We start from the raw sequence: 55774 nt of genomic DNA, 5'->3' as shown, positions 1-55774 counted from the left end.
CGATCGGACATGGTCCAAAGGTCGCACACCGCACGCGGCCCGTCCCGACCGCCACCAAGGAGTGTTCACGGAAGCCGGGTCAGCCCGTCGGCCTCCTGCCGGGCGCGGGCGGCGAGTTCCTCCCAGCGGCGGGCGGTCGCCTGGCCCGCGAACAGCCCGCAGAACCAGCAGCCGACGACGACGAGCGCCCCCAGCATCGCGATGAGGACGGCCCAGCCGGAGGGCGCGTAGCTGTTGCGGCCCACGTACTGCAGGAATGTGCTCAGGCCGACCTTGCGCAGTTGGCCGGAGTCGGCCCTGATGCTGCCTGACCGCAGGGTCGTGTCCTTGCCGATCAGGCCGTAGACCAGCAGCATCACCCCGGCCACCGGCGCGCCCAGGGACGAGGGCAGCCAGGACGAGGGCATGCGCAGCCGGGGGCGGAACGCGCCGCCGAGCCGTGCGGCCCGGGGCACCAGCACGAACATCGCCGTCGCACTCGTGATCACGACCTGGAGGGAGAGGAACTCGGCGGCGTCGAACTCGTAGCTGGAGAACCACCAGGTGAGCCAGATGAGGACGAGCGGCGGCAGGGCCCAGCCGAGGCCGAGTCCCAGCGCGCGGAGGGCGGCCAGCGCACGGGCCGCGGGCCGCGTCCGGGCGGCTGCGGCGGCCTGCCACTCCAGCTCCCGCTGCCGCCGGTGCCGTTGCTCCTCCTCGGCGCGCTGCTCCCGTTCCCGCCGGTCGCGCATTTCGGCCAGCCGCTGCTCCTGCCTCCGCCGCTCCTCGGCCTGCTCCCGTCCCGCCGCCTCCTGTTCCAGTCTCAGTTTCCGCTCGCGAGCCTCCTCCGCGGCCCGGCGCCGCAGCTTGCGCTCCCTGGCGTCGGCCAGCCCCTCCTCCCGGGCCCGCCCGGACCACTCGGCCTCGATCAGCCGGCCGAGCAGGGTGTCCCGGCCCTTGGCGGCCTTCAGCAGACGGTCGTACCACCAGGTGCTCGGGTCCGGCGGCCCGGTGTCGCCGGTCTGCCACCGGGGCCGTAGCTCCTCCAGATGCTCCTGCGGCAGCCGGGCGGCCAGCAGCGCCCCGGGGCCGACGTCGGCGGCCCAGTCCCGGACCTCGGGCGGCCACCCCCTGAAGTCGGTGGCCTGCCAGGTCTTCAGAGCGTTTCTCCACTGTCGCTGCACGCCCCGCAGCTCGTGGAGCGTGGCGAACTCGGCCAGGGTGTCGAGCAGGTTGTCCTGCCCGGACAACTCCCTGAGCAGCTCCTTGTCCCCTCGGTCGCCACCGGTGTACCGCCACAGGCAGGCGCGGGCCAGCCCCGCGTACGTGATCGGCCGGCCGCGGTACCCGACCGGGCCGTCCGGGTCGAGCCAGCGCAGCAGGTGCAGCACCTTGTGGTCCGGCGGGAGGGCGGGGTCGGTCAGATATCGGTCGATGAGGACGGACCGGCCCTCGACGTCGTCCGTCCGGGGGTCGTCGAACTGCCGTGTCCACGAGCGGAGTTCGCCCCAGCTCTCGGTGGGGTGCGCCTCGGTGCCCATGCGCTGGAAGTACCGGTCGGCGGCGGTGGACCAGTTCTTGCGGACCGTCTCCGCCAGATCCTTCTTGGCGGTGTGCAAGGTCCCCGCGAGGACGAGCGCGCGGGACACGTGGGCGTGCTGGGCCGAGGGCCGGGGCGGGGGAGGCGCCGACGGCGGGGCCGGGGGATCGGTGGCGGGCGCGGCGGGGTTGCGGGTGAGCGCGAGGTGGCGCGTGGTCCCGTGGAACAGGTGCTCGGGGATCGGCAGCCCCCGCAGCCGGGCGTTGCGGCGCAGCTGCTCGGCGACGGTGCCGAGGGACAGCAACTCCCCGGCTCCCGGTACGCCGTGGTGCAGCAGGTGCAGCAGTTCGCCGGTGAACGTCGTGTGCCTCGCACCCGCCGGGGCCAGGGCTTCCCTGTCCTTGGCCGTGGAGGTCAGGACGCAGGCGCCGTCGATGTCCAGCTGTTCGGCCAGCGCGGCGGCGCTCATGCCCTGGATGGCGCGGCCGCTGTAACAGCAGTCGAGGATCACGATCTTGTTCTGCGCGCCGGACTCGCTCACAAGCTCGCGCAGCACGTCGTAGTCGAGGGCGCTGACCCGCTTGCTGGCTTCCTGTGACGTCGAGACGGTGAGGTAGAGGCCGCCGCCCACCTTCCGTATGCCGTGGCCCGCGAAGTAGACGAGCAGGGTGTCCGTGGCCCGGTGGGACTGGTGCTGGAGTTGGTTGAAGACGGACACCGTCTCGGGTGGGTCGAGCAGGACGGCGCAGTGCTCCGCGGCGAACCCGCCGAGCGGCGGTGCCAGGGCGGCGTGCAGGTCCTTCAGGTTGTTGGCTATGGCGGGCAGGTCGGGAAGCTCGTCGTACCGGTAGGCGGCGGCGCCGAACAGGACGGCGCGGGAACCCTCGGGGTCAGGCAGCCGGGTCATCGTCTCGGTGCAGGTGGCCGGACAGGGCGGTGAGAAGCCTCTCCAGCTCCGCCGGCTCATCGGCGGTGATCTCGAACCGGTGGCCGTCGGGCGTGGTCACGGCGACGGTCGGCGTGGTGCGGCGCCCCTCGGTCCTGCGGTAGGCGAGCCAGGCGGCGACCCCCGAGAGCAGGGCGCTCCCGCTCGCGACGAGGTTCGAGAGGTCCATGACGATCTCCGTCCCGGACCCCATCGTGCCGGGCCGCACAGGAGCGCTCGCCAGCCGGCACCGGCCGCGCAGGTCCCGGTCGTCCCCCAGCCAGTCCCACAGATCCTCCAGCGCGGCGTCGTCCCCCACGACGTCGATCCGTATGGACATGCGGCCCCCAGCGCTTGTGTCAGTGGTGCGGGTTGTTCATTCCAGTGAACGCGGGAAGGAGTGTCAAGCCAAGCCGTTCCACCGGAAGTCGAGCGGGGCCGGGCGGTCGCGCGGGGCCGGGCGGCGGTGTCGTCGGCGCGGAGGAGAACGCCCGGTACCTGTGCTCTGCGCGGCGGGACTTGGTTCCAGGGTCTTCCGTGCCGTAGCGGTGCCGATGCCTTTCAATGTCTCTCACGGGGCCCGAACGGCCGGCGGAACCCCGGACGGTTTCCCGACGAGGGACGGTGGGCCCATGCGGGTCGTGACCTGGAACCTGTGGTGGCGCTTCGGGCCGTGGGCCGAGCGGCAGAAGGCGATCCTCGCGGTGCTGCGTGAGCTGCGGCCGGACGTGGTCGGCCTCCAGGAGGTGTGGGCCACGGACGGCGAGAACCTCGCCGAGTGGCTCGCCGGTGAACTCGGTCTGCACTGGGTCTGGGCCGCCTCCCCGGCCTCCGAGCGCTGGCAGCGGCGGATCGGGGAGCCGGGCACCGAGATCGGCAACGCGGTGCTCAGCCGCTGGCCGGTGGTGGAGAGCGAGGTGCTGCGCCTGCCGACGCCGGAGGAACTCGACGACGGCCGCCTCGCGCTCTACGCCCGTCTCGCCGCCCCCACCCACCACGTGCCCTTCTTCACCGTCCACCTGACCTCCCGACTTCACCTGTCGGCCGTACGCGGCCAACAGGTCACCGCGCTGGCCGAGTTCGTCGCCGCCCACCGCGCGGGCACCGGCTTCCCGCCCGTCGTCACCGGTGACTTCAACGCCTGGCCGGACTCCGACGAGATCCGCCGGTTCTGCGGGACCCGCACCGCACCCGTCGTACCCGGCCAGGTCTTCTTCGACGCCTGGGAGTACGCCGACCCGGCCGCCCCCTCCGCCACCTGGGACAACGCCAACCCGTACGTCCACCCGGGCCTCGGCCCCAGCGTCCGCGTCGACTACGTCCACGTCGGCGCACCGGCCGGCCCCGACGGCATCGGCACGGTGCTTGCCGTACGGCGGGCCGGGGCCGGGCCGGTCGACGGTGTGTGGCCGTCGGACCACGCGGCGGTCGTCGCGGACCTGGCGGACGGCGGATCCGCGGGCTCACCGTCCGGCGGGTGACTTCACCCAGTCGGGGTCGGTGAGATCCACCGGCCTCCTGGCGATGGGCTCGACGCACGCGTCGATCAGTGCGACCCATTCCGCAAGCTCCGCCAGTTCCCCCATGGCAGCCCTGGCCGCACCAGGATCCGGTGCCGGGCGAGGCGCTCGCTGTGGTCAATCGCGACCTGACGGCGACCTTGCCGGGGCAGGACGCGCTGATACTGATGGCCGTGCCGCCTCAGCGGTCTCCGTCCCCGAGCGGAGTCGACAGGGGACAGGTCTACGTGGCGATGCCCGACGGCCGTTGGCACGGCAACCAGGTGAACGCGTACGACCCGGAGGACGGCGACCCGCTGGAGCCCGACGACGCGGCGACGGTCCTGGAAGTGGTCGCGGACGCGGCGCAGTCGACCGTCATGGAGTTGCTCTGGCAGGTCTGGCCGGTCTGCCGGGAACACAGGACAGGAATGCACCCTCGTCCCCCGGGAACCGTCGACGACTGGTACCCGGATGCGACGGACGCGGCCGGCCCACCGGTGTGGTGGTGCCGGGGCGGCCGGGAGGGCAACAGCCACGACGTCGCCCTGGTGGGCGAGTTGGCCGCCACCCTGCCGGGAAAGGAGCGTCGCGCGCTGCGGCGCAGCGAGCGCGGACGAGACGGCCGCCGATAACCGCGGGGCCTGGCAACGGGGCACCGCCGCCGGAATCCACCCTTCGGAACCGGCGTGCCGCCTCACCGCCCCAGGAAGATCGGGTTCGTCAGTGCCGCCAGGGCGCCGGGGACGGGGCCGGCCGCTGTCTCGTGGCGGACCTCCGCGCGTACGTACGCCGCGTACGACGGGGTCGTCCGCCACTCCACCACGCCCGAGCCGGCCACCGGCAGTGGGTCGCTGGTGAGGAGGACGCCCTGGTCGGTGACGAAGCGGACCGTGCAGCGGGGGACGCCGGAGGCCTCCAGGCGGACGGTCACCGGGGTGTCGGGGGCGACGGCGAGGCGTTCGCCGATGCCCGCCTGTTCGCCGCGGCCGCCCGTCGCCGTGAAGCCCAGCGTCACGTTCTTCGACTCCGCGATGTAGGAACGGCCCGCGCGCAGGCCCTCCTGGACGGCCTCGCGGGACAGGTCGTCGGCGAGGACGACCGTCTGGGGCGATCCGACGGCGTCCGGGTCGCGGTGCGCGTCGCTGTTGCCCATGCCCGGGAGCCACTGCCGGTTGTCGCGCACCGAGGCGACCAGCGTGGCGTCCCACGCGGAGAGGGCCACCTCGTCGTCGGGGGTGTAGGGGCCGTTCCACACCTCGACCGCGTCCGCCTCCCCGAAGCCGAACTTCCAGGCGCAGCCCACGCACGTGGCGTGCGGGTGCGCCGGTACGACCAGACCGCCGGCCTTGTGGATCTGGTGGGCGAAGTGGCCGAAGCGGTTGTCGCGGGCCCGGTAGCGCCAGTCGACGAAGGTCCCGGGCTCCGTGCCGAGGGCGACGACATGACCGTTCCGGGTGGTGACCTCCTCGCCGAGCATGATCAGCAGGTCGTCGCCGGCCTGGTCCGCCCAGTGCGGGTGCGAGGAGTGCGTGTTGTGGTCCGAGGAGTTGATGAAGTCCAGTCCGGCGGCGCGGGCGAGGGCCGCGATCTCGGCGGGGGTGCGGCGGCCGTCGGAGTACCAGGAGTGCAGATGGCAGTCGCCCCGGTACCAGTCCCGGCCGCGGCCCTTGGCGCGCTGCGGTGGGTACACCGGGCGGACGGGGGTGCCGGGTTCGCCGTACGTGAGGGTGATCGTGAGCTCGTACGACAGCCCTTGCGGGGCCACCGTGTACGGGCCGAGGGCGATGTACCAGGTGCCCGCGCCGACCGGGCCGGGGATGTAGCCGGGGGTCGCGTCGTCGGCGCGGACGAAGAACTCCGTGCGGGCGCCGCCGGACCAGCCCCGGAAACCCCTGCCGCCGAGCTCGGTGCCGTGCTGGTCGAAGATGCCGATGTCGAGCGCGTTGCCCGTGGTGCCGGCCGGGACGCTCGGTCTGTCGTAGGTGTAGGAGACCTTGATCTCCCGTACGCCGGCGGGTACTTCGACCGGTACGTACACGAAGTCCGGGGAGCCGGGCGGCAGCGTGCCGCGCACTGTCGCCGTCTTCTGAGTCCCCTGGTCCTGACCGTCCGCCGCTGCGAAGCTCACGGGGCCCAACGTAAGGGCTGCCGCGGCGCCCGTCACGAACAGCGCGCGTCTGCCGATGCCGTGCGTGTCCTCACACATGCCGCTCACTCTCCCCTTCCGACGTGAACTCCCCCGGAAGGACAGGGAATCCACAGGCGTCCGTATGTCATGTGCATAGCCGCGTGAAAGACGGAACGTGTGATGCCGACCAGTCGGTATGGACAGATCGAGCCACCCCCGGTACAGATGGGGCATGCGCATAGCCGTCACGATCTTCCTCACCGACGAGACCATCGCCCCCGTCCGGCTCGCCCGTGAGCTGGAGGCACGCGGGTTCGCCGGGCTGTACCTGCCCGAGCACACGCACATCCCGGTCGAGCGGACCACCCCGTACCCGGCGGGCGGCGACCTGCCCCGCGAGTACGGCCGTACCCTCGACCCCTTCGTCGCCCTCGGCCAGGCCGCCGCCGTCACCGAGGGCCTCGGCCTCGGCACCGGCATCACCCTGGTCGCCCAGCACGACCCGATCGACCTGGCCAAGCAGATCGCCACCCTCGACCACCTGTCCGGCGGCCGCTTCACCCTCGGCGTCGGCTTCGGCTGGAACGTCGAGGAGGCCGCGGACCACGGGGTGCGCTGGCGCGACCGGCGGGAGCTCGGCCGGGACCGGATGGCCCTGATGCGGGCGCTGTGGGCGGAGGAACCGACCGCTTACGAGGGGGAGTTCGGGAGCGTACGGGCGTCGTCCGCGTATCCCAAGCCCGTCCAGAAGCCGCGCGGGCCGGTCGCCGGGCCGCGCACGCTGGTCGGCGGGGCCGCCGGGCCGAAGCTGTTCGCGCACATCGCGGAGTATGCCGACGGGTGGCTGCCGATCGGGGGACGCGGGCTGACCGAGTCGCTGCCGGTGCTGCGGGGCGTGTGGGCGGACGCTGGGCGCGACCCGGCGGCGCTCCAGGTGGTGCCGTACGCCGTCTTCCCGAGCGCCGGGAAGCTCGCGCACTATGCCGAGCTGGGCATCGAGGAGGTCGTGGTGCAGTTGCCTCCGGCGGGGGAGGCGGAGGTGCTGGGGATGCTCGACGCGTACGGGGAGTACCTGTGAGGGCGGTTGCGCCGCGTTGCCGGGTGCGGGCGCGTCGTGGCTGGTCGCGCCCCACGGCGGAGCCGTAAATCGATACGGCCCCGCGCCCCTGAAAGCAAAAGAAGGGGTACTGCAGCGCGCCCCTTCAGGGGCGCGGGGAACTGCGCGAGCAACCCCCACGCGCCCGCACTCGGCAACGCGCCAGTAGCCCCCAAGGCCACCCCCGCCCCGGCCGAACCGGCGGAGCCCCTCCGTATGCTCAAAGAATGACGACTTCCGCGACTCCCGGAACCGGCGGCCCCACCGAGAACTCCATGCGTCGCGCCCTCAAACGCGCCCGGGACGGCGTCGCCCTCGACGTCTCCGAGGCCGCCGTTCTGCTCCAGGCGCGCGGCGCGGCCCTGGACGACCTCGCCGCGTCCGCCGCCCGGGTCCGTGACGCCGGTCTGGAAGAGGCCGGCCGGCCCGGTGTCATCACGTACTCGAAGAGCGTCTTCATCCCCCTCACCCGCCTGTGCCGCGACAAGTGCCACTACTGCACGTTCGTCACCGTCCCCGGAAAGCTCCGCCGGGCCGGGCACGGGATGTTCATGTCCCCGGACGAGGTCCTCGACGTCGCCCGCAAGGGCGCGGCCCTCGGCTGCAAGGAAGCCCTGATCACCCTCGGCGACAAGCCCGAGGACCGCTGGCCCGAGGCGCGCGAGTGGCTCGACGCGCACGGTTACGACGACACGATCGCCTATGTCCGGGCCATCTCCATCCGCATCCTGGAGGAGACCGGTCTGCTGCCGCACCTCAACCCCGGTGTGATGTCCTGGACCGACTTCCAGCGGCTCAAGCCGGTCGCCCCGTCGATGGGCATGATGCTGGAGACGACCGCCACCCGGCTGTGGTCCGAGCCCGGCGGCCCCCACCACGGGTCCCCCGACAAGGAGCCTGCCGTACGGCTGCGGGTGCTTGAGGACGCCGGGCGCTCCTCCGTCCCGTTCACCTCCGGGATCCTGATCGGCATCGGCGAGACGTACGAGGAGCGTGCCGAGTCCCTCTTCGCGCTCCGGCGCGTGGCCCGGTCGTACCACGCCGTCCAGGAACTGATCATCCAGAACTTCCGCGCCAAGCCGGACACGGCGATGCGCGGCATGCCGGACGCCGAGCTGGACGAGCTGGTGGCGGCCGTCGCGGTGGCGCGGCTGGTGATGGGGCCGGCCGGCAACATCCAGGCGCCGCCCAACCTGGTCGCCGGCGAGTACGAGCGGCTGATCGCCGCCGGTATCGACGACTGGGGCGGGGTGTCGCCGCTCACCATCGACCATGTCAACCCCGAGCGGCCCTGGCCGCAGATCGAGGAGCTGGCGGAGAAGTCGGCAGCCGCCGGTTTCGAACTGCGGGAACGTCTCTGCGTGTACCCGGAGTTCGTCCGTCGCGGCGAACCCTGGCTGGACCCGCGGCTGCGCCCGCACGTGGCCGCGCTGGCGGATCCGGAGACGGGCCTCGCGGTGCCGGACGCGGTGGTCGAGGGGCATCCCTGGCAGGAGCCGGAGGAGGTCTTCGTCGCGACCGGTCGCACGGATCTGCATGCCTCCATCGACACCGAGGGCCGTACGAGCGACCGGCGTGACGACTTCGACGAGGTGTACGGCGACTGGGGCGCGCTGCGGGAGGCGGCCGCCCCCGGGATGGCGCCGGAGCGCATCGACACGGACGTGCGCGCGGCCCTGGCGACCGCGGCCGACGATCCGACGAAGCTGACGGACGCCGAGGCCCTCGCGCTGTTCCACGCCGACGGCCCGGCCCTTGACGCGCTGACGGGGATCGCCGACGACGTACGGAAGTCCGCGGTCGGCGACGACGTCACCTACATCGTCACCCGCAACATCAACTTCACCAACGTCTGCTACACCGGCTGCCGCTTCTGCGCCTTCGCGCAGCGACGCACGGACGCGGACGCCTACACCCTCTCCCTGGACCAGGTCGCCGACCGGGCCCAGCAGGCCTGGGACGTCGGCGCGGTCGAGGTCTGCATGCAGGGCGGCATCCACCCCGACCTGCCCGGCACCGCGTACTTCGACATCGCGAAGGCGGTGAAGGAACGCGTTCCCGGCATGCACGTGCACGCCTTCTCCCCGATGGAGGTGGTGAACGGCGCGACCCGCACCGGCATGTCGATCCGGGAGTGGCTCACGGCGGCGAAGGAGGCGGGTCTTGACACCGTCCCCGGCACGGCGGCGGAGATCCTGGACGACGAGGTGCGGTGGGTGCTGACGAAGGGCAAGCTGCCTGCCGCCACCTGGATCGAGGTGATCACCACGGCCCACGAGGTCGGCATCCGCTCCTCCTCCACCATGATGTACGGCCATGTCGACCAGCCCCGCCACTGGCTGGGCCACCTGCGCACGCTGGCCGGCATCCAGCAGCGGACGGGCGGCTTCACGGAGTTCGTGACGCTGCCCTTCATCCACACCAACGCGCCCGTCTACCTGGCGGGGATCTCCCGTCCGGGCCCGACGATGCGCGACAACCGGGCGGTGACGGCGATGGCCCGTCTCCTCCTGCACCCCTACATCCCGAACATCCAGACAAGCTGGGTGAAACTGGGCGCGGAGGGTGCGGCGGAGATGCTCCGCTCGGGCGCCAACGACCTGGGCGGCACCCTGATGGAGGAGACGATCTCGCGGATGGCGGGGTCGTCGTACGGCTCGTACAAGTCGGTCCGCGACCTCGTCGCCGTGGCCGAAGCCGCCGGGCGTCCGGCGAAGCCCCGTACGACGCTGTACGGGCCGGTCCCCGAGGAACGGCAGCGGGCGGCCGAGGCCTCCGACGGGCACCTCCCGGAGTTGCTGCCGGTGCTGGACTGAGCCGTCGGGCGGGCGGGCGGCGCACAGTACGATGATCCGACCCCTGTGCGAACAGTCGGGGGGCCTCATAACGGAGGAGATGCGTACCCGTGGCTGCCCGACTGCTGCCCTCCTGGGTCTGGGTCTCCGGCCTGACGGCCGGGGCGACGGTCGCCGTCGTCCTCCTCGCCCTCCAGGCCGACAAGGGGCCGCACCCCACGGCCGCGGCGGTCCGTCCGTCGGCGAGCGCGTCGGCGAGCGCCCACGCCTCCGCGTCACCGGCCCCGGCGAAGGACCCCGCCGTACCGGCGGCCTCCGGCACCGGCCGCCGGATCGTCTACTCGCTCGGCGCCAAGCGGGTGTGGACGGTCGACGCGAGCGGCAAGGCGACCCGCACGTTCACGGTGTGGCCGGGGACGGTCAGCCCGGACCCCGGCAGCTACACGATCTCCAAGACCCTGGCGTCCACGACCGGCTCGGACGGCGTCCAGATCGAGCACATCCTCTACTTCGCCGCGAAGTCGGGACTGTCGATCGCCTTCTCCAACGCCGTCGACGGCTCCTCCCCGGCGCCCGCCGCCGGCAAGCAGACCAGCGGCATCCGGATGCCCAAGGCGGACGGCACGGCCCTGTGGACGTTCGGCACGGAGCCGGACACCAAGGTGACGGTGGTCAAGTAGCCGTCAGGAGATGGCGCGGAGCCTCGGTGGCCTGCGGAGCCGCTCGACGGCCCCGGCCGTCTCCTCGTCGGCGGGCAGCAGGACGACCAGCTGCTGGGCGTCCTCGGTGATGTCGAGCGTCTCGCGCCGCAGGCGCAGTCCGGTGCCCGAAGGGTGCCGCAGCCGCAGGACGCCGCGGGCCGGGACCACGTGCCGGTTCATCCGGCGGGTGAAGTCGGCCCCGGCGACGGGCGCCAGCTCCGCCGTGAACCACTCGCTGTTCTCCACGGAGGGCCCGAGCCAGAGGTCGAAGGCCTGCTCGTCGGCGACGGTGTCCCAGTCGGCGAAGAGGTCCCGGGCGCGCGGATCGGTGAACACGTACCGGGTGAGATTGGGGATCTCGGCGTCCAGGAGCCCGGTCCCGCCCATCACCGCCTCGTACGACCGCGTACGGGCGAGGATGTCGCCGAGCCGGTTGGTGACGAGGGCCAGGCCCGGTTCGAGCAGGCGGAGGGTCTGCAGGACGGACGGCCGCACCTCGCGCCGCGGCGGCGCCGGCCGCGGGTGCGCGACGCACTCACCGCCGGTGATCTTCGAGAGGTAGCGGAGGTGGGCGCGTTCGGCCGGCCCGAGGCTGAGGGCGTCGGCGAGGGCGTTGACGACGGCCACCGACGGATTGCGGTCCCGGCCCTGCTCGATGCGCGTCAGGTACTCGACGCTGATACCGGCCCGGTCGGCGAGGTCGAGCCGCCGCAGTCCCGGCGAACGCCGGCGGCGGCGCTCGGGCAGCCCGAGCGCGGTCGGCTCGATGCTGTCGCGCTTCGCCCGGACGAAGTCCCCCAGCGGTGTCCCCATACGGTCGAGGATAGGCGGACCGGGGTTCCGCAGCGTGGCCTTGCGGGGGCCAGCCTGCGCACGGTCTGGCCGGGCCGCCGGCGCGGTCGCAGGGTGATGACCATGAACAACGACACGCACAAGCTGGTGATCCTGGTGGGAAGCGTCCGGGAGGGCCGTTTCGGCCCGGTGGTGGCGCGATGGGTGGCCGAACAGGCGGACGGGTACGGCGGCTTCGAGGTGGAGGTCGTGGATCTGGCGGCGTACGACATCCCGTTGACGTTGCCGGCGGAGTCACCGAAGCACGCGGGCGACGCCTATCCGCGCCCGGCCGGGATGAGTGGGCTGACGGCGGCCCTGGCGGCGGCGGACGCGTTCGTCATCGTCACCCCCGAGTACAACCACAGCTACCCGGCATCGCTGAAGGCGGCCATCGACTGGCACTTCACCCAGTGGGCGGCGAAGCCGGTGGCGTTCGTCAGCTACGGCGGCGCGGCCGGCGGCCGCCATGCGGTGCTCCATCTGGAGAACGTGCTCACGGAGTTGCACGCGGTGACCCTCCGGGACGGCCTGGCCTTCCCGAACTACTTCACCGCGTGGCAGGACGGCCGCCCCCTTGGCCCCCAGGTCGCCGGTTACGCCAAGGCCCTCCTCGACCAGCTGGCCTGGTGGACGACCGTCCTCCGCGCGGGCCGCGAGGCGGCTCCCTATCCCGCCTGATCAGACTTGCTGCTCAGACTTCCTGGTCCGCCGGGCTCAACTGGACGACGATCAGGGCGAGGCCGGTGAGGACCAGCACCCGGGTCGCGGCGTCCAGCCCGTTCCAGGTCTTGGACTGCCACATGGAGAACCACTCACCGCCGATCCCGATGAACCCGGCGCCGAAGAGCAGCACGAGCATCAGCAGACCGTAGGTGGAGACGCGCCGCGCGCGAACGTTGTCACGGCGCGCCCAGAGCCAGGTCCCGGCGATCAGCACGAGCGCGGCCACCGTCTCCCACACGATGATGGCGACGTAGGCGGCGTTCTCAAGACCCTTGTTCGTTATGGCCCGCCACATCAGGTCGTCGTCCTTGAACGTCGTGTCCATGGCCAGAACATGCTGGACGAAGGCCTGGTTGGTGCCGAAGTCGGTGATGTTCCCGAAGGCGACGAGGGCGATGTAGAGGGCGACACTGCCGGTGAGAACGGCAGCGGCGAGTGAGAGGGCACGGGGCCCGTGGGAGGTGGACATGCCACCGTCCTTCCCGCTCCCCGCCGTTCACACCCTTCTGTTCAACTCGTCGGCGGTCAGTTGGGGCAGCCGGGAATCGCCGGCGAGCTGGTCACGCAGTTGTTGGGAGTGTTGCTGACGACCTGGCTCAACGTGACGAGGTTCACCGTCCCGCCGGTGTTGTAGATGCCGCCGGCGTTGTCGGCTGCGGAGTTGGAGCTCACGCGGGTGTTCAGCAGCGTCGCCACCGCGCCCGGGAACGTGTTGAAGATGCCGCCGCCACGACTGCCCGCTCCGGTCGCGTGGTTGTTGCTGACCGGACTGAGGTTCAGGGCCAGAGGCGAGCCTTCGTTGTAGATGCCGCCGCCGCCGAGGACGCCGGAGCCGGTGGCGGTGTTGCCGGTGACCTGGCTGCTGTTGAGGGTCGTGTTCGCGTGAACGGCAATACCACCGCCGATGACGGCGGTGTTGTTCGTGATGCGCGTGGCGTTGAAGGCCGCCGTAGTGAAGAGGGAGGCGACGCCGCCGCCGTAGCTGTTCGAGGTGTTGCCGGTGATCGTCCCGCCGTTGAACACGAAGCTGCCGCCGTTGGCCTCCAGGCCGCCGCCCTGCGGCGCCGTGTTGCTGCTGAGGGTGCTGTTGTTGACCTTGACGGTGCCGTTGGTGGAGAAGATGCCGCCGCCCTGGAAGTCGGCGGTGTTGTTGGTGACCCTCGCGGCGTTGAGTGTGAGTGCGGCACTGTTGACCAGGACGGCGCCACCGACACCGGCACCGGCATTGGGTGCATGGCCGTTGCTCAGGGTGAGGGAGTTGAGGGTGAGATTCCCCGGGGCGTCGACCTCGAAGATACGGAAGAGCGCCATCGACGACCGGGTGATGGTGTCGTTGAAGCCGGTGACCGTCACCGTGCTGGTGATGACCGGTAGTCCGTTACTGTCGTTGTCCGCGCCGGTGAGGGTGTAGGTGCAGCCAGGAAAGAGGTTGACCGTACCGCCGGTTGCGTTGACTGTGTTGATCGCCGCGATCAGCGCACTCGTAGAGCAGTTCGGAACGTTGACCGTCACCCGTTTCGTGGCGGTGGACGGTACGTCGGGACGGGCGGCACGGTGCAGCGGCAGCGAGGGTGTGCGGGTGTCGGCCAGCCGTGGCACTGAGGGGGTGGGGGCGGGCTGGGCGTCGGCCTGAGGTCCGGCCAGGGCCACCAGGCCGGCAGCAAGAGTCGCTGTGCCTGCTATTCCGAGGATGCGGGAGCGCATGGGGATGTCCCTTCGGGGTCGCGAGTGGAATGGACTGGCCCGGTGCGTGCACCAGGCCGGGTTCGAGCGCCTTTGAGCGGTCAGCGGTCACAGATGCGCGCGAGGTATGAACAGCTCGCGCGGCAGCTGGTGAAGGCGCTCGCGTCGTGAGCGTGAAGGACGGCTTGTGCCGCCCCGGGGGAGGGGTGCTGCCAGGGACGGCAGCAAGCCCTCAACAAGAATGGCTCTGCGTAATGTGCCGTGCACATTGAGTGGCCAACCGGGTGAGGGAACGCGTGAGGGCCCCGCTGGGCGCGGGAACGGACATCGGCGGATCGGCCGCCGGTGCCGTTGCTTGCAGGCGGCCGTCATGCCGTGCTCCATCCGGGGAACGTGCTCACGCAGCCGCACGCGGTTACCGTCCCGGACGGCCACCCTCGGTGCGGGCCGCGAGGTGGCTCCCTGTCGCTCCTGATCGGCCCTCCTGATCCGAGGGGCTCAGCTGGACGACGCTCAGGGCGAGACCGGTGAGCACGGCGGCGGCGAGCGAAAGAGCACGAGGCGCGTGGGAGGTGGACAGGCCACCGTCCTTTCCCGCCCCGGCCAACTGCACTGCTCTGTTCGGCAGTTGCCGGGCGGCCCGACGTCGTGGCGCGGCGGTGAACCGCTCGCACGCGGTTACCTTTGTCGAAGTTTCATGCGAAGGAGTTCTCATGGACACGGCAGACGCCGCCCGATGTATGAGCGCCGGGGGAGCGGAAGGTCCCGACGGCTTCGCGGAGTTGCGGACGCGCGAGTTCGGCTACCTCGACGAGGGCGGACACACCTACCTCGACCACACCGGCGCCGGACTTCCCCCGCGCTCCCTCGTCATGGGCAGCGCCCGGCGGATCACCGGCGGGCTGTTCGGCAACCCGCACTCCGAGAGCCCGGCCTCCCGCGCCTCCGGACTCCTGCTGGCCGAGGCCCGGCAGGCGGTGCTCCGCCACTTCAACGCGGACCCCGACGAGTACGCCGTGATCTTCACCCCCAACGCGACCGGCGCCCTGCGCCTGGTCGGTGAGGCGTACCCCTTCACCCGCGACAGCAGGCTCGTCATGTCGCTCGACAACCACAACTCGGTCAACGGCCTGCGGGAGTACGCGCGGGCGCGGGGAGCCGCGACCGTGTACGTACCGGGCCTGCACATCGACGAGCGGCGCCTGCTCGCCGCCCTGTCACCGCCCGGCCCGCGCCGGGGCGCCGGCGGCCTGCTCGCCTACCCGGCGCAGAGCAACTTCACCGGCGTCCAGCACTCACTGGACTGGATCGCCGCCGCCCGGGAGCACGGCTACGACGTCCTGCTCGACGCGGCGGCCTTCGCGCCGACCAACGTCCTGGACCTGAGCCGCCACCGGCCGGACTTCACCGCCGTCAGCTGGTACAAGGTCTTCGGGCACCCCACCGGCATCGGCAGTCTGATCGCCCGCCGCGAGGCCCTCGCCAAGCTGCGCCGCCCCTGGTTCTCGGGCGGCACCATCTACGCCGTCAGCGCCCAGGCCCAGTGGCACGTCCTCGCCGCCGACGAGGCCGCCTTCGAGGACGGCACGGTCAACTTCCTGTCCCTGCCGGACGTGACCGCCGGACTCGCCTGGATCGACGGCGTCGGCATGCACCGCATACATGCCCACGTCACCGCCCTCACCGCCCGACTGCTCGGCGGGTTGAGGACATTGCGGCACAGCGACGGCTCCCCACTGGTCCGGGTGTACGGCACCGAGCGCGCCGACGCGGACCGTACCGACGGGGACCGCGGCGGCACGGTCGCGCTGAACGTGCTCGGGGCGGACGGCCGGATCGTCGACGAACGCGTCGTCACGCGCGACAGCGCCGCCCACGGCATATCCCTGCGCACGGGCTGCTTCTGCAACCCGGGTGCCGGAGAAGAGGCGTTCGACCTGCCACTGACCCGGCTGCGCTCGGCGGCCGACACGCAAGTGGCCTCACTGGACGAGTACCTGGAGCTGCTGCAGCTGCCGTCGGCGGGCGCCGTCCGGGTCTCCCTGGGCGTGTCGTCCCAGCCCAGGGACATCGAGACGTTCCTGACGTTCGTGACGGAGACCTACCGGGACCGGGTGCCGACGGTGACCGGGCTGGCCGCACGGGAGAGTTGCTGAGCCCGCGCCACCGCTCCGTCACGCGGAGGCCGGGCCCGCCGGGGATCACCGGCCCGCCCGGCTCCTCGCCACCCCGTCCCGGCACTTGCGCACCAGGATCACCCACGTCCAGGCCAGGAACACCAGCGCGAAACCCGCCAGGACCAGCCACCCGCGGCTCGCCGGATGCCCGAACGAATCCCCGTACGACGCCAGCAGCGGCGGACCGAGCGGCGAGCGGCCCGCCCGCCACAGCGACTCAAGACCCACCCCGCTGCCCAGCGCCTCGAACGCCCAGCGGTTGGTCATCGCCCAGCTGATCGCCTTCCCGGCCACCGTCATCCGGGGCACCGGCACGAAGGCGCCCGAGAACAGCACCTGGGGGAAGCAGAGCAAGGGCAGCATCAGCGTCGCCTGCCCCGGCTCCGACACCGCCGCCGACGCGAGCAGCCCCAGCGCGAGAGCGGCGGCCGAAGCCAGCACACTCGACACGAACAGCGACCCGTACGTGTCCCAGCCCGCCGCGGGCAGCCGGTCCAGAGCACGCAGCACGACCAGCAACAGCGCGTCCGCGACCGCGAGCACCGGCAGCATGGTCGTCAGCTTCGAGGCGACGTACGGGCCGATCCGCAGCCCCGCGAGCCACTCCCGGCGCAGCACCGGCAGCTCGGTGCAGATCTGGAGCAGGCCGTAGGTCAGCCCGAAGAAGAACGCGCCGAACGCGATCCAGAACATGATCATCGCCGAGGAGCCCGGATCCGGTGCCGCCGGATCGAACGCACCGGCCCGGAACAGAACCGCGAACATCGCCACGATCATCACCGGCGAGCCCGCCAGGACAGCCACCGAGAGCCGGTTGTGCAGCAGCAGCGCGGTACCGCGCCGGGTCAGCAGCGCCCACTGCCCGAGGGCACCGACCCGCGGCGGCCGCGGCGACGGTGACGCGGCAGCAGGGGAGTCCACGTCCTCGGGCACGGCCCGTTCGACGCGCGCACCGCCCGCCACCGCCTCGTACACCTCCTCCACGGTGCCGACCCCGAACGCCTCGAACAGGGCGGCCGGTTCACCCGCGTACGCGACCTCGCCACCGGCGGAGAGGAACACGACCCGGTCGGCGCGGAGCAGGTCGGCGAGGACGTGTGTGGTCAGTACGACGGTGGTGCCGTCCTCGGCCAGCGTCCGCAGGGTGCGCAGCAGGGCCGCGCCGGTGACCGGGTCGAGCCCGGACGTCGGCTCGTCGAGGAAGAGCACCCGGGGGCGGGTGAGCAACTCGACCGCGATACTGGCCCGTTTGCGTTCCCCGCCGCTCAGCGCGCGCACCGGAGTCTCCGCCCGCTCCGTCAGACCGAGCGTGTCCAGCACCCGGTCGACGGTCTCCAGTACGGTTCCGGCCGCCGTACCCGGAGCCATCCGCAGCCCCGCCGCGTACACCAGCGTGCGGCGCAGCGGCAGTTCGCGGTGGATGATGTCCTCCTGCGGAACGAACCCGAAGTCCGGCCCCGGCGGCCCCGGCCGCGCCCCGTCGTGCAGCACCTCGCCCTCGGTCGGCGCGCTCAGCCCCGCCAGCGTCTGCAACAGCACGGTCTTGCCCGCACCGCTGCTCCCGGCGATCACCGTGAGCCGCCCCGGGAGGACGTCGATCGATATGCCGTTCAGTATCCGCCCTCCCCCACGCACGTCCCGGCTCACGTGACGCGCCCGCAGGCGCAGGCCGTCTACGGAGGGGCCGGGAGCCTCCAGGGACGCGCGAGGGTGCGGGGGCCGTGTCGTCATGGGAGCAGCATGTCAGGCGGGTCCGCTCGCGGCGGGAACGGGCCGCCCAACTCCTCCCTCTCCGAGCCGACTTCACCCCACCTCCGGCTACGGCCGGTTCGCCGCCATGGTGGCTCTCGCCCGCGAGGTCGAGGAAGAGACCGGCTGGCACCTGCGCCGCGTGCGCCGACTGCTGGGCGTCACCTCCTGGACCGGCGACGACGGCGGCGGGCTGCGCCACGAGGCCGACTACCTGGTGGAGGTCGACGGCGATCTCGACCGTCCCGCACTGGAGTGGACGAAGCACTCCGCCTACGACTGGTTCGGCCCCGCCGACCTCCACCTGCTCAAGGAGAACTGCCCGCCGGGGCAGTTCATGGTCCATGACCTGATCACCAGGGTTCTGTCCGCATGGCACGGCGGGCAGCCGGCGACGTGATCCCCGTCCGCCCGCCGTGCTCTCTGCCAGACTTGGCGTGGGCCGACTGCGGGGGGAGGCACGGATGGGGTCGACACGGCCGTCGATGCAGGAGCTGATCGGGCGGCGCCGGAGGGCCGGGTTCGTCGGGCGGGTCGAGGAGCGGGCCGCGTTCCGGCGGAACCTGGAGCTGCCGCCCGAGGACGAGCGGCACCGCTTCCTCTTCCATGTGCACGGTGACGCGGGCGTCGGGAAGACCCGACTGGTAAGGGAGTTGGAGCAGATCGCCCGGGAGGCCGGGGCACTGACCGCATACGTCGACGAGGGCGTGGCCGGCGTGCCCGAGGCGATGACGGTGATGGCTCGTCAGTTCGCCGCCCAGGGACGGCGGTTCAGGGAACTGGAGCGGCTGCTGGCCGCGCACCGGGAGCGGCGGCACGAGGCGGAGTCCGCGCTGGTGCTGGGCGGCGGGCCGGAGGACCGGGAAGGGCCGTCGGCGGGAAGCCTGGCCGTGGCGCGGGCGGCCCAGGTGGGACTGGGGATGGTCCCGGTGGCCGGCGCCTTCGCCGCCGCCCTGGACACGGACCGGCTCGCCCAGGGCGCCGACCGGCTCCGGGCCCGCTTCCGCAGCCAGGAGGACGCCCAACTGGTGCTGACCCCCGAGCGCGTACTCACCCCCGTGCTGCTGACCGAGCTGGCGGGCGCGGCCGACGCCGTCCCCTGGATCGTCCTCCTCCTCGACACCTACGAGCGCACCGGACCGTTCCTCGACCCCTGGTTGCACGACGTGATGACCACCGACCGCCATGGCGCCCTCCCCGCCGACGTCGTCGTGGTCACCTCCGGCCAGCACCCGTTCGACACGGCCCGCTGGGGCAGCTTCGCCGACTTCAGGACGGACCTGCCGCTCGGCCCGTTCACGGAGGCGGAGGCCCGCGGCCTGCTCGCGGACAAGGGGGTGCGGGACGAACCGGTGGTCGCCGAGGTGCTCCGGCTCAGCGGCGGGCTGCCCGTACTCGTCACCGCTCTGGCCGAACAGCGTCCCACCGACCCGGACGATGTGGGTGACCCCAGCGCCACCGCCGTGGAACGCTTCCTGAAGTGGGAGCCCGATCCCGCTCGCCGGTCGGTGGCACTCGCCTGCGCGCTGCCCCGGCGCCTCGACCTGGACGTGTTCCGGACGGCCGTGGACTGCCCGGCCGAGGATGCCGACGCGCTCTTCGGCTGGCTGCGCGGCCTGCCGTTCGTGACCGAGCGTCCCGACCGGCTGACCTACCACGACCTGGTCCGTGACGCGATGCTCCGACTGCGCCGGCGGCACTCCCCACGCGACTGGACGCTCGAGCACGAGAGACTCGCGGAGGCTTACGGCGGCTGGCGCGAGGAAGCGGCGAACGGCCTGCTCCCCGGCGCGGAATGGGACCATGAGCCGTGGCGCGAATTCCTGCTGGAGGAGACGTATCACCGGTTGTGCGCCCGGCCGCGGACGGCGCTCGCCGGGGCACTGAACACCTTCCTGCTGGCCTGTGCCGCGGATCAGATGGTCGGCCGTCGCTGGGCGGCGGCGGTGGCGGAAGCGGGTGCCGCCGTCGATGTCCTGACTGTGCGCGACTGGGGCCGTCGGCTGAGCGCGGCACTCACCGACGGGGTCGCCGGGGCAATGGACCTGCTCCTCGCCTGGCCCGAACTGGACAGTGGCGGTCGGGCACTGGCACATGTCGTCCGGGGCCGAGAACTGTGGAACGCCGGAGACTTCCGCCACTCACTGGCCGAGTACGACCGGGCGATCGAACTGGATCCGGAGCGGCCCATGGCCCACTACGGCCGTGGTATCGCCTGCCGGGCGTTGGGGGACTTCACCGGGGCCCTCGCCGCTCTGACCCGTGCGGACGAACTCGCTCCCGACACCGCACTGTTCATTTCCGCTCGGGGCGAGGCCTACCGGCACGCGGGCCGGATCGCTGAGGCGCTGGCCGACTTCGACCGGGCTGTCGCCCTGGCCCCGTCCGATGCCGACGCCCTGGCGGCCAGGGGAGTGTGCCGGTACGCGCTGGAGCAGTACGACGACGCGCTCGGCGACTTCGACCACGCGCTGAGGCTCAACGCGGGCCATCTGTGGGCGCGAGCACGCAGGGCACGCGTGCACCTCGTCAGGGAGGAGTGGGACGAGGTCTTCGCCGACCTGGACGAGACGGTCCGGCGTGCACCCGACTCGCCCTGGCTGGCCTCCGAACGCGGCGATGCCTACCGGCGCGCGGGTCGGTACGAGGACGCGGTCACCGAACTCACCCGGGCCGTCGCTCTCCTGCCCGACTACCCCTCTGCCCTCGCCGGCCGCGGCGCAGCCCACCATGAACTGGGCCGGACGGACCAGGCGTTGGCCGACCTCGACCGAGCCCTCGAACTGGCTCCCGACTACTCGTGGGCCCAGGCGATGAGGGCCCGGGTTCTGGAGGAGGCTTGATCAGACCACTTCGACGAACGCCGACCACGTGTCGTTCGCGAAGACGAGCCTCGCGCCGTCCTTGTCCTTGGAGTCGCGGACGTGGACGGTGGTGGCGGGGGATATGGCGACCTCGACGCACTCGGGGCCGTCGTTGCTGCTGTAGCTGCTCTTGAACCACTCAAGGGCGGTCATGCCTTTTCTCCCAGCACTTTGTCGATGAAGGCCAGCGACTCCCGAGGCGTGAGAGCCTGCGCCCGGATCATTCCATAGCGCATCTCCAGGATCTGGACCTCCCGGGGATCACTGATCAGGCGACTGTGCAGCTGGGCCTCCGAGTGCCCGAGTGTCTTCCCGTCCCGGAGTTTCAGCAGCTGGAGCGAGCCGCCCATTCCCGCGTGGTCCTCACGGTCCGTGGGCATCACCTGGATCGCAACATGCCTCAACTGTCCGATCTCCAGCAGGTGTTCGAGTTGTTGCCGCAGCACCATTCTGCCGCCGATGGGCCGCCGCAGTGTCACCTCTTCCAGGACGAAGGTGAGCTCCGGCAGGGGCACCCGCTCGAAGACGCTATGCCGCGCCACACGTGCGGCGACCTGGCGCTCGATCTCGTCCTCGGGGTACGCGGGCCGCCGCATGGCGAACAACGCCCTTGCGTACTCCGGTGTCTGGAGCAGGCCGTGCATGTTGTGGTTCGCGTAGGCCCCTAGTTCGACCGCCTCGCCCTCCAGCTTCGCCAGATCCCGAACCTTCTTCGGATACCTGGCCCGCTCCACGTCCTCCTTCATGAACGCGAGCTTCCCGCCCGCCGCGACCACCCCATCGGCCTTCTCCAGGAAGTCGGGCTTGGGGATCCGCCGCCCCCGCTCCACGGCCGACACCATCTCCTCGCTGTAGCCGATGGCGGCGCCGAGTTCGCCCTGTCGCAGCCCGGCGGCCTCCCGCCACACCTTGATCTGCCGCCCGACCGCCCTGAGCACGGCCTCGGCCTCCTCGTCCTCCACATCCGCCCCTTCCGGCGTACGACCCGTACGACCCCGTCCGACACCCGGACAGTGACGCTCTGTGCCGGGGTCGTTGCTGTTCAGGGTAGGAAGGGGCGGCCACGCTGGGTGACATGACCCAGAAATCCCTCCCGCAAGTCACCGTCCCGACGCATCACTTCACGGTTCGGCTGTCCGCCAGTCGAAGAGGTGCTCGACTCGCGAGGCTGCTCACGGAACGCCAACTGGACGACTGGGGTGTGCCGTTCGCGGAGGCGGCGACGCAGGTGGTGGCCGAGCTGGCGTCGAACGCGGTGCTGCACGGACGTGTCGCGGGGCGGGACTTCCGGCTCGGCCTGCGGCTGTACCCGGGCGGAGCTCTCCGTATCGAGGTGACCGATGCCCGGGGCGACCGCGTCCCGTGCCGCCACGATCCGGTGACCGCCGACGCGGAATCGGGGCGCGGTCTGCTGATCGTGGGGGCATGCGCGGACCGTTGGGGCACGGACGAGGCGTCGGCCGGCTGCAAGGTCGTCTGGGCGGAGTTGGGGGCACCGGGTCGCGGGGGCCCGTGACCCGGTCGTTCCCGACGCCAAAAGACCAAAGAACCGGGGAAAGAACCCAACCCGCCCCTACCGTCCCCGGCGATCACCCGCCGGAGTGAATATGCCGAACTCAGCTGGCGTGGAGGGGCAGTTGTGCGGCAGCGTCTGCGGCGACAAGTCCAGACATACTTCGGCCCTCGCGGGGACTGCCATCCCACTGCGAGGGCCTGATCATCAAGGAAGAAAAGAGCTTCCCCATGACTGCCCAGCAGCCTAGCGCGCCCGCGCCCGCGAAGACCCGGCATTCCCACTCCGGCGTCACCCATGTGAAGGAACGCCTCGAAGGCAACTTCACCGTGATCAGCAACGAACTGCTCCAGCACCCGGAGTTGTCCTCCACGGCGAGGGGCATCGGGAGCTACATCCAGTCGCTGCCCGAGGGGACCCCGGTCGGCATCAAGTCGCTCGCCGAGCAGTTGCCCGAGGGCGAGATCAGGATCGCCTCGGCCCTGCGCGAGCTGGAGAGGTACGGGTTCCATCTGCGTACCAAGGAGCGTCTGCCGTCGGGCCAGGTCGTGACCCGGACGTTCGCGTACAACAGGCCGCGCCGTGCGGTGGTCGAAGCCGCCCGGGCCCCCGAACCGAAGGCGAAGGCTCCCGTCCCGCCGCGAGCACCGCAGGCTCCCCGCAAGGCCGCCGACCTGCTCGCCGGGCTTCGCACGTACGACTCCCGTCTGATTCTCGGCGAGCGGGACGTACTCCGGCTGGCACCGGCCGTCTCGCAGTGGCTGGAACGTGGCGTGCCGCCCACCGCCGTCGCACGCGTGCTCACGACCGACCTGCCCCAGGATCCGATCAAGTACCCGGCGGCCTTCCTGGCCCACCGCCTCGCCAGCCAGTTGCCACCCCACCTCCCGGCTCCTGCCCCACGGGACACGTCCGCGGCGGCCCGCCCGGATCCGCTCCAGACCTGCGAGGACTGCGATCGCGCGTTCCGGTCGGCCCGTCCCGGCCGGTGCCGCGACTGCCGGGCGCGGTCTGAGAGAGCTGCCTGACCGGCGATACGTACTTCACGAAAGGGAGACTTCCCGATGACCTACACGTACAGGCCCACGGCGAAGGCGCGCGTCTTCGCAGGCCACGACGACCTTGCCCGCTGCCCGGGGCTGTCCCTCATGGCGATGGGCGTCGGCGTCCACCTCAGGATGCTGCCCGAGGGCGCCCCCACGAGCGTCCAGGCGCCGGCGGGGCAGCTCGGAGACAGCGAGTTCGAGATCGCCGCCGCCCTCCAGGAACTGCGGGACCGCGGCTTCCTGCCCAAGGCATGACGGCCGACTCGTCCCCAACGCCGGTCCCCCTGCCGGAGCTCACACCGGCGGCTCTGCGGACAGCGGTCGAACGCCTCGCGCCCGCTCGGCTCCCAGCCTTCACTCAGCACCTCTCGGAGGCCACCACGAACGCGCTCCGATTCCGGAGCCTCGCGCCCCTGCAAGCCTTCGTGGCCTCCTGGGCCGTGTTCGTGGCGATCGAACGGTGCCCGGTGCGCGCCGCGCGCCTGCGCGAGCTCGAACGTATCGTGGATGCCGGCGAGCAGGATCCGACCGAGGCCGTTGAAGAGATCTGTGTGATCCGAGCGGAGGCGGAGGCGGAGGCGGACGCCGGGCTGTGTAGGGCTGCCCCCTTTCCGCTCGCCTGACCGAACCCCCACCCACCCCGCGACCTGGCCGAAATCCGGTCACCCGGGACCACACAACCCACACTTCGCATACCTAACTGTCCCCTGAACGGACCGTTCCCGGTCGATTACAGTGCTGTGCGCTCGCATGTACGGACGGTGCCCGTGAGGAGGTCATGGTGGTGAGTGCGACGCTGGGTGCCGTCTGGGGCCGGGTCGAGCAGCAGGACTTCCGGAGCAGGGTGCGCGGGACGCTGCTGGGTACCGCCGTGGGGGACGCGCTCGGCGGGCCCGTCGACGGGCTGACGCTGGAGGAGATCCGGGCGGCCTACGGGGCTGAGGGGCTCGTCGATCTCGGGTTCGGGTACGGGCGGCGCGGGAGCGTCACGCATCACACGCAGCTCACCCTGTTCACCGTGGACGGGTTGATAAGAGCCCAGGTGAGGAGGGACACGGGGGCCTGGCATCCGCCCACCGACCTGCACCGGGCCTATCTGCGGTGGGCCGCCACCCAGCGGGACTGGGGGCCGGACGAGCGGCGGCCGGAGGACGGGTGGCTGGCGCGGGAGGAGTGGCTGTACGCGCGGCGGGAGCCCACCCGGGCGCTGCTGCTCGGGCTCGGGGACGAGCGGATGGGGACGCTGGAGTCGCCTAAGAATCCCGATGACATGGGACCGGAGGCCGTCGCGCGGTCGGCGCCGTTCGGGCTGCTGGTGGGGTGGGAGCCGCAGCTCGTCGTCCAGCTCGCCGTGGAGTGCGCGGCGCAGACGCACGGGCATCCGACCGCCTGTCTGTCGGCGGGCGCGTACGCGGTGATCGTGCACGCGCTGGCCCGGGGGGACTCGCTGGACGGGGCCGTCCAGCGGGCGCTGGCCCTGCTCGCCGCCCGGCCGGGGCACCAGCCCGTGTCGGACGCGTTGCAGCACGCGCTCGGGGCCGTACGGCAGGGGCTGCCCTCCCCGGCCCGGGTCGAGGAGCTGACCGGGGACGGGGCGGCGGACGGGATGCTGGCCGCGGCCGTGTACTGCGCGCTCGTGGGGGAGGATGTACGGCACGGGCTGTTTCTCGCCGTCAACCAGGCCGGGCCCTCCGCCGTCGCCGGTGCCCTCACCGGCGGCCTCCTCGGCGCCCTGCACGGCGAGACGGCCCTTCCGCCGGCCTGGGTGGCCGAACTGGAGGGCCGCCAGACCATCCTCGAACTCGCCGACGACTTCGCGATGGAGATGACCCAGGGGCCGGCCCTGCACAGCCCGGTGGGCGCGTCACCGGGGTGGCTCGCGCGGTATCCGCGGTAGTGCCTGTCTCTGAACCTCGGTGTGGAGAGCGGGCTTGCCGCGGGGAACCGAAGCCAGGCAGGCCCAACAGCCTCCTGCACCGACGAAGCCAACGGCGACGTCACCGTTCTCCCGGCCGAACGGCGCGTGAAAGGCCCTGACCCGTGCGCGGCGTCTACCCCTGCGTGCGGAGTCCGTCGAGGACGAGCGCGAGCATGTGAGGTGCCCGGTCCTCGGGGCTGGACGCGGCGCGCCACAGTGCGCCGGTGAGCTGGAGGAAGTCGCCGGGGTCGGCGTCCCTGCGGATGCTTCCGTCCTTCTTGCCGGCGTCGAGGAGCTCGGTGATCGCGGCGATGACCGGCCCGTAGCTCTGCTCGCTGATCGCCTGGTGCGCGCCCGGGCTGAGGGCGTCGCCGAGGCCGTGCTTTCTGCGCATGGCCTCGACGAGGTCGGTCGTCCAGTGGCGGAGCGCTTCCAGAGGCGGCAGCTGGGCCAGCAGGCCGGGCACGGTGCCGATGATGCGTGCCACCTCGTCCTGGTAGACGGCCAGGACCAGCGACTCGCGCGTGGGGAAGTTGCGGTACAGGGTGCCCGCGCCGACTCCCGCGCGCTGGGCGATCTGGTTCATCGACGTGCTGCCGTCCGCCGCGAGCGCTTCGCGTGCCGCGGCGAGGATGCGCGCCCTGTTCTCACGGGCGTCTGAACGGACCACAGGACCTCACCTTGCTAAGTGGAGAGCTCTCCATTACGTTATCCGGAGAGCTCTCCACATACTTTAAGGAGCGTCATGCGTTACATCAAGCTGGGCACGACCGGCCTCGACGTGTCCCCGATCGCGATCGGCGCGATGACCTACGGCGAACCCGACCGCGGGCACCCCGTCTGGTCGAAGGGCGAGCAGGACGCGCGACCGCTCATCAAGCACGCGCTGGAGGAGGGGATCAACTTCTTCGACACCGCGAACATGTACTCCAACGGTTCCAGCGAGGAGATCCTCGGCCGTGCACTCAAGGACTTCGCCGACCGCGATGCCGTGGTGATCGCCACGAAGCTGCGCCATCCGATGCGGCTGGGACCGAACGGACGGGGACTGTCGCGCAAGGCGATCATGACCGAGGCCGACCATTCCCTGCGCCGCCTGGGAACCGACTACATCGACCTCTACCAGATCCACCGCAACGACCACACCACCCCGTGGGAGGAGACGCTCGAGGCGCTCAGCGACCTCGTGAAGGCCGGCAAGGTCCGCTACCTCGGCGCCTCGTCCATGCATGTGTGGGAGTTCGCGAAGGCGCTGCACCTGCAGAAGCAGAACGGCTGGGCGCGGTTCGTGTCGATGCAGGACCACTACAACCTGCTCGCCCGAGAGGAGGAGCGGGAGATGATCCCGCTGTGCCTGGACGAGGGTGTCGGCACGGTCATCTGGTCGCCGCTGGCCCGCGGCCGCCTCGCCCGCGCGTGGGACGACGCCCGCTCGACGGCGCGCTCCGAGACGGACGGAGCCTACGCGGACACGCTCTACTCGCCCGAGCAGGAGGCATCCAACCACGCGATCATCGACGCGGTCGGACAGGTCGCGGAGGCCCACGGCGTCAGCCGCGCACAGGTCGCACTCGCCTGGCTGCGTCGCCGGCCCGTCGTCACCGCACCGCTGGTCGGCGCCGGCTCGATCCGGCAGATCGACGAGGCCGTGGCCTCCCTCGACATCGAGCTCACCGACGACGAAGTGCGCGCCCTGGAGGCCCCGTACACCCCCCGGCACGACTGGCAGGGCGTCTCCGACGAGGCCGAGATGGAGGCCATCCGCAGGCGCGTCCCCGGCATGGCCCTCGCATGAGCCCCATATCGGCCACGCCCTGCCTGGAAGCAGTGGTGGCCGCCGGCCGGCGGCGTCATGCGGCGCGCCCGCCGGCACCTCTCGATATTCGAGTCGCGAGCTGAGGAGACACACATGGCACAGGTATTGGTCACCGGCGGGACAGGGTTCATCGGGAGCTGGTGCGTCCTGACCCTGCTCGAAGCCGGGCACACCGTCCGCACCACCGTCCGCGACCTGCGACGCGAGCCGGCCCTGCGCTCCTGGCTCCACGCGGCCACGCCGTTCGACGACGACCGTCTCAGGGTCGTACGCGCCGACCTCGAACACCCCGACGGCTGGGACGACGCCGTCGCCGACTGCGACTTCGTCCTCCACGTCGCCTCGCCGACCCTGCGCCATACGCCGGCGAACGACGACGAACTGGTGGTCCCGGCCCGGGAGGGCGTCGTGCGGGTGCTGCGCGCCGCCCGCGCCGCCCACGTGCGCCGGGTCGTCCTGACGAGTGCCTTCGGTGCCATCGGGATCGGGCACCCCCCGCGCTCGACCCCGTTCACCGAGGAGGACTGGACCGACGTCGACAGCGACATCCCGCCCTACCAGCGGTCCAAGACGCTCGCCGAGCGCGCCGCCTGGCAGTTCGTCCGGGACGAAGGCGGTGGACTGGAACTGGCAGCGGTTCACCCCGTGGGGGTCCTTGGACCACTCCTCGGCCCCGACGACCCGCCATCCCTGCGTCTTGTGCGCAGAATGCTCGAAGGACAGGTTCCTGCGTGTCCTCCCTTCGGGATGGGCTTCGTCGACGTGCGCGACGTCGCGGATCTGCACCTGCGCGCGATGACCGATCCGGCAGCCGCCGGCGAGCGTTTCCTCGCCATCGCCGGGCACAGCCTGCGCGTCGTCGACATCGCGCGCATTCTGCGCGACCGCCTGGGTGAGCGCGCTGCCAAGGCCCCGGCCCGTGAACTGCCCGTGTGGCTCGCACGCGGGCTGGGTGTCGTGAACCCGGAGCTGCGACTGCTGAGGCACCAGCTCGGTCGGGATCTCGACGCCACAAGCGCCAAGGCGGAGCGGCTTCTCGGGTGGCGGGCACGTCCCATCGAGGACACCATTGCGGAGACTGCCGAGAGCCTCCTCTCCCAGGGCATCGGAACATGACCGGCTCGTGACCGACCGACGCGGCGGCCCTGCGCGCCGAAGACGGCGGCCCGCGCCCTGGACCCCGGCATCGATCCGGTGGTGAGCGGCCCCAGCAGCGGTGCCGAGACCATCATCGGCTCCGCGACGCTCCTCACCGCCATGCTCGCCGTGGTCGCCGCGCTGGGCGTGTTCAACACGGTCGTCCTCGACACCCGCGACCGCCGCCGCGTCCTCGGCATGCTCAAGTCCATCGGCATGACACCACGCCAGGTCACGGTCATGACGGTGACCTCGATGGGGGTACTGGGAGTGGTCGGCTCCCTGGCCGGCGTCCCGCTGGGCATCGCGGGCTACGACCTGGTGGTGCCGCGCATGGCGGATGCCGTGGACATCGTCCTGCCCCCTTCCCTGACGGACGTCTGTCGGGCCGGGGTCCTGACCCCGCTGGCCCTGTCGGGCCTCGCGATCGCGATGCTGGGGGCGTACCTCCCGGCCCGCGGCGCGGCACGGCTCACGGTCGCGGAGGCGCTGCACAACGAGTGAGGCGGCGGCTCCCGGTGGCCGTACCCACGACTCGGCCCGCCACGGGGGCGGGCCGAGTCGCGTGGTCCGTGTGCAGGTTGCCGCCGGTCAGTCCTTGGCCGGGGACCCCAGGGCGTCGCCGCTGCCCGCCTGCGCGGGAACCGGGACCGCCGCGGCCGCGCTGTCCCCGTCGGTGTTCACGGTCTCGATGATCGCGAGGCGTTCCGGGGTGTCCTCCGGCTTCAGGAAGCCGATGAGGATGTAGAGGACCAGGGAGACGGCCAGCGGGACCGAGACCTGGTACTGGAGCGGGACGCCGCCGTCCACGTTCCAGTTGATCGGGTAGTTGACCAGCCAGAAGGCCAGCAGGCCCGCCGCCCAGCTGGTGAGTGCCGCGGTGGGGCCGGAGCGGCGGAACGGGCGGAGCAGGCCCAGCATCATCGGGATCGCGATCGGCCCCATCAGACCGGCCACCCACTTGATGACCACGGTGATGATGTCCTTGAAGGTGGGGGAGTTGATCTGGGTGGCCACCGTCATGGACAGGCCGAGGAAGACGACCGTGGTGACGCGGGCCGCGATCAGGCCCGAGCGTTCGTTCCAGGCCCGCGCCCGCTGCGAGAGGACCGGGGCCACGTCACGGGTGAAGACGGCCGCGATCGCGTTGGCGTCGGAGGAGCACATCGCCATCGTGTGGGAGAAGAAACCGACGACGACCAGGCCCAGCAGACCGTGCGGGAGGAGCTGTTCGGTCATCAGGCCGTAGGAGTCGGAGCCGTCCGGCTTCTGGGCGTGCACCAGGAGCGGGGACATCCACATGGGGAAGAAGAGGACGACCGGCCAGACCAGCCAGAGGGCGGCGGACAGGCGGGCGCTGCGCTCGGCCTCCTTCGGGCTGCCCGTCGCCATGTAGCGCTGGGCCTGGTTGAGCATGCCGCCGTTGTACTCGAAGAGCTTGATGAAGAGGAAGGCGAGGAGGAAGACCGTGCCGTAGGGGCCGACGAGCGGCTTGCCGTGGCCGTGCAGGGCCGGCTGGTCCCAGGCGCCGAAGAAGCCGATGCCCTTGTCGTTCAGTTTCAGGACGACGGCCACGAACATCGAGACGCCGGCCAGGAGCTGGATGACGAACTGGCCGAGTTCGGTGAGCGCGTCCGCCCACAGGCCGCCGATCGTGCAGTAGACCGCCGTGATCGCGCCGGTGATGAAGATGCCCTGGTTGAGGGAGACCCCGGTGAACACCGACAGCAGGGTGGCGATCGCCGCCCACTTCGCGGCCACGTCCACGATCTTCAGCAGCATGCCGGACCAGGCCAGCGCCTGCTGGGTGGAGAGGTTGTAGCGGCTCTTCAGGTATTCGAGGGGGGACGCCACGTGCAGGCGGGAGCGCAGGCGGTTGACGCGCGGGGCGAAGAGTTTCGAGCCGATCGCGATGCCGAGCGCGATCGGGAAGGACCAGGTGACGAAGGACGTCACGCCGTAGGTGTAGGCGATGCCGGCGTACCCGGTGAACATCACCGCGCTGTAGCCCGACATGTGGTGCGAGATGCCGGACAGCCACCAGGGCATCTTGCCGCCCGCGGTGAAGAAGTCACTGACGTTGTCCACGCGTTTGTGCGACCAGACACCGATCGCGACCATCACACCGAAGTAGCCGATGAGCACGGCCCAGTCGAGCCCGTTCATACGCCCCCCTTCCAGGGTCCGCCTACTGAACTCCGCTCAGCTGGTTGGCACTTCGCATAAACGGAGTGGGGACGGGGAAGGCCGCGAAGTGCCCGCTCATCGTGGGTTCCGTTACGTGGGCACGACAAGCGGGCGTAGGGTCAAGGGGGAGTAAAATCGTTCGCCTTCCTGACCTTGGTTCATGAGTGTGAACATATGGAGGGTGGTTCGATGGCCGGGAACCGGCCCCTCAGCGCATCAGCTCGCCGGCGTTGACCAGCAGCGACTGCCCCGTGATGGCCCGCGCCCGGTCCGACGCCAGGAACACCGCCGCGTCCGCCACGTCCCCGTCCGTCGCCAGCTCCGGCAGCGCCATCCGCCCGGTCAGCCGGCCCAGCACCTCGTCCTCCGGCACCCCTTCCGTGTGCGCGGTGAACTGGACGTACGCCTGCACCGGCGGCCCCCACATCCAGCCCGGCAGCACCGTGTTGACCCGGATCCGGGACGGCCCCAGCTCCCGCGCCAGCGAGTACATCGCGCTGGTCAGCGCCCCCTTGGAGGCGGCGTACGCGGCCTGTTTCACCTGCGAGGGTGCGGCCACCGCCGACTGCGTGCCGACGAACACCACCGCCCCGCCGCCCGCCGCCCGAAGCGCCGGCAGGCACGCCCGGGTCATCCGCAGCGTCCCCAGGAGGTTCACGTCGATCACCGAGGCCCAGGTCGCGAAGTCGGCGTCCTCCACCCCGCCGAAGTAGGAGTCCCAGGCGGCGACGTGGACCACCGCGTCGATCCCGCCGAACCGCTCCCGTGCCAGCTCCGCCAGCGCCCCGCACTGGCCCTCGTCGGTGATGTCGGTGGCCAGGTAGGCGGTCCGGGTGCCCTCCGGATCGATCCCGGCCGCGCTCTTCGCGAGGTTCGCCTCGGTCCGCGCACCGAGCACGGCGTTCCCGCCGTCCCGTACGACGGCCGCCGCGACCTGGTGCCCGAGCCCGGCGCCGACTCCGGACACGACGACCGTCTTGCCTGTGAGCAGAGACATCGCGAACCATCTCCCGGGTGTGACGAAGTTTCTGACGGAGCGTCAGGGTATGGGCGGGCGCCGGAAAGGGGAACCGCCGCGAGCGGGGCGGGCGTCGTCGCGTACCGCCTTTGACGCAGTCGATCGACCCAAGGAGGACGGCTGCTCCGCACCTACGCTGACGGGCGTCTGTCGCGACCAGCGGATCAAGGAGTGGCCATGGCCCCCGGACTCAACGGGTTGGACATCCGTCTTCCGAACGAGCAGGCCGTTCTCGTGCGGATGCGCGGGACCCAGGACCGGATCGCGGACGCGATCACCGCCTTCTCCGGGACCATGCTGTTCGTCTATCTCCACGCGGCGTGGTTCACGGTGTGGATCGCCTTCAACGAGGGACTGTTCGGCGACGCCGCGGTCTGGGACCCCTACCCCTTCGGGCTGCTCACCATGATCGTCAGCCTTGAGGCGATCTTTCTGTCCACCTTCGTGATGGTGAGCCAGAACCGCCAGGCGATACGCGAGAAGGTCCGCGCAGACCTGGACTTCGAGACCAACGTCCGCTCCGAGGTGTGGTCGGCCCACATCGGACACGCCCTCGGAATCGACGCCGGGCAGGTCGAACAGGAAGTGCAGGCCTTCCTCGCACAGAACCAGGCGAAGACGGACGGCACGAAGGCGGACGGCACGAAGGCGGACGGCACGAAGGCGGATGGCTCCGCGCAGTCGGCCCCCGCCAGTGAGTCGATCGACTGAAGCCACGACGCCTGTCCGGCGCTGACGATGTCCTGCACCGGATCGACCTCGCACCGGGAGGAAGCGTCATGATCCAGCGACATCGCCCGCTCCTCGCCTACTGGGACTGGCAGCAGCACGCACGCTGCCGGGGCATGGACAGCTCCGTCTTCTTCTCCCCGCCCGGCGAGCGCGGCGCCGGGAAACGGGCGCGGGAGAAGAAGGCCCGGGCCGTCTGCACGCGCTGCCCGGTGATCGAGGCCTGCGCCTGGACCGCGCTGCGCGGCCCCGAACCGTACGGCGTCTGGGGAGGCCTGTCCGAGGAGGACCGCGGCCGGCTCCGGCGGTCGCGGTCCCGTGGCGCCGTTGCGGCCGAGTCCGGGACGCCGGAGTCTGGGTGAAGGTACTGCGCGGGGAGGACGTGCCATGACGGAGAGCGGTGACAGGGCGGACGCCGAGCGGCTGCGGCTGGCGGACGCCGACGCGGGGCGGGCGGCGTGGCGGCGCTGGGGCCCGTATCTGAGCGAGCGCCAGTGGGGCACGGTCCGCGAGGACTACAGCCCCGGCGGCGACGCCTGGTCGTACTTCACCCATGACCAGGCCCGCTCCCGGGCCTACCGCTGGGGCGAGGACGGCATCGCGGGCGTCAGCGACGACAAGCAGCGGCTCTGCTTCGCGCTCGCGCTGTGGAACGGCCGCGACCCGATCCTCAAGGAGCGGATGTTCGGCCTGACCAACGAGGAGGGCAACCACGGCGAGGACGTCAAGGAGTACTACTTCCACCTCGACTCGACGCCCACCCACTCGTACATGAAGTACCTCTACAAGTACCCGCAGGCGGCCTATCCGTACGACGACCTCGTGTCCGTCAACCGGGAACGGGGGCGCCACGAACCCGAGTACGAACTCCTCGACACGGGGGTCTTCGACGAGGACCGCTACTTCGACGTGTTCGTCGAGTACGCCAAGGCCGGCCCCGAGGACCTCCTGATCGAGATCACCGCCCACAACCGGGGTCCCGACGAGGCCGCCCTCCACCTGCTGCCGACGCTCTGGTTCCGGCACACCTGGTCGTGGGCGGGCGGGACGGCCGTGCCCGGTCTGCGGCGGCAGGCGGACGGCGTGATCCGCGCCGACCACGAGGAACTCGGCCCGCGCTGGCTGTACTTCGAGGGCGCCGAGGGCTTCGAGGGCGGATCGCCGACCCTGTTCACCGAGAACGACACCGACAACGAGCGGATCTTCGACAGCCCGAACGCCACCCCGTACGTCAAGAACGGCATCGACCGGTACGTCGTCCACGGCGAGACCGGCGCCGTCAACCCGGCGCAGACCGGCACCAAGGCCGCCGTCCACCATGCGCTCACCGTGCCCGCCGGCGACAGCGTCACCGTGCGGCTGCGCCTGACCGGCACCGAACTCGCGGACCCCTGGGCCGAGTTCCAGCAGGTGTTCGACACGCGACGGACCGAGGCGGACGTGTTCTTCGAGGGCGTCGTCCCCGACGGCCTCGGCGACGACGAACGGCGCACGGTGCGGCAGGCCCTCGCCGGCATGCTGTGGAGCAAGCAGTACTACTACCTCGACGTCGAGCGCTGGCTCACCGAACACGGCGCCGACCCGCTCGCCGCCGACCCGCGCCTCCGCAACAGCGCCTGGTACCACATGGTCAACGACGCGGTCATCTCGATGCCGGACACCTGGGAGTACCCCTGGTTCGCGGCCTGGGACCTCGCCTTCCACACCATCGCCCTGTCCATGGTCGACATCGGCTTCGCCAAGGCGCAACTCGACCTGCTGCTGCGCCGCCTGTATCTGCACCCCAACGGCCAGATCCCGGCGTACGAATGGAACTTCGGCGACGTCAACCCGCCCGTCCATGCCTGGGCCGTCCTCTTCGTCTACGAACTGGAGAAGCACCGCACGGGCAGCGGCGACCGCGTCTTCCTGGAGAGCGCCTTCCAGAAGCTGTCGAAGAACTTCACCTGGTGGCTCAACCGCAAGGACATCGACGGCAACAACGTCTTCCAGGGCGGTTTCCTGGGACTGGACAACATCGGCGTCTTCGACCGCAGCGCCCCGCTGCCCACCGGCGGCCACCTCGACCAGGCCGACGGCACCGCGTGGATGGCGCTGTACTGCCAGAACCTCCTGGAGATCGCCATCGAACTGGCCGACGGCAACCGGGTCTACGTCGAGCACGCGCAGACCCTGTTCGAGCACTTCGCCTGGATCGCCGTGGCCATGAACCGCATCGGCAACGACAACCAGAGCCTGTGGGACGAGGAGGACGGCTTCTACTACGACGTCCTGCGGCTGCCCGACGGCAGCGCGACCCGGCTGAAGGTCCGCTCCCTGGTCGGGCTGATCCCGCTGGCCGCGACCAGCGTGATCAGCGGCTGGACGGACCAGCGGTACCCCGAACTGGTCCAGGGAGCACAGGAGTTCGTCAGCAGTCACCCGGCCGTCGAAGCCCTGGTCTCCCCCCACATCCTCGCGTCGGGCACGGCGGGGCGGCACCTGTTCGCGCTGTTCGACGAGGACCGGCTGCGGCGCATCCTGTCCCGCATGCTCGACGAGGACGAGTTCCTCGGCCCGCACGGCATCCGTTCGCTCTCCCGGTACCACGCCGACCACCCGTACACCTTCGACGTGCACGGCGAGACCTACGGGGTCGGCTACCTGCCCGGCGAGTCCGACACGGGCATGTTCGGCGGCAACTCCAACTGGCGCGGCCCGGTGTGGTTCCCGGTCAACGTCCTGCTCGTCCGGGCCCTGCTGAACCTGCACGCCTACCACGGCGACGACTTCACCGTGGAGTGCCCGACCGGCTCCGGCCGCCGGCTGAACCTCTACGAGGTCGCCCGCGAGATCTCCGGCCGGCTCACCGCCACCTTCCTCAGCGACGCGGACGGCCACCGCCCGGTGCACGGCTCCCGGCCCGAGTTCGCCAAGGACCCGCACTGGAAGGACCTGATCCTGTTCTACGAGTACTTCCACGGCGACACCGGCGCCGGCCTCGGCGCCTCCCACCAGACCGGCTGGACCGGCCTGGCCGCGGTCACCGCCACCCTGTTCCATGTCGTCGGCGCGGGAGACTGGGGCGCCCTGCGGGAGGAGCCGCTGTCATGACGGTGATCTACGAGATCAACACCCTCGTCTGGCTCGGCGAGTTGAGCGGACGCCACGAGCGCCCCGTCACCCTCGGGGACGTGCCCGGCGAGGTCTGGGACGAGGTCGCGCGGCCGGGCGTCGACACGGTCTGGCTGATGGGCGTGTGGGAGCGCAGCCCGGCGGGACTGGGCATCGCCCTGGGGAACGACGGCCTGCTCGCCTCCTTCCGCGACGCCCTGCCCGACCTGGCCCCGGCGGACATCGCCGGATCCCCGTACTGCGTACGGAACTACGTCGTCGACGAGCGCCTCGGCGGCCCGGAGGGGCTGGCCGCGGCCCGGGCCGAACTCGCCGCGCGGGGCGTGCGCCTGATCCTGGACTACGTCCCCAACCACGTGGCCCCCGACCACCCCTGGCTCACCGAACGCCCGGACTGCCTGGTCCGGGGCACGCCGGACGACCTGGCCCGCGATCCCGAGGCCTTCCTGGCGGCGGGCGGGCAGGTGTACGCGCGCGGCCGCGACCCGTACTTCCCGCCCTGGCCGGACGTGGTCCAGCTGAACGCCTTCAGCGAGCAGCTCCGTACCGCGACGGTCGACACGCTGGTGTCGATCGGCGACCAGGCGGACGGCGTGCGCTGCGACATGGCGATGCTGCTCATGAACGACGTGTTCGCGAAGACCTGGGGCGACCTGGCGGGAGCGGCCCCCGCGGCGGACTTCTGGCCGTACGTCGTCCCCCGGGTGCGCGAGCGCCACCCCGGTCTCCTCTTCGTCGCGGAGGCGTACTGGGACCTCGAATGGGACCTCCAGCAGCAGGGCTTCGACCACTGCTACGACAAGCGGCTCTACGACCGGCTTGTCCACCAGGACGCCGGATCCGTCCGTGCCCACCTCGGTGCCGGCCTCGCCTACCAGCGCGGGCTCGTCCGGTTCCTGGAGAACCACGACGAGCCCCGGGCCGCCGCGACCCTGCCGGGCGACAAGGGGCGGGCGGCGGCCGTGGCCGTGGCCACCCTGCCCGGCGCGACCCTCTGGCACGAGGGCCAGTTCGAGGGCCGCCGGGTACGCCCGCCCGTGTTCCTCTCGCGCCGGCCCCAGGAACCGGCCGACGAGTCCCTGCGCGACTTCCACGACCGTCTCGTGGCCGCCGTGGCGCCCGTCCGCGACGGCGACTGGCAGCTGCTTCCCTGCACGGGCTGGCCGGACAACGACACCCATGACAACCTGCTCGCCTGGTCCTGGACCGCGGGCCGGGAACGGTACCTCGTCGTGATCAACTACTCGGGCCGGTCCGCCCAGGGGCAGGTCCCGCTGCCCTGGAGCGATCTTCCCGGGCAGTCGTGGGAACTGACCGAACTGCTCGCCGGGAACACCTACGAACGGGACGGCGGCGAACTGGCCGGCCCGGGCCTGTTCGTGGCGCTCGATGCCTGGAGCTGGCACCTGCTCTCGCTCGGACAGGGCAGTCGTCCGACGCAGGCCCGGCAGGTTCCGGCCGTCTAGCGTCGGAGTCATGAGAAGAGCGGAACGAGTGGCCTCGCCGGTGACCGTGGCGGTCAAGTCCGGTGACCTCCGGCTTGCCTGCGGCATCTCCACCGCCCTGCGGGCCCGCCCCCGGGTGTGCCTGCTGGGTCCGGAGCAGGAGGCACGCGCGGAGGCGCTGCTCGTCCTGGCCACGGAACTCGACGAGCAGGCGCTCGCGTTCATGCGCGGTGCGTGCGGGGACCACGGGCGGCCGCGGATCGTGCTGGTGGCCCAGTACGTGGCGCGCGACCGGCTGGTCCGGGCGGTGCGGCACGGCCTGGTCTGCGTGCTGCCCCGGCGGATCGGGCTCGACCATGTCGAACTCGCCCTGCTGCGCTCCCGCGAGGGGCGGACGCGGCTGTCCGACTCCGCCCTCGCCGACGGCCTGGACCTGCGCCACCGGGTCCGGGCCGTCGGCGGGTGACCGTCAGCGGTCCCCCTGCGCCAGCACGTGCGCGAAGGCCTCGTCCCAGTCCATCGAGAGGCCTTCCGTGCCGCAGGGGACCGATCTGAGCGTCTCTTCGAGCCAGGCGCGCAGGGGGCTGAGACGGACTTCGAGGAGTGCCGCGCCGGTCCGCCCCTGGAGGAACACCCAGAGGGCGTCCCCGTCGTGGCGGGGGCAGGCCGGCCAGACGCGTACGTCGCCGTCACCGCTCGGTCGCAGGAGGCCCCGCATGAGCAGGTCCCGCGAGAGCACCCAGGTGACGGCGCCGCCGTTGCCGGTGAGGAAGTCGACGCGCACCTCCAGCGGCCGGGTGTGGTGGTAGTGGAACCGGGCCTGGACCGGCAGTGCCTCGTGCAGGGACACGTGCCGCCACATCCTCAGGGAAAGATCCGCGCAGTCTCCGGACCGTACGTCCCTGCCGGGATCGTCGTGCGAGCGGGCCATGTGCCTCCCTTTCTGTGCGGAGCCGTGCCGGACGCGTGAGCCGCGCCCGGCATGGGGCTCCTCGTCAGGCGAGCGGGTTCCGCAGGCTCCGCCGCTGGTGGACGACGATGTAGCCGAGGACCGCGTAACCGAACAGGTGGCCCGCGGAGCGGGCGAGCCGGTGGCGCGGAGCGTCGTGGGACGAGTGGTGGCGGGACGGTGCGCGGGGGGCCGCCTTCGTGCCGGCGACCACCGCGAGCGCCTCCCGCAGCAGGTTCTCGACTTCGGCGGCCGGCTCGCGGAACCGGCCGGCGCCCTTCTTCGTGGGGCGGGCTGTGTCGGGCATGGCGTGTTGTGCCTCTCGATGCGGTTGAAATGGATCTGCACGTGGATCGCGGTCTGGGACAGGGAGCGGGCCGGTCCCGCGGGGTCTCCGAAGAACCGGCCCTTGAACAGCCCCTGATGCGGCCTGGTGTCAGCCGGTGATGTAGAGGTCGTCCCGCACGTCGTAGACGCCCGGGGCCATCCAGGCGGCCGTGATCACGGCGTCGTGCTCGGCCCACGTGCGGACGTGGCCGGCGAGGAGGACCGTGTTGCCGTCGGTGGAGACGCCGACCTCGCTGTCGTCGAGGATCAGCGCGTTGCGGTCCAGCGCGTCCGACACCAGCAGGGTGACGTCGACCGGGTCGGCGTCGTCGGAGATCTCGATCCTGTTCTTGATGCCGCGGACTCCCGTCAGCGCGGCGACCGCCTCCTCCGCGGCCTGCCGCTCCGAGCCGTACCGGACCACGCCGCTCAGCGTCACGTTGCCGTTGTGGGCGCTCGCCGCGACACCGACCGGCACGGCGATGTTCATCAGCAGCACGGTGTTCGCCGTCTCGGCCAACGTCGCGTCGTCGCGCTCGTGCGCGGGCGGCAGCACCACCTCCAGGTTGTTGTGGACCTTGGTGACGCCGGCCACCCGCTGCGCGGCGGTGGCGGCTTCCAGGTACTGGAGGTAGCTCGGGACGGTACCGGTGAGCCTGACTTCGCCCCCCAGGTTGTGAACGGTGATGTCCGTCGCGTCCACCAGCGGGTCGAAGACGAGTTCTGCCTCGACCGACTGGCGAATGTCCTTCGTCTTGCTCATCGGGAGATCCTTCCGTCCGGGTGAGAGCCGCATTTCTGCTCTGCCGTCAGTTCACCGCGAGATGCCGGTGCCCGTAAAAGCGATACGAATTATTCTGGTATTGGTCTGCGCTATGGATTTCTGGACATGGGTGTGCCACGGGTGCGACGGTGATTCAGGCCGCAATCTTTTCGGCGGTGTCGAAGAGCACCTGCTGCAATTCGCGGGGAAGGTCCGCGCTCCACACCAGACCGGCGGTGGCGGTCAGCGGGGACGCCTCGGCGCGCACGGGCACCATCTCGGGAGGGCCCGCGCCCGCCGCCGACCGCGGACCGATCCCCACGGGACGGCACGGCGCCGTCAGCACGGCGCTCGGCCGGCTGCCGGTCGCGGCGAAGGCCAGGGTCATGGGCAGCGACTGCCTGAACGGCGGGTCGGCGAAGTCGAAGGACGGGTTCCCGGCCCGCAGGACCGAGCGCCATGCGTCGTACGTCCCGGGGTCGGCGTGCCGGGGGCCGTGGATGACGTGCATGCGGGCGAGCTCGTGGAGGCCGATGGCCCCGTTCGCCGCCGCCGGATGGTGTGCCGGAACCCAGACATCGGGTTCGAACGACCCGATGTCCATCACGTCGACGCGGTCCGGCAGCCTGCGGTTCGCCGGCCGTATCCAGCCCAGCGCGGCATCGGCCCGCCGCCGGAGGATCGACGAGAAGTCCGCGTCCAGCGGCGCCTCCGACCAGGTCACGTCGATCTCCGGAGCCGCGGACCGCAACCGCGCGACGGTCTCCGCGGCGAGTGCGGGCGGCAGCTGGGGCTGGACGACGAAACGCAGCCGCGACCGGTCGAGGCCCGCCGCCTGCCGGGTTCGGCTGACGCCGTGATCGACCAGGGAGAGAACGGCCCGGGACTCCGCCAGCAGAACCGCGCCCGCCTCGGTCAGCCGGACCCCGTCACGCCGGCGCTGCAGCAACGGCGTGCCGACGAACTCCTCCAGCCGCCGGATCTGCTGGCTCAGCGTCGGCTGCGCGACATACATACGCTCCGCGGCATGCGTGAAAGTACCTGCTTCCGCCACCGCGACGAAATAGCGCAGATGGCGCAGTTCGACGCTCTGGGGTGCCGAATTCTCGGAATCGGGCGAGGAACTCAATGCGTTCTCGGATTTTTCCATGCAGACCCATCCGGCCACTCGAGAGAAGCGGACCCGTGCCATGCTGCCGGAGGTCCCGCCGCCGGGCTTGCGTCATCCGACTGCCGCGCCGTGCTCGCCGGGGATGCGTACGGCCGCCCCGGCACACCCTCGCCGGCCGGGGGCAGTCGCATGACGGATGGCGCAGGGGAGCCCCGACCCTAGCGTTCACGGCGAACGCAACGGCCTCGGGTGTCACGAACGAGAGGACACCCCCGTACGGGAGGGTCACCATGCTCAGTTCGCCCAACACACTCCTCTGGCGCGGCCTGCTGGCCGTCGTCATCGGCATAGTCTCCGTCACCTGGCCCGGCATCACCGTCGGCGCCTTCGTCGTCCTCTTCGCCGTCTACGCGTTCATCGGCGCGGCCATGGACGGTGCCCGCGCCTTCGCCGGCGACCGGGCGGGTCCCGTGTTCGGCTGGCTGCTGCTCGCCCTGCTCTCGCTGGCGGGCGGCGTGGTCGCGCTGACGTGGCCCGGCATCACCGCTCTCGCGCTCACGATCTGGGTCGGGGCCTGGGCACTGTCGACCGGTGCCATGGAGATCGTCCTGGCCTTCCAGCGGGGCGAGACGGCGGGCGAGCGGGCCCTGTTCCTGCTGACCGGCGTGGTGTCGATCGCGCTCGCGTTCGTGCTGTTCGTCCGCCCGGACATCGGCGCGGTCTCGCTCGCCAACGTCTTCGGGCTGTTCAGCATCGTCTACGGCGTCGCGTCGGTCTTCGCCTCGTTCGAGGAGCGGCGCGGTCTGGCCGGCTCGGGCCGGTCCGAGCCGGTCGGCGTCTGAGCGGCAGGACGCCGAAGGCACCGCCGTCCCCGGGGGGTACGCCCCCGGGGACGGCTGTGGTTTCCGGCGGTACCGGCGACCCGGCCGGCGCTCACGAACCCGAGGCCAGCCGGGCGGCGAGCTGGGTCCGCGAGGTCACGCCGAGTTTGCGGAACACCTTGCGGAGGTGGTAGTCGACGGTGCTGGGGCTGACGTAGATGTTCGCCGCGATCTCGCTGTTGGACGCCCCGGCCGCCGCGAGTTCGGCGATCCGCGCTTCCTGCGGAGTGAGGTCGGGCGCGGTCTCCGGGGCGCGGGTCCGGGTCCGTTCGCCGGCCGCGCGCAGCTCGGCCGCCGCCTGCTCGGCGAACCGCTCCGCTCCCATGGCGGCGAACAGGTCGTGCGCGGTGCGGAGTTCATGCCGGGCGTCCCGTCTCCTGCGGGCCTGGCGGAGCCACTGGCCGTACAGCAGGTGCGTGCGCGCGAGGTCGACCACCATGTCGCACTGTTCGAGCCGGCTGATGGACTCCCGGTAGGCGTCCTCGGCGTCCGCGCCCTCGGCGAGCAGCGCCGCACACCGGGACCGCAGCCCGAGCCCCCAGGGGGTGCCGGCGGCGAGCGCCCGTTCGGACAGGGTCTCGTAGGCGGTGACGGCCGCCGCGCGCCGACCGGCCCGGACCGCCGCCTCGACCAGTTCGGGCAGGGTCCCCTCGGCCGTATAGGCGGGGTCGTTGTCGACCACGGTCTGCGCGCCGGCCAGCGCCGCCTCGTGGTCCCCGGCGAACAGGTCCGCCATGGCGGCGATGTACCTGCCGATGTCCGCCGGGCCGCCCTGGCTTCGCGCGGTGGACTCGCTGACCTGGGCCAGCCCGGTCTCACGGGCCTCGGCCAGCCGGCCGCGGTAGGCGTGCACCACACCGTTGCTGCGGCTGTGGGTGCCGAGCACGGCGGGACCGGGACTCACGGTCAGCACTTCCAGCACCCCGCCCCACCTCGTGTCGGCTTCGCGGAAGTGCCCGGCCATGGCGTCCGAGACCGCGTGGAAGGCCAGCGCGACCGGCAGGGTGGTGAACGCCCCCACGGCACGCGCCAGGGTCGCCCAGCGGTCCGATATGTCATAGGTGCCCTTGTCGTCCCACAGGCTGCCGGCCGCCGCGGCGCCGAGCGAGAACCATCGCAGGCCCACCGCGGGATCGAGGTCGTCGGCCAGTAGCGCGGCCACCGCGGCACGGAACGGCTGTACGGAAGCCCGGTAGCCGACCGTGAACCGGGCGGTGAACCCCTCCAGGAGCAGGTCGCCGATGGTGGCGGAGGCGTGCGGGACAGGTGGGAAGGCGCTCGCCAGGCGGGCGATCTCCCTGGTCAGTACCGGCCCGGACCAGATGGCCGCCTCCAGCGCCCCGAGCATCGTGTCCCGGGCCAGCCGGTCGTCGTGCGCGAACGCCCGGGCCGCTCCGGCCAGGATGCGCGCGGCCTGAGCGGCCTCGCCCTGCGCGAAGCGGATCATGCCCTCCAGCGCCTGCGCGAAGCCACGGGCCACCGGGTTCGTGAGCCGGGGCACGGCGGTGTCGAGCACCGCCTGCGCCCCGGGCGGGTCGCCTGCCATGAGCGTGGCCTCGGCCAGTGCGATCTCGCGCAGCACGCGCTGCCCGTCGTCGGGCGTCAGGTCGGCCGAGCGGCGCAGCAGCGCGGCCCTGGCCGCGTAGCCACCGCGGGCGGCGGCGCGTTCGGCGGCCCGCTGGAGTTCGGCGGCGAGTTCCTCGTCCGGTGCGGTCGCGGCCGCCGACAGGTGCCACGCCCGCAGCTCCGGGTTGCCCACCTCGCCCAGCACCTGGTGCGCGCGTCGGCGCTCGGCGGCGTCGGCGCCGTAATAGACCGCGGACCGCGCCAGCGGGTAGCGGAACCGGACGGAGCTGCCGGAGAACTCCAGCACACCGCTCCATGCCGCCTCGGCCGAGGCGGCGTCCGGGTCGATCCCGGCCTTCACCGCGGCACGCCACAACGGAGCGCGCTCCCGCTCGGGGTCCGCGGCGGCCAGCAGCGTGAACACCTGGGCATCCGGGTGCAGACCGCGTACCTGGTTGAGGAAGTGCTCCTGGAGGCGCTGGCCCAGCGGAAGCGGTTCGGGCAGCGCGGCGCGGCCGGAGAGCTGGTCGGCCGTGTACGTGCTGCCGAGTTCCACCAGCGCCAGCGGGTTGTTGCGGGTGTCCGCCAGAATGCGGTCGACGGCCTGGGCGTTGAGGCCGCCGCGCGCGACCGAGCCGAGCAGACCGCGGGCATCGGTGTCGGGCAGCCCGTCCACCGTGATCGTCGGAAGGTGCTCGAACACTGGCAGTACGGCAGGTTCGGTGACGGCGGCGACGAGTCCGACCCGGTCGGCCTGGAGACGGCGGCCGACGAAGCCGAGCACCTGCGCCGACTCGGGATCGAGCCAGTGCGCGTCGTCGACGACGCACAGCAGCGGCTGTGACTCGGCCGCCCGGGACAGCAACGTCAGCGACGCGAGTCCCACCAGGAACCGCTCAGGAGGCGGTCCGCTCTCCTCACCGAAGGCGATCCGCAGCGCGCTCCGCTGCGGCGGCGGCAACTCCTCTGCCAGCGGCAGGAAAGGGCGCAGCAGGTGGTGCAGGCCGCCGAACTCCATCCTGATCTCCGACTCGACACCGGCGATGGCGCACGTCCGCAGGTCCGGTGCCGCGTGGACCGCGTAGCGCAGCAGGGTCGTCTTTCCGATGCCGGGTGCTCCGCGCAGCACCAGCGTGCCGCTGAAGCCGGCGCGCACGGAGTCCAGGACCCGGTCGATCGCCGCCCGCTCCGTCTCCCGGTCGACCAGCGGGAACTCCGGTTCCGGCCGGTCTGCCCGGCGTGGTCCGGCAGGTCCAGCATGCTTCTCGGCAGCCACCGATTCCTCCACCGGATTCCCTCCGCCCCACCGGATTTTCTCCGCTCCTGGATCAAGCTGACGTAGCTTCGCCCGCACGGCATCATCTACTTCTGATGATTTCCGTTCCTGACCGTTTGCGGTACGAGGAGAAGATTGCGAACGAGCGGTGGCGGCGCGGACCGCCGCGCACTCCGTCCCGGTACGGGTGGAGTCGTCTCCCGGCCGGGACTGTTCGAACTGCTCCGGACCTCGGCGCGGGTGGCTGTGGTGTCCGCGCCGGCGGGCGGCGGTAAAACGGTTCTGTTGCGGTCCTGGACCAGCGAGGCGGACCTGGCGGGACGCGTCGCGTGGGTGTCGGTGCGCACCGACGAGCGTGATCCGCAGCAGTTCTGGCTGGCGGTGCTCGGTGCGCTGCGCCGGACGGTCCCGGGGGCGGCGCTGATCCGGGAGCTGACGGCGGCGCCGGCGCTCGACGGATGGGCGGTCGTGGAGCGGCTGCTGAGGGACCTGGCACCGCTGGACGACCGGGTCTGGCTGGTCATCGACGACGTGCACGAGCTGGGCTCGGCGGACCTGCTGCGGCAGTTGGAGCTGCTGGTGATGCGGGCACCGCCGGAGCTGCGGTTCGTCCTCGCCACCCGGCACGACGTACGGCTGGGCCTGCACCGACTGCGGCTGGAGGGCCGGCTGACCGAGATCCGCCCGGCCGATCTGCGGTTCAGCCTGGACGAGGCGCGGGAGCTGTTCGCCGCGGCGGGGACGGCACCGGCCGAGTCGGCGCTGGTGATGCTGCACGAACGGACCGAGGGCTGGGCGGCCGGGCTGCGGCTGGCCGCGCTCTCCCTGGCCGGGCACCCCGATCCGGCGCGGTTCGCCGCGGAGTTCTCGGGCAGCGAGCGGACGGTGGCGGAGTACCTGCTGGCCGAGGTGCTGGAACGGCAGAGCCGGGAGACACGCCACCTGCTGCTGCGGACCAGCGTCCTCGAACGCGTCAGCGGCCCGCTCGCCGACGCCCTCACCGGGAGCACCGGCGGGGAGCGGGTCCTGCAGGAACTGGAGGCCGCGAACGGGTTTGTCGTCTCGCTGGACGCGGCCCGGTCCTGGTTCCGCTATCACCATCTGTTCGCCGGTCTGCTGCAACTGGAACTGCGTCGTACCGCACCCGACGAGGTCGACGCGCTGCACCGGGCCGCCGCACGGTGGCTGGAGGACCACGGGCGTCCCGCGGAGGCGGTCCGGCACGCCCAGGCGGCGAAGGACTGGACGTCGGCCGCCCGCCTGCTGGCCGACCACTGGCCCGGACTGCATCTGGACGGGAAAGCGGCCACCGTGGGCGCGCTCCTGGGGAGGTTTCCCGCCGAGATGCGCGCGGCGGACGCCGAACTGGCGGTGCCTGCGGCGGCGGACGAACTGGCGGCGGGATCGCTCGCGGAAGCGGAGCGGTTCATGGGGCTCGCGGCACGGCGGACGGAGTCGGTGCCGGTCACCCGGCGCAGCCGGCTGGACGTACAGGTCAGCACGGTGCGGCTGGTGCTCGCCCGGCAGCGGATGAACCTCCCGGCGCTGGCCGAGGAGGCGCGGCGGCTGCGGGCGGTGGCCGACGCCCCGGACACGGCGCCGCTCGGCCTGAGCGGGGACCTGCGCGCACTGACGCTGGTCAACCTCGGCATCGCCGAGCACTGGGGTGCCCGGCCCACGGAGGCCGAGGCCCACCTGGAACACGGCATCGCGCTGGCCCGCCGGATCGGCCGGCCGTATCTGGAGTTCCTCGGCCTGGCGCACCGTGCGTCGATCGCGAGCGTGCGCGCGTCGCCGTACGCGCGGGCGGAAGAGCTCTCCCGGCAGGCGATCGAACTGGCCGGGCGGCACGGCTGGACCGACGAGCCCGCCGCCGGCATCGCCTACATCACGCTCGCGGCCGGGCTGGTCTTCCGGCGACGGCACGAGGAGGCGGCGGACTGGATGCTGCGTGCCGAGCGCACCGTCCGGGCGGAGGTCGAGCCCATGACCGCGATGGCGGTCCGCTACGTCCGCGCGCTGCTGGAGCTGGCGCGTGGCCGTCACCAGGAGGTGCTGGCGACGTTCCAGGCCGCCGAGCGGCTGGCCCGGCTCCTCGACGCGCCGCACTGGCCGCTCATGCGGACCCGCGCGCTGCGGCTGCACGCGCTGGTGCGGCTGGGCGAGACCGGACGCGCCGAGCAGGACCTCGCGGAGATCAGCGAACAGGACCGGGCCCGCGGCGAGATACGCATGGCGGAAGCGGCGCTGCGCCTCGCCCGGAACGACCCGCACGCGGCGAGCGCCGCGCTCGCACCGGTCCTCTCCGGCGCCGTACCCGTCCCTCCGACGACCTGGCTGGCGCACGCCCAGCTGCTGGAGGCGATCGCCCGCGACGCACTCGGTGACCCGGTCGCCGCCGGGACCGCGATGCGGCGCGCGCTGGACACCGTCGGCATCGACGGCGCGCTGACGGCGTTCCTCTTCCATCCCCCCACCCGGCGGCTGTTCGACCGCTACGCCCCGGACAGCGGCCGGCACACGGCCCTGGTGGACGAGATCCGCGGCCTGCTCCCGGAGACGGAGACGGGGACGGGGACGGGGACGGGGACGGAGACGGGGACGGAGACAGGGGCGGGGGCGCAGGGTTCCGGGTCGACGGAGCCTGCCCGGCCGGCGGACTCACCGCGGCTGCTGGATCCGCTGACCCGGAGCGAGATCCGGGTGTTGCGCTACCTGCCGACCAACCTGTCGGCCCCGGAGATCGCCCGGGAACTGTCCGTGTCGGTGACCACCGTCCGCACGCACGTCCGCCACCTGTTCACCAAGCTCGACGTGCGCCGTCGCTCCGACGCCGTGGCGGTGGCCCGCGCGCTCGGCCTGCTCGCACCGTCACCGGACGCCCCCGCCCCCGCCCCCGGCGCGGCAACAGGTGCCGCCGACACGGGTGCGGACCGGAGTGTCAGCCTGTGATGCCGGCGTCGGCGAGGGCCTGGGCGAGGAGGACGCGCCGGTTGACGCCGAGCTTCCGGTAGACGCTGCGCAGGTGGTACTCGACGGTCGCGGCACTGAGGAACAGCCTGGTGGCGATGGCCCGGTTGGTGGCACCGGCCGCGGCCAGCCGGGCGATCTGGAGTTCCTGCGGGGTGAGCCGGACACCGTCCGGATCCGTGTGCCTGTGCCGGTGCTCGCCGGTGGCGGCCAGTTCGGCGCGGGCCCGGTCGGCGAAGCCGTACGCGCGCATCCGCTCGAAACTCTCCAGGGCGGTGCTGAGCTGGTGGCGGGCGTCGCGCCGCCGCCGTTGCCGGCGCAGCCACTCTCCGTGGACCAGACGGGAGCGGGCCACCGCGAGGGCGACAGGGGTGCGCCTCAGATGGTCGACGGACTGCAGGTAGTCGTCGTCGGCGGCGGGGTCGTCGCCCCTGAGCAGCGCCCGGCAGCGTGCCGTCACGCCGAGGGCCCATGGTGTGCCCGCGGCCGCGGCGAGCGGGCTGAAGGCGTCCAGGGCGTCCCGGGCGACCTCGGGCCGGCCGCAGCGCATGGCCGCTTCGATCACGTCCTCCGGTGACAGCAGCGACCACAGCCCGCGGGCGTCCAGCGAGGCGTCGAGCGCCGCCTCGTAGCGGCCGGCTCCGAGCTCCAGCACCGCGACCGCCAGGCGGATCCCGTGGCGCCACACGTCCGGGATCGGCTCGCCGAGCAGCCGGTCCGCCAGGGCCCTGCCCTCGGCGAGTTCACCCCGCAGGCCCAGCAGCAGGACGTCGGCCTGGGCGAAACCGGGGCCCCAGCCGTGGTCGCCGACCGCTTCGGCAAGGGCGCGGCCCTCGGTCAGGGACGCTTCCGCGGCGGTGAGGCGACCGGCCCGCAGATGATCCTTTCCGAGTGAATAGAGCGCCGGGACGAGCGTGGCCACCGCTCCGCGGCCCCGGAGGGCGGGTATCCAGCGCCGCTCCAGGTCCGTCCAGCTGGAATGGTCGAAGACGAGACCGGACGCGTACAGCCACGCCACCAGGCGGGGCATGCCGGCATCGGGGGAGTCGGGCCCGGCGGCGAACGTCCGGACCCCTCGGCGGAGCAGCGCGTAGCCCTCGGCAGTGCGGCCGTCGAGGACGGCGGCGAAGCCGTCGAGCAGTCCGTCACCGGGCGCCTCGGCCGCGGGCCGGGGAAGTTCGCGGACGGCCGGTACGACCTCGGCGGCCTTCTGCCAGCCTTCGAGCTGGGCGACGCTGAACCCCTCGAACAGGGTGTCGTGTGCCAGGCGCGGATCCTCCGGGCCCATCTCCCGGGCCGCGCCCACCAGCATCCGGGCGGCTTCCGCGACCTTGCCCTCGGCCTGCAGGGACAGGCCCTGTACCCGCCGGGCCCGGGCCAGCGCCAGCGGGTGGGTCAGGTGCGGGACGGCCCGCTCGGCGAGCGTGGCCGCCCCGGCGGGATCGCCCGCCACGAGGCCCGCCTCCGCGGCCGCCAGCCGGCGCTCGGCGCCGCGCTCCGGGTCCGCCGTCAGATCCGCGGCGCGGCGGAGGAACGCCTGCTCGCTCTCCCACCCGCCGCGGCGGCGGGCACGGTCGGCCGACGCCTCCAGCTCCCGTGCCACCGCCTCGTCCGGGCCGACCGTCGCCTCCGCGAGGTGCCACGCCCGCCGGTCCGGATCCAGGTACGGATCGGTCACCTCCGCCAACGCGGCGTGCGCCCGCCGCTGTTCACCCGGCGACGCACCCCAGTAGGCGGCCGTCCGCATCAAGGGGTGGGAGAACGCCACCCGCGGCGACAGCGACAGCAACTGCCTGACCTCCGGCTCCGCCGCCACCTCGGCGTCCAGCCCGAGGACTTCCACCGCCCGCCGTATCTTCTCCGGGTCGCCCACGTGCTCGGCCGCCGCCACGAGCAGCAGGGTCTGTGCCGCCGGAGGCAGCTTGCGCACCCGGTCCAGGTACAGCCGCTCAAGACGCTCACCCACCCGCATCGGCAGGCCCGGTACCGCGTCCGGCAGACCGCGTCCCTCTCCCAGCTCCCTGCCCAGCTCGACCAGCGTCAGCGGATGACCGGCGGCCTCCGCCAGGATCCGGCGGGCCAGGGACTCGGCCACCCTGCCCCCTGCCGCGAGTTCGAGCACCTCCCGCCCGGCAGGCGGCTCCAGCGGCCGCACCCCCAGCTCGGGGAGACCGAGCAGCGCCCCGGCGTGCTCGTCGCCGTCGCGCAGTGCGAAGACGAAGCCCACGCGGTCGGCCAGCAAGCGGCGTGCCACGAAGGCCAGCACCTCCTGCGACACGCGATCGAGCCACTGGGCGTCGTCGACGACACACAGGACCGGTCGCTGTGCGGCCGCATCGGCCAGCAGCGTCAAAGTCGCCAGGCCGACCAGGAACTGGCTCGGCGCCTCGCCTGCCGCCAGCCCGAACACCGTCCTGAGCGCGGCGCGCTGCGGGGCCGGCAGGTCGGGCAGGCTTTCCAGGAACGGGCGGAGCATCTGGTGCAGCCCGGCGAAGTCGAACCCGATCTCGGTCTGGGTGCCCACGGCGGACGCGAGGAGCATGCCGGCGGCCTCGGCCCGTTCGGCCGTCTCCTGCAGGAGTGCCGACTTCCCCGTCCCCGCCCGGCCCCGCAGCACCAGTGCTCCGCTCGACCCGGCCCACACGTCGTCCAGGAGTGTCTGGACGGCCTTCATCTCGGCGGTCCGGCCGATCAGCCCCACGTTCGCGACCTTTCAGACGTACTCGTCGCGGCGGGGAAGAGGGCGAGCGAGAACAGGCCGACTTCCGCTCCTCGAGCGGGCCTTCAGATAGTACCCAGCGCGCGCACAGCTTCCAGGGGTCGTGAGCGGTGCGATGCCGCCGGTCGCATCCCGGCAACGCGTAGTCGCTCACCCTCTGGCGGGCCCCGAATCACCACCGTCCCCGCCCGCCGCGGTCGTCCCGGGAGAAGAACCGTCGCCGGGGCGCCCCTTCGGGGCGCGGGGCTGTGTTCGACATGCGGCTGCCGCCGCGTGGGCGCGACCATCCCGCACCGGACCCGCGCCCGGCAACGCTCCCGGGTCGAACAGGCGGTCGGCGGCGCCAGGGCTCCACCGGCGCCAGGGCTCCACCGGCTCCAGGTACTACGCGATCCGGTGATTCGAGCGGTACGGATGCACGCCAGCCTGGACGGGCACGGACACCGCGCCGGGTGCCGTCGATGCCGTGGGAGGGACGATGCGACCGGAGCACCACACCCCGAGCGCCGCACTGCTGTCGGCGTTGCAGGCCAACGCACTGCTGCTGGACCTGTTCGACCAGGCCGGGCAGCTGATCCGGATGGCCCTGGCGCGCAGCGCCGAGGCCGGGGTCGCCGACGCCCTGGCGACGGAGCTCGCCCTCAGCCATCTGCTCGCCATCCGCGGCGACCAGACCGAGGTATGGCGGCGGACCGGCCGGGTCCTCGCCTTCGCCGTCCCGCACGGCGACGGCCTGCTGGCCGCCCGGGCCCGCTGGCTGCGCGGCCTGGCGGCGCTGGGCACCGGAGACCCGGAGAGCGCCTTGCACGAGCTGCGGGAGGGGCTGTCCGGCCATCCGGCCGTCACGGCGTGGGCGGTCGCCGACTTCGCCGAGGCGGCGGTCGCCGTCGGCTGCCAGGAGGTCGCCGGTGCCGTGCTGGCGCGTGCCCGCCGGCAGCCGTACGGCATCCTGCGGCGCCTGGAGCTGCGGGCGGCGGCGCTGACGGCCGAGGAGTGCGATGCGGAGCGGTTGTTCCTGGCGGCGCTCCAGGAGGCCGACACCGCGGCCATGCCGTTCACCGACGCGCGGACGCGGTTCGCCTACGGCAGCTGGCTGGCCCGCCGCCGCCGGACGGCCGCCGCACGCTCGCAACTCGCGTGCGCCCACCGGGGGTTCGTGGCGCTGGGCGCCGACGGGTGGACCGGGCGCGTCACGGCGGAGCTGCAGGCGGTGGGAGCGGGGGAGCTGAGCGGGGAGGTGAGCATGGACGGCTACGGCTTCACGCCGAGGGAGCGCCAGATCGCGGGGTTCGCCGCCCAGGGTCTGTCCAACCGGGAGATCGGGTGGCGGCTCGGGCTCTCCCACCGTACGGTCGGCAGCCATCTCTCCCATGTGTTCCAGAAGACCGGTATCGCCTCGCGCGCCGAGCTCGGCGCTCTCGACCTGACCGGCGAGGAGGTGCCGGTATGACCGCGGACCACGGGGCGCTCGTCGCCTCAGGACAGTGGCGGGAGTTCCGCGCGCGGTTCCGTGCCGACGAGGAGGCTCTGCGAACGGCCCGGCGGTGGCCGGAACTCGTCCGGTTGCAGGCACTGGAGATGAGCATCGCGGCCCGGTGCGGCGCCTTCGACCACCAGCGGTACGACGAGCTCAGGTGGCAGGCCCTGACCCTCGGTGAGCAGGAGTCCGCCGACACGCTCGACCATGCGGCCGGGCTGAGCCACCTCACGGCCGGGAACCCGGCGGAGGCCTGGCGGGTCCTCCGGAGTCTCGCCACGGTGGCGGCGAGCAGGGCCGCACGGCGCGCCTACGTGGACCTGGTACAGGCGGCACTGGCCGCCGACGAGACGCGCGCCGTACGGTGGCTGCTGGCGGCCGGACCGCGACTCGTCTCGCCCGCCGCGCCGATGACGACGGCCCGGCTCTGGCACGCCCGTGGGCTCTGTGCCGCGCAGAGCGGGGCGGACGACGCCGCCGCACTGTTCGAACGCGCCCTCGGCTCACCGGAGATGGCGTGCCGCCCCATGGAGCACGCCAGGCTCCTCCTCGACTACGGGCGGCTGCTGAGAGCGCAGCGGCGCGACGAGGCACGCGCGCCCCTCCGGGAGGCCCTGACCCGCTTCGAGTGGCTGACGGCCACGCCGTGGGCCGCGCAGGCGCGGGCGGAACTGCGTGCCCTCGGGGTCCGGGTGCCCGGCGAGCCCGCGCAGCCCGCCATCGAGGCGCTCAGCCCGCACAAGCTCAGGATCCTCCGGCTGGCGGCCGAGGGACTCTCCAACCGGGACATCGGCGAACGGCTGTCCATCTCACCGCGTACGGTGGGCTCCCACCTCTACCGCAGCTACCCGCTCGTCGGTGTCCGGTGCCGGGGCGAGCTCGGCCGGCTGTTCGCCGGGACCGCGACGGGCGACGGCGCGGGCGGTGCGACCGGTTCCGGAGGGCTCACCGCAGCTCGTCCACATAACGGTCGGTACCCGGGACCGTCGGTATGAACGGCGCGACGAACCGCACGTCGCCGAGGCCCGAAGCGGCCACCGCCGTGTCCAGGTCCGCGAAGTGGTCCCGCCAGGTCTCGCGGGGATCCTGCTGGAGGAACCACAGCAGGGTCAGCCGGGTCCCGACCCCCTCGACCTGCTTGACGTAGGTCATCCGGTCCAGCGGCAGCGGCGTCGGCGCGAAGAGGGTCACCATGGCCGCCGGGGAGCCGGCCAGCCGCTTGGGCAGGTGATCGTCGCGCAGCCAGGCGAGCAGCTCCCCGAGCTCGCCGGGGGACTTCGCGTCGACGACCTGGACGACGAGCCCGGCGTAGGGGTGGTCGAGGGCGTGGATGTCACGCGGACCGCCGTCGCCGTCGCGGTAGACGGTCCCGACGTGGTCCTGGAAGGCGGTGAAGACGTGCGTACGGTCCTGGAAGACCCGGTGGTCGCGGTTGAGGCGCTTGTTGATGCCGACGGTCCACCGCATGTGGTCGGCGTAGCGGCCGGCGGTCATCCAGTAGACGGATATGTAGCAGCCCGCCGTCACCGGCCGCGCGACGGCGGAGGTCTCGGGGTAGCGCAGGAGCTGCAGGTCCCGGGTGGCGACCCAGCGGCGTCCCGCGTACATCCACGGCATGGCCATCGCGCCGGCGATGAAGTGGTCGTCCTCGTACCAGCGGTTGTACGCGCGCTCGTGTCCGGGGTGCGGCTCGACCATGGTGATCAGTGCGTGCCCGAGGTCGGCTCCGTAGGGGCCGACGGCGGCCAGTTCCGCATACAGGTGGCTGTGGGTGTCGGCTGCGTGCGTCGCGTCGTCAGTCATACCGTCAGGTGTAGCTGACGGAGCGTCAGTTCGGGAGAGGGGCAACCCGATTCGGTCCGAAGGGCGAAGGGCGGGCGCACCGGGTGCCGTTCGCACCGGCCGAGTTCGGACATCCGGCGCCGTGACTTCCCGCAGTACGCGCCGCCTTTCCACTCTGTGGCGGCGGCGGACGGGGGCCGTGTCCCCATACAGAAATGACCGACGCAACCGCAGCGACGACGACCGTTCCTGCCGTTCCGGCGCGCGACCGCACCACCTGGGCGGAACTCTTCTTCGACCTGGTCCTGGCGTTCGGCGTGGGCCAGGTCGCCCATCCGGTGGCCGTGCACCCGAGCTGGCCGGTGCTGGGGGAGTGCCTGCTCGTACTGGTCCCGCTCTGGTGGGCCTGGGTGGACGTGGTCATGGCGATGAACGCCGTGCTGGAGACCAACCTGCAACGGGTGTTCCTGCTGCTGACCGCGCTCGCCGTCTACGGCATGGCGGTGGCCGCCCCGCTCGCCCTGGCCGACCGGGAGGCGGCCCTGCTCTACTCCGGAAGCTATCTCGCCCTGCGCCTGCTGATCGGGGAGGCGATCCGCAAGGAGTGCGCCCTCTACACGATCCACCCCTACCGGGCCGGACTCGCCTTCGCCCTGGTCCTGTTCGCCTGCGCCACCGTGCCGGCGCCGTGGCGCGAGGTCTGCTGGGCCTTCGCCGTGGTCGCCGAGATCGCCGCGCCCGTCGTCCTGAGCGGCCATCTGCGCCAGTTGGCGTTCGGCGTCAACCATCTGCCCGAGCGCTTCGGCCTGTTCGTCATGATCGCCCTCGGGGAGAACGTCTTCGCCGTGGGCGCCGGGGCCGCCACCGGCCCGTTCGCCCCGGCCGAACTGATCGCCCTCGTCCTCGCCTTCCTGGTCGGCTGCGCCCTGTGGTGGCTCTACTTCCATCTGGTGGCCTCGGCCGTCGCACACGCCCTGCGCACCCATCCGACCCCGTCCGTCGTCGTCCGCGACGTGCTCAGCTACGGCCATCTGGTGCTGGTCGTAGGCCTGTTGCTGGTCTCCGTCGGCGCCACCCGCACCGTCCGCTCCCCCCTGCACACCCCGGACGCGCTGAGCGCCGCCCTGCTGCCGTCCGGCGCCGCCCTCTTCATGCTCGCGTTCTGCTACACCCGGCGCCGCATGTTCGGCGCCGCGTCCGCCACCCGGTTCTACGGCGGCCTCGTCCTGCTCGCCCTCGCGCTGCCGGCGTGGCGGCTGCCGGGCGTGGCGACGCTCGCCGTCACCACCGTGCTGCTCCTGCTGGTCAACGCGGTCGAGCACTGGCTGATCAGCTCCGGGCGGCAGGTGCCGCTGGTGCTGCGGAACCGGGCGTTCGGGACGACCTGACGACGACCTGACGTAGTAGGCCGACGAACCTGGGGCAGTGCCGGACGGCCTTCCGAGGCGGGCTCGGCGGGACGCGGAGCGTTCCTAGGTTCGCCTTATGGAACTTTCCGGCACCCGTCTTTCCGGCACCGGCCCTTCGGGCACCGGCACCGACGAGGAAGAGGAGGTGGCTTGATGCCGTCCCGCAGCGCCTTACCCGCCCTGCTCTCCCTGTCACTGGGCTACTTCAGCCTGGGGACGATCTCGCTGGCGGTCGTCGGCCTGAACGGCCCGATCGGCGACGACCTGCACGTCCAGCCGGCCACGGTGGGCATCCTGGTCACCGTCTTCGCGCTGACCTTCGCGGTCTGCGCGCCCACCGCGCCCATCCTGCTGCGCCGGTGGAACCGCAAGCGGGTGCTGCTCGTGGGCATCGGCCTGCTCACCGTCGGCGCGGCCCTCGGCGCCGTCGCGCCGGACTACGGCTTCCTCACGGTCACCCGGGTGCTCGGTGCGATGGGGGCCGCCGTCTTCGGTCCCGGCGCCTCGGCGGCCGGTGCGCTGATCGTGCCGCCCGAGCGCCGGCAGCGGGCGCTGGCCACGGTGTTCGGCGGCATGACGGCCGCCGCGGTGCTCGGCGTGCCGCTGGCCTCGTTCCTCGGCGGCACGCTGGGCTGGCGGCCGGCCCTGCTCGGGGTGGCCGCCCTGTCGGCGCTCGCCTTCGTGGCGGTGCTGGTGTTCGTCCCCGAGATCCCGGCCGGCGAACCCCCGACGGTCGGCGCCTACCGCGAGGCGATGCGCACGCCGGCCACCGCCGCCACGGTCACCACGACCCTCCTCTTCATGGCCGCCCAGTTCACCGTCTACGGCATCGCGGGCGCCTACCTGAAGGACCGCTTCGGCGCGTCCTCCGGGCTGATCTCGCTGACGCTGCTCGCCTTCGGCGTCATCGGGGTGGCGGGCAACGCCTTCGCGCCGCGGATCGCCGAACGGCTGGGCGGCGGGCGCACGGTGAGCGTCGCGGTGCTCGGCCTCGCGCTGGGCTTCGCGCTGCTGCTGGTCGCCCCGCACTCCGCGCCCGGGGTCGTGTTCTTCGCCTTCTGGGCGTTCTTCAGCCAGATGTACCAGGCGCCGCAGCAGGCCCGGCTGGTGGAGCTGGTGCCGTTGCAGCCGGGGCTGATCCTCGCGCTGAACGCCGCGGCGCTGTACCTGGGGATGAGCCTCGGCAGCTTCATCGGCAGCAGCCTCCTGCCGGATCTGGGGGCCGGGCCGATTCCGTGGGCGGCGCTGGGGGTCCTCGTCCTGGCCGGGCTGGCCCATCTGTCCTCGGTTCGGCAGGTCGCCTCGGCGGCGGCCGGTGCGGATCGGTCTGCGACCACTCCCGTGCACACCAGTTGAGCGCACAGCCGAAAAGGCCGAGATGCCTTGTCGGTCGTCTGCTGCGCCGTCGTGGCCGGTCGCGCAGTTCCCCGCGCCCCTATCGGGGCGTTGTCCCTCAAGTCAGTTCAAGGAGAACCCTATGAGCAGCCACCAGGTGAACTTCGTTCGCGAGTACGTCGAGACCGTCTGGAACCAGGGGCGGACCGAGCTGGCCGACAAGTACCTGGCCGAGGACCTCATCCAGCACAACCCGAACCTGCCCGACGGGCGGGCCCCGCTGGTCGAGTTCGTCGACGGCTTCCACAAGCAGTACCCGCGGGCCCGGTTCGAGATCCGGCGCGCGGCCGGTTCGGGAGACCTGGTCTTCCTGCACACCCGCTTCCGCGGTGACCCGGACGACCGCGGCATGGTCGTCGTGGAGGTCTTCCGGATCGACGAGGGACTGATCGTCGAGCACTGGGACGTCCGCGACGAGATCCCCGAGACCACCGTCAGCGGACACGAGGTCGTCTGACGGTCCGGTTCGCCGCCGCCCGGGAGGTTCCGTGCCTCCCGGGCGGCGGCCGGTTCCCCACCACTGAAGGAGA

At 72.1% G+C, this 55774-nt stretch carries 49 protein-coding genes (1 of these 49 cut by a window edge); 29 read left to right on the top strand and 20 right to left on the bottom strand.

Translation table 11 applies throughout. From position 1 onward, the window contains the following. The 3 genes in view from ACFWPS_RS36140 to ACFWPS_RS36130 are tightly spaced (at most 54 nt apart) and all read right to left on the bottom strand, a layout consistent with a single transcriptional unit that may run on beyond the window. Positions 1 to 11: the beginning of a nitroreductase/quinone reductase family protein gene (locus tag ACFWPS_RS36140; protein ID WP_383713230.1), read on the bottom strand. It extends 376 nt beyond the left edge of the window; 11 of the gene's 387 nt are visible here — the first part of the coding sequence; the start codon lies at positions 9 to 11; the stop codon falls past the left edge of the window. A 54-nt stretch (positions 12 to 65) separates the two neighbouring features. After that, positions 66 to 2426, bottom strand: a complete 2361-nt coding sequence (locus ACFWPS_RS36135; protein WP_383713227.1) for a caspase family protein — start codon at positions 2424 to 2426, stop codon at positions 66 to 68. Next, positions 2410 to 2784: a hypothetical protein gene (locus ACFWPS_RS36130; RefSeq protein ID WP_383713224.1), complete on the bottom strand. Its 375-nt coding sequence runs from the start codon at positions 2782 to 2784 to the stop codon at positions 2410 to 2412. Before ACFWPS_RS36130 ends, ACFWPS_RS36135 begins: the two co-directional genes overlap by 17 nt. Before the next feature lie 292 nt (positions 2785 to 3076). On the opposite strand from ACFWPS_RS36130, the gene ACFWPS_RS36125 reads away from it, so the two are divergent. Further along, the gene (locus ACFWPS_RS36125) at positions 3077 to 3925 is read left to right on the top strand and encodes an endonuclease/exonuclease/phosphatase family protein (protein WP_383713221.1); all 849 of its coding nucleotides are present in this window, start codon (positions 3077 to 3079) and stop codon (positions 3923 to 3925) included. A 266-nt stretch (positions 3926 to 4191) separates the two neighbouring features. Next, a complete protein-coding gene (locus tag ACFWPS_RS36120) occupies positions 4192 to 4578 on the top strand; it encodes a hypothetical protein (protein WP_383713218.1) in 387 nt (128 codons plus the stop codon). A 62-nt stretch (positions 4579 to 4640) separates the two neighbouring features. Here the strand turns inward: ACFWPS_RS36120 and ACFWPS_RS36115 are convergent, their stop codons facing one another. After that, a complete protein-coding gene (locus ACFWPS_RS36115) occupies positions 4641 to 6152 on the bottom strand; it encodes a CehA/McbA family metallohydrolase (RefSeq protein WP_383713215.1) in 1512 nt (503 codons plus the stop codon). A 154-nt stretch (positions 6153 to 6306) separates the two neighbouring features. Between ACFWPS_RS36115 and ACFWPS_RS36110 the strand changes: the two genes are divergently transcribed. The 3 genes from ACFWPS_RS36110 to ACFWPS_RS36100 all read left to right on the top strand — a co-directional run bounded on the left by ACFWPS_RS36110 (position 6307) and on the right by ACFWPS_RS36100 (position 10645). After that, on the top strand, positions 6307 to 7152 hold the full coding sequence (locus ACFWPS_RS36110; RefSeq protein ID WP_383713212.1) for an LLM class F420-dependent oxidoreductase: 846 nt from the start codon (positions 6307 to 6309) through the stop codon (positions 7150 to 7152). Between the two features lie 245 nt (positions 7153 to 7397). Then, positions 7398 to 9986, top strand: a complete 2589-nt coding sequence (locus ACFWPS_RS36105; protein WP_383713209.1) for a bifunctional FO biosynthesis protein CofGH — start codon at positions 7398 to 7400, stop codon at positions 9984 to 9986. 89 nt (positions 9987 to 10075) lie between these two features. Then, positions 10076 to 10645, top strand: coding sequence for a hypothetical protein (locus ACFWPS_RS36100; RefSeq protein WP_383713207.1), 570 nt, complete (start codon positions 10076 to 10078; stop codon positions 10643 to 10645). 3 nt (positions 10646 to 10648) lie between these two features. On the opposite strand, the gene ACFWPS_RS36095 is transcribed toward ACFWPS_RS36100, so the two are convergent. Continuing rightward, positions 10649 to 11479: a helix-turn-helix domain-containing protein gene (locus tag ACFWPS_RS36095; RefSeq protein WP_383713204.1), complete on the bottom strand. Its 831-nt coding sequence runs from the start codon at positions 11477 to 11479 to the stop codon at positions 10649 to 10651. Between the two features lie 102 nt (positions 11480 to 11581). Between ACFWPS_RS36095 and ACFWPS_RS36090 the strand changes: the two genes are divergently transcribed. After that, positions 11582 to 12178: an NADPH-dependent FMN reductase gene (locus ACFWPS_RS36090; RefSeq protein WP_383713202.1), complete on the top strand. Its 597-nt coding sequence runs from the start codon at positions 11582 to 11584 to the stop codon at positions 12176 to 12178. A gap of 13 nt (positions 12179 to 12191) precedes the next feature. Here the strand turns inward: ACFWPS_RS36090 and ACFWPS_RS36085 are convergent, their stop codons facing one another. Next, positions 12192 to 12692: a DUF2165 domain-containing protein gene (locus ACFWPS_RS36085; protein WP_383713199.1), complete on the bottom strand. Its 501-nt coding sequence runs from the start codon at positions 12690 to 12692 to the stop codon at positions 12192 to 12194. A gap of 56 nt (positions 12693 to 12748) precedes the next feature. Then, the gene (locus ACFWPS_RS36080; RefSeq protein ID WP_383713197.1) at positions 12749 to 13927 is read right to left on the bottom strand and encodes a right-handed parallel beta-helix repeat-containing protein; all 1179 of its coding nucleotides are present in this window, start codon (positions 13925 to 13927) and stop codon (positions 12749 to 12751) included. A 692-nt stretch (positions 13928 to 14619) separates the two neighbouring features. Here ACFWPS_RS36080 and ACFWPS_RS36075 point away from each other — a divergent pair. Continuing rightward, positions 14620 to 16062 carry an aminotransferase class V-fold PLP-dependent enzyme gene (locus ACFWPS_RS36075; RefSeq protein ID WP_383713194.1) on the top strand — a complete coding sequence of 481 codons (1443 nt, stop codon included), beginning with the start codon at positions 14620 to 14622 and terminating at the stop codon, positions 16060 to 16062. A 45-nt stretch (positions 16063 to 16107) separates the two neighbouring features. Here the strand turns inward: ACFWPS_RS36075 and ACFWPS_RS36070 are convergent, their stop codons facing one another. Beyond that, positions 16108 to 17814 (bottom strand): ATP-binding cassette domain-containing protein, encoded by a 1707-nt coding sequence (locus ACFWPS_RS36070; protein ID WP_383713192.1) that lies wholly within the window; start codon positions 17812 to 17814, stop codon positions 16108 to 16110. Positions 17815 to 17920: 106 nt separating this feature from the next. Here ACFWPS_RS36070 and ACFWPS_RS36065 point away from each other — a divergent pair, with 106 nt between their 5' ends. Both ACFWPS_RS36065 and ACFWPS_RS36060 read left to right on the top strand, forming a co-directional pair. Then, on the top strand, positions 17921 to 18232 hold the full coding sequence (locus tag ACFWPS_RS36065) for an NUDIX hydrolase (RefSeq protein ID WP_383713189.1): 312 nt from the start codon (positions 17921 to 17923) through the stop codon (positions 18230 to 18232). A gap of 64 nt (positions 18233 to 18296) precedes the next feature. Beyond that, entirely contained in the window at positions 18297 to 20675 is a 2379-nt protein-coding gene (locus ACFWPS_RS36060) for a tetratricopeptide repeat protein (protein ID WP_383713186.1), read from the top strand. Here the strand turns inward: ACFWPS_RS36060 and ACFWPS_RS36055 are convergent, their stop codons facing one another. Continuing rightward, positions 20676 to 20849, bottom strand: coding sequence for a DUF397 domain-containing protein (locus tag ACFWPS_RS36055; protein WP_383713184.1), 174 nt, complete (start codon positions 20847 to 20849; stop codon positions 20676 to 20678). Continuing rightward, positions 20846 to 21658: a helix-turn-helix domain-containing protein gene (locus ACFWPS_RS36050; protein ID WP_383713181.1), complete on the bottom strand. Its 813-nt coding sequence runs from the start codon at positions 21656 to 21658 to the stop codon at positions 20846 to 20848. Before ACFWPS_RS36050 ends, ACFWPS_RS36055 begins: the two co-directional genes overlap by 4 nt. A gap of 113 nt (positions 21659 to 21771) precedes the next feature. Here ACFWPS_RS36050 and ACFWPS_RS36045 point away from each other — a divergent pair, with 113 nt between their 5' ends. The 5 genes from ACFWPS_RS36045 to ACFWPS_RS36025 all read left to right on the top strand — a co-directional run bounded on the left by ACFWPS_RS36045 (position 21772) and on the right by ACFWPS_RS36025 (position 25152). Further along, positions 21772 to 22212 carry an ATP-binding protein gene (locus ACFWPS_RS36045; protein WP_383713178.1) on the top strand — a complete coding sequence of 147 codons (441 nt, stop codon included), beginning with the start codon at positions 21772 to 21774 and terminating at the stop codon, positions 22210 to 22212. A gap of 227 nt (positions 22213 to 22439) precedes the next feature. Further along, a complete protein-coding gene (locus tag ACFWPS_RS36040) occupies positions 22440 to 23237 on the top strand; it encodes a helix-turn-helix domain-containing protein (RefSeq protein ID WP_383713176.1) in 798 nt (265 codons plus the stop codon). A 36-nt stretch (positions 23238 to 23273) separates the two neighbouring features. Then, positions 23274 to 23510, top strand: coding sequence for a hypothetical protein (locus ACFWPS_RS36035; protein ID WP_383713174.1), 237 nt, complete (start codon positions 23274 to 23276; stop codon positions 23508 to 23510). A gap of 185 nt (positions 23511 to 23695) precedes the next feature. After that, complete coding sequence (locus tag ACFWPS_RS36030; protein ID WP_383713171.1) at positions 23696 to 23878, top strand: hypothetical protein; 183 nt, start codon at positions 23696 to 23698, stop codon at positions 23876 to 23878. A 161-nt stretch (positions 23879 to 24039) separates the two neighbouring features. Continuing rightward, complete coding sequence (locus tag ACFWPS_RS36025; RefSeq protein WP_383713168.1) at positions 24040 to 25152, top strand: ADP-ribosylglycohydrolase family protein; 1113 nt, start codon at positions 24040 to 24042, stop codon at positions 25150 to 25152. A 154-nt stretch (positions 25153 to 25306) separates the two neighbouring features. Here ACFWPS_RS36025 and ACFWPS_RS36020 read toward each other — a convergent pair whose 3' ends face one another. Continuing rightward, positions 25307 to 25843 carry a TetR/AcrR family transcriptional regulator gene (locus ACFWPS_RS36020; RefSeq protein WP_383713166.1) on the bottom strand — a complete coding sequence of 179 codons (537 nt, stop codon included), beginning with the start codon at positions 25841 to 25843 and terminating at the stop codon, positions 25307 to 25309. A gap of 75 nt (positions 25844 to 25918) precedes the next feature. Between ACFWPS_RS36020 and ACFWPS_RS36015 the strand changes: the two genes are divergently transcribed. The 3 genes from ACFWPS_RS36015 (at position 25919) to ACFWPS_RS36005 (ending at position 28630) form a co-directional block, all read left to right on the top strand. Continuing rightward, complete coding sequence (locus tag ACFWPS_RS36015) at positions 25919 to 26968, top strand: aldo/keto reductase (protein ID WP_383713164.1); 1050 nt, start codon at positions 25919 to 25921, stop codon at positions 26966 to 26968. Positions 26969 to 27082: 114 nt separating this feature from the next. Next, the gene (locus tag ACFWPS_RS36010) at positions 27083 to 28105 is read left to right on the top strand and encodes an NAD-dependent epimerase/dehydratase family protein (RefSeq protein WP_383713162.1); all 1023 of its coding nucleotides are present in this window, start codon (positions 27083 to 27085) and stop codon (positions 28103 to 28105) included. Between the two features lie 81 nt (positions 28106 to 28186). Beyond that, complete coding sequence (locus tag ACFWPS_RS36005; RefSeq protein WP_383713159.1) at positions 28187 to 28630, top strand: ABC transporter permease; 444 nt, start codon at positions 28187 to 28189, stop codon at positions 28628 to 28630. An 87-nt stretch (positions 28631 to 28717) separates the two neighbouring features. Here the strand turns inward: ACFWPS_RS36005 and ACFWPS_RS36000 are convergent, their stop codons facing one another. After that, entirely contained in the window at positions 28718 to 30292 is a 1575-nt protein-coding gene (locus ACFWPS_RS36000) for a sodium:solute symporter family protein (protein ID WP_383713156.1), read from the bottom strand. Positions 30293 to 30521: 229 nt separating this feature from the next. Then, a complete protein-coding gene (locus tag ACFWPS_RS35995) occupies positions 30522 to 31310 on the bottom strand; it encodes an SDR family oxidoreductase (RefSeq protein WP_383713153.1) in 789 nt (262 codons plus the stop codon). Between the two features lie 198 nt (positions 31311 to 31508). Between ACFWPS_RS35995 and ACFWPS_RS35990 the strand changes: the two genes are divergently transcribed. The 5 genes from ACFWPS_RS35990 (at position 31509) to ACFWPS_RS35970 (ending at position 37085) form a co-directional block, all read left to right on the top strand. Then, positions 31509 to 32042 (top strand): DUF1003 domain-containing protein, encoded by a 534-nt coding sequence (locus tag ACFWPS_RS35990; protein WP_383713150.1) that lies wholly within the window; start codon positions 31509 to 31511, stop codon positions 32040 to 32042. 68 nt (positions 32043 to 32110) lie between these two features. Next, positions 32111 to 32422 (top strand): WhiB family transcriptional regulator, encoded by a 312-nt coding sequence (locus ACFWPS_RS35985; RefSeq protein WP_383713147.1) that lies wholly within the window; start codon positions 32111 to 32113, stop codon positions 32420 to 32422. A 25-nt stretch (positions 32423 to 32447) separates the two neighbouring features. Next, entirely contained in the window at positions 32448 to 35153 is a 2706-nt protein-coding gene (locus ACFWPS_RS35980; protein ID WP_383713144.1) for a glucosidase, read from the top strand. Then, entirely contained in the window at positions 35150 to 36640 is a 1491-nt protein-coding gene (locus ACFWPS_RS35975) for an alpha-amylase family glycosyl hydrolase (RefSeq protein ID WP_383713142.1), read from the top strand. The genes ACFWPS_RS35980 and ACFWPS_RS35975 overlap by 4 nt, the downstream gene beginning before the upstream one ends. A gap of 10 nt (positions 36641 to 36650) precedes the next feature. Next, positions 36651 to 37085, top strand: coding sequence for a hypothetical protein (locus ACFWPS_RS35970; protein ID WP_383713140.1), 435 nt, complete (start codon positions 36651 to 36653; stop codon positions 37083 to 37085). A gap of 3 nt (positions 37086 to 37088) precedes the next feature. Here ACFWPS_RS35970 and ACFWPS_RS35965 read toward each other — a convergent pair whose 3' ends face one another. The 4 genes from ACFWPS_RS35965 to ACFWPS_RS35950 all read right to left on the bottom strand — a co-directional run bounded on the left by ACFWPS_RS35965 (position 37089) and on the right by ACFWPS_RS35950 (position 39808). After that, on the bottom strand, positions 37089 to 37469 hold the full coding sequence (locus ACFWPS_RS35965) for an SsgA family sporulation/cell division regulator (RefSeq protein WP_383713138.1): 381 nt from the start codon (positions 37467 to 37469) through the stop codon (positions 37089 to 37091). 145 nt (positions 37470 to 37614) lie between these two features. Beyond that, positions 37615 to 37875, bottom strand: coding sequence for a hypothetical protein (locus ACFWPS_RS35960; RefSeq protein ID WP_383713136.1), 261 nt, complete (start codon positions 37873 to 37875; stop codon positions 37615 to 37617). Positions 37876 to 38004: 129 nt separating this feature from the next. Beyond that, complete coding sequence (locus tag ACFWPS_RS35955; RefSeq protein WP_383713134.1) at positions 38005 to 38658, bottom strand: BON domain-containing protein; 654 nt, start codon at positions 38656 to 38658, stop codon at positions 38005 to 38007. A 154-nt stretch (positions 38659 to 38812) separates the two neighbouring features. Next, the gene (locus ACFWPS_RS35950; protein ID WP_383713132.1) at positions 38813 to 39808 is read right to left on the bottom strand and encodes a LysR family transcriptional regulator; all 996 of its coding nucleotides are present in this window, start codon (positions 39806 to 39808) and stop codon (positions 38813 to 38815) included. 251 nt (positions 39809 to 40059) lie between these two features. Here ACFWPS_RS35950 and ACFWPS_RS35945 point away from each other — a divergent pair, with 251 nt between their 5' ends. Beyond that, positions 40060 to 40611: an HdeD family acid-resistance protein gene (locus ACFWPS_RS35945; protein ID WP_383713130.1), complete on the top strand. Its 552-nt coding sequence runs from the start codon at positions 40060 to 40062 to the stop codon at positions 40609 to 40611. A gap of 91 nt (positions 40612 to 40702) precedes the next feature. On the opposite strand, the gene ACFWPS_RS35940 is transcribed toward ACFWPS_RS35945, so the two are convergent. Then, positions 40703 to 43492: an AAA family ATPase gene (locus tag ACFWPS_RS35940; protein ID WP_383713129.1), complete on the bottom strand. Its 2790-nt coding sequence runs from the start codon at positions 43490 to 43492 to the stop codon at positions 40703 to 40705. Positions 43493 to 43732: 240 nt separating this feature from the next. Between ACFWPS_RS35940 and ACFWPS_RS35935 the strand changes: the two genes are divergently transcribed. Further along, on the top strand, positions 43733 to 46444 hold the full coding sequence (locus ACFWPS_RS35935) for a LuxR C-terminal-related transcriptional regulator (RefSeq protein WP_383713264.1): 2712 nt from the start codon (positions 43733 to 43735) through the stop codon (positions 46442 to 46444). Here the strand turns inward: ACFWPS_RS35935 and ACFWPS_RS35930 are convergent. Continuing rightward, entirely contained in the window at positions 46434 to 49163 is a 2730-nt protein-coding gene (locus ACFWPS_RS35930) for an ATP-binding protein (protein ID WP_383713126.1), read from the bottom strand. The genes ACFWPS_RS35935 and ACFWPS_RS35930 overlap by 11 nt on opposite strands. A gap of 496 nt (positions 49164 to 49659) precedes the next feature. Between ACFWPS_RS35930 and ACFWPS_RS35925 the strand changes: the two genes are divergently transcribed. Further along, positions 49660 to 50631 carry a LuxR C-terminal-related transcriptional regulator gene (locus ACFWPS_RS35925; protein WP_383713124.1) on the top strand — a complete coding sequence of 324 codons (972 nt, stop codon included), beginning with the start codon at positions 49660 to 49662 and terminating at the stop codon, positions 50629 to 50631. Beyond that, positions 50628 to 51653 (top strand): LuxR C-terminal-related transcriptional regulator, encoded by a 1026-nt coding sequence (locus ACFWPS_RS35920; protein WP_383713122.1) that lies wholly within the window; start codon positions 50628 to 50630, stop codon positions 51651 to 51653. The genes ACFWPS_RS35925 and ACFWPS_RS35920 overlap by 4 nt, the downstream gene beginning before the upstream one ends. Here ACFWPS_RS35920 and ACFWPS_RS35915 read toward each other — a convergent pair. Beyond that, complete coding sequence (locus ACFWPS_RS35915; protein ID WP_383713119.1) at positions 51604 to 52461, bottom strand: hypothetical protein; 858 nt, start codon at positions 52459 to 52461, stop codon at positions 51604 to 51606. The genes ACFWPS_RS35920 and ACFWPS_RS35915 overlap by 50 nt on opposite strands. Before the next feature lie 194 nt (positions 52462 to 52655). Between ACFWPS_RS35915 and ACFWPS_RS35910 the strand changes: the two genes are divergently transcribed. From ACFWPS_RS35910 to ACFWPS_RS35900, 3 genes are all read left to right on the top strand, one after another. Further along, complete coding sequence (locus ACFWPS_RS35910; protein ID WP_383713116.1) at positions 52656 to 53828, top strand: low temperature requirement protein A; 1173 nt, start codon at positions 52656 to 52658, stop codon at positions 53826 to 53828. Between the two features lie 174 nt (positions 53829 to 54002). Then, the gene (locus tag ACFWPS_RS35905; protein WP_383713113.1) at positions 54003 to 55205 is read left to right on the top strand and encodes an MFS transporter; all 1203 of its coding nucleotides are present in this window, start codon (positions 54003 to 54005) and stop codon (positions 55203 to 55205) included. Positions 55206 to 55326: 121 nt separating this feature from the next. Beyond that, the gene (locus ACFWPS_RS35900) at positions 55327 to 55701 is read left to right on the top strand and encodes a nuclear transport factor 2 family protein (protein ID WP_383713110.1); all 375 of its coding nucleotides are present in this window, start codon (positions 55327 to 55329) and stop codon (positions 55699 to 55701) included. The last annotated feature ends 73 nt before the right edge of the window (positions 55702 to 55774 follow it).

It is taken from the genome of Streptomyces sp. NPDC058457 (assembly GCF_042720695.1).
GTDB lineage: Bacteria > Actinomycetota > Actinomycetes > Streptomycetales > Streptomycetaceae > Streptomyces.
This window is presented reverse-complemented; position numbering and strand designations above follow the sequence as displayed.

What these genes read in the sequence shown, in the direction of transcription:
- ACFWPS_RS36110 (WP_383713212.1), top strand. Translation starts at nt 6,307, where the DNA reads ATGCGCATAGCCGTCACGATCTTCCTCACCGACGAGACCATCGCCCCC.
- ACFWPS_RS35900 (WP_383713110.1), top strand. Translation starts at nt 55,327, where the DNA reads ATGAGCAGCCACCAGGTGAACTTCGTTCGCGAGTACGTCGAGACCGTC.
- ACFWPS_RS36115 (WP_383713215.1), bottom strand. Translation starts at nt 6,152, where the DNA reads ATGTGTGAGGACACGCACGGCATCGGCAGACGCGCGCTGTTCGTGACG.
- ACFWPS_RS36000 (WP_383713156.1), bottom strand. Translation starts at nt 30,292, where the DNA reads ATGAACGGGCTCGACTGGGCCGTGCTCATCGGCTACTTCGGTGTGATG.
- ACFWPS_RS36085 (WP_383713199.1), bottom strand. Translation starts at nt 12,692, where the DNA reads ATGTCCACCTCCCACGGGCCCCGTGCCCTCTCACTCGCCGCTGCCGTT.
- ACFWPS_RS35990 (WP_383713150.1), top strand. Translation starts at nt 31,509, where the DNA reads ATGGCCCCCGGACTCAACGGGTTGGACATCCGTCTTCCGAACGAGCAG.
- ACFWPS_RS36130 (WP_383713224.1), bottom strand. Translation starts at nt 2,784, where the DNA reads ATGTCCATACGGATCGACGTCGTGGGGGACGACGCCGCGCTGGAGGAT.
- ACFWPS_RS36055 (WP_383713184.1), bottom strand. Translation starts at nt 20,849, where the DNA reads ATGACCGCCCTTGAGTGGTTCAAGAGCAGCTACAGCAGCAACGACGGC.
- ACFWPS_RS35905 (WP_383713113.1), top strand. Translation starts at nt 54,003, where the DNA reads ATGCCGTCCCGCAGCGCCTTACCCGCCCTGCTCTCCCTGTCACTGGGC.
- ACFWPS_RS36080 (WP_383713197.1), bottom strand. Translation starts at nt 13,927, where the DNA reads ATGCGCTCCCGCATCCTCGGAATAGCAGGCACAGCGACTCTTGCTGCC.
- ACFWPS_RS36015 (WP_383713164.1), top strand. Translation starts at nt 25,919, where the DNA reads ATGCGTTACATCAAGCTGGGCACGACCGGCCTCGACGTGTCCCCGATC.
- ACFWPS_RS35950 (WP_383713132.1), bottom strand. Translation starts at nt 39,808, where the DNA reads ATGGAAAAATCCGAGAACGCATTGAGTTCCTCGCCCGATTCCGAGAAT.
- ACFWPS_RS35920 (WP_383713122.1), top strand. Translation starts at nt 50,628, where the DNA reads ATGACCGCGGACCACGGGGCGCTCGTCGCCTCAGGACAGTGGCGGGAG.
- ACFWPS_RS36045 (WP_383713178.1), top strand. Translation starts at nt 21,772, where the DNA reads ATGACCCAGAAATCCCTCCCGCAAGTCACCGTCCCGACGCATCACTTC.
- ACFWPS_RS35970 (WP_383713140.1), top strand. Translation starts at nt 36,651, where the DNA reads ATGAGAAGAGCGGAACGAGTGGCCTCGCCGGTGACCGTGGCGGTCAAG.
- ACFWPS_RS36125 (WP_383713221.1), top strand. Translation starts at nt 3,077, where the DNA reads ATGCGGGTCGTGACCTGGAACCTGTGGTGGCGCTTCGGGCCGTGGGCC.
- ACFWPS_RS36075 (WP_383713194.1), top strand. Translation starts at nt 14,620, where the DNA reads ATGGACACGGCAGACGCCGCCCGATGTATGAGCGCCGGGGGAGCGGAA.
- ACFWPS_RS35995 (WP_383713153.1), bottom strand. Translation starts at nt 31,310, where the DNA reads ATGTCTCTGCTCACAGGCAAGACGGTCGTCGTGTCCGGAGTCGGCGCC.
- ACFWPS_RS35925 (WP_383713124.1), top strand. Translation starts at nt 49,660, where the DNA reads ATGCGACCGGAGCACCACACCCCGAGCGCCGCACTGCTGTCGGCGTTG.
- ACFWPS_RS35975 (WP_383713142.1), top strand. Translation starts at nt 35,150, where the DNA reads ATGACGGTGATCTACGAGATCAACACCCTCGTCTGGCTCGGCGAGTTG.
- ACFWPS_RS36035 (WP_383713174.1), top strand. Translation starts at nt 23,274, where the DNA reads ATGACCTACACGTACAGGCCCACGGCGAAGGCGCGCGTCTTCGCAGGC.
- ACFWPS_RS35985 (WP_383713147.1), top strand. Translation starts at nt 32,111, where the DNA reads ATGATCCAGCGACATCGCCCGCTCCTCGCCTACTGGGACTGGCAGCAG.
- ACFWPS_RS35960 (WP_383713136.1), bottom strand. Translation starts at nt 37,875, where the DNA reads ATGCCCGACACAGCCCGCCCCACGAAGAAGGGCGCCGGCCGGTTCCGC.
- ACFWPS_RS36070 (WP_383713192.1), bottom strand. Translation starts at nt 17,814, where the DNA reads ATGACGACACGGCCCCCGCACCCTCGCGCGTCCCTGGAGGCTCCCGGC.
- ACFWPS_RS36065 (WP_383713189.1), top strand. Translation starts at nt 17,921, where the DNA reads ATGGTGGCTCTCGCCCGCGAGGTCGAGGAAGAGACCGGCTGGCACCTG.
- ACFWPS_RS36040 (WP_383713176.1), top strand. Translation starts at nt 22,440, where the DNA reads ATGACTGCCCAGCAGCCTAGCGCGCCCGCGCCCGCGAAGACCCGGCAT.
- ACFWPS_RS35980 (WP_383713144.1), top strand. Translation starts at nt 32,448, where the DNA reads ATGACGGAGAGCGGTGACAGGGCGGACGCCGAGCGGCTGCGGCTGGCG.
- ACFWPS_RS36010 (WP_383713162.1), top strand. Translation starts at nt 27,083, where the DNA reads ATGGCACAGGTATTGGTCACCGGCGGGACAGGGTTCATCGGGAGCTGG.
- ACFWPS_RS36105 (WP_383713209.1), top strand. Translation starts at nt 7,398, where the DNA reads ATGACGACTTCCGCGACTCCCGGAACCGGCGGCCCCACCGAGAACTCC.
- ACFWPS_RS35910 (WP_383713116.1), top strand. Translation starts at nt 52,656, where the DNA reads ATGACCGACGCAACCGCAGCGACGACGACCGTTCCTGCCGTTCCGGCG.
- ACFWPS_RS35915 (WP_383713119.1), bottom strand. Translation starts at nt 52,461, where the DNA reads ATGACTGACGACGCGACGCACGCAGCCGACACCCACAGCCACCTGTAT.
- ACFWPS_RS35945 (WP_383713130.1), top strand. Translation starts at nt 40,060, where the DNA reads ATGCTCAGTTCGCCCAACACACTCCTCTGGCGCGGCCTGCTGGCCGTC.
- ACFWPS_RS36135 (WP_383713227.1), bottom strand. Translation starts at nt 2,426, where the DNA reads ATGACCCGGCTGCCTGACCCCGAGGGTTCCCGCGCCGTCCTGTTCGGC.
- ACFWPS_RS35955 (WP_383713134.1), bottom strand. Translation starts at nt 38,658, where the DNA reads ATGAGCAAGACGAAGGACATTCGCCAGTCGGTCGAGGCAGAACTCGTC.
- ACFWPS_RS36060 (WP_383713186.1), top strand. Translation starts at nt 18,297, where the DNA reads ATGGGGTCGACACGGCCGTCGATGCAGGAGCTGATCGGGCGGCGCCGG.
- ACFWPS_RS36090 (WP_383713202.1), top strand. Translation starts at nt 11,582, where the DNA reads ATGAACAACGACACGCACAAGCTGGTGATCCTGGTGGGAAGCGTCCGG.
- ACFWPS_RS36095 (WP_383713204.1), bottom strand. Translation starts at nt 11,479, where the DNA reads ATGGGGACACCGCTGGGGGACTTCGTCCGGGCGAAGCGCGACAGCATC.